At 48.1% G+C, this 57,671-nt stretch carries 51 protein-coding genes and 2 pseudogenes; 26 read left to right on the forward strand and 27 right to left on the reverse strand.

The features are described 5' to 3' along the window. Window positions 1–115: 115 nt before the first annotated feature. From GXP22_06015 to GXP22_06060, 10 genes are all read right to left on the reverse strand, one after another. A complete protein-coding gene (locus GXP22_06015; protein NOX09029.1) occupies window positions 116–661 on the reverse strand; it encodes a class I SAM-dependent methyltransferase in 546 nt (181 codons plus the stop codon). A gap of 105 nt (window positions 662–766) precedes the next feature. Further along, window positions 767–2,218, reverse strand: coding sequence for a potassium transporter (locus tag GXP22_06020; protein ID NOX09030.1), 1,452 nt, complete (start codon window positions 2,216–2,218; stop codon window positions 767–769). Then, on the reverse strand, window positions 2,208–2,351 hold the full coding sequence (locus GXP22_06025) for a hypothetical protein (protein NOX09031.1): 144 nt from the start codon (window positions 2,349–2,351) through the stop codon (window positions 2,208–2,210). The genes GXP22_06020 and GXP22_06025 overlap by 11 nt, the downstream gene beginning before the upstream one ends. Before the next feature lie 49 nt (window positions 2,352–2,400). After that, on the reverse strand, window positions 2,401–3,774 hold the full coding sequence (gene trkA, locus GXP22_06030) for a Trk system potassium transporter TrkA (protein ID NOX09032.1): 1,374 nt from the start codon (window positions 3,772–3,774) through the stop codon (window positions 2,401–2,403). 272 nt (window positions 3,775–4,046) lie between these two features. Continuing rightward, window positions 4,047–5,402, reverse strand: coding sequence for a sigma-54-dependent Fis family transcriptional regulator (locus GXP22_06035; GenBank protein NOX09033.1), 1,356 nt, complete (start codon window positions 5,400–5,402; stop codon window positions 4,047–4,049). Between the two features lie 26 nt (window positions 5,403–5,428). Next, a complete protein-coding gene (locus tag GXP22_06040) occupies window positions 5,429–7,603 on the reverse strand; it encodes a HAMP domain-containing protein (GenBank protein ID NOX09034.1) in 2,175 nt (724 codons plus the stop codon). After that, the gene (locus GXP22_06045) at window positions 7,585–8,145 is read right to left on the reverse strand and encodes a DUF4390 domain-containing protein (GenBank protein ID NOX09035.1); all 561 of its coding nucleotides are present in this window, start codon (window positions 8,143–8,145) and stop codon (window positions 7,585–7,587) included. Before GXP22_06045 ends, GXP22_06040 begins: the two co-directional genes overlap by 19 nt. Before the next feature lie 3 nt (window positions 8,146–8,148). Beyond that, on the reverse strand, window positions 8,149–9,471 hold the full coding sequence (gene rsmB, locus GXP22_06050; GenBank protein ID NOX09036.1) for a 16S rRNA (cytosine(967)-C(5))-methyltransferase RsmB: 1,323 nt from the start codon (window positions 9,469–9,471) through the stop codon (window positions 8,149–8,151). 3 nt (window positions 9,472–9,474) lie between these two features. Then, a complete protein-coding gene (locus GXP22_06055) occupies window positions 9,475–10,410 on the reverse strand; it encodes a methionyl-tRNA formyltransferase (GenBank protein ID NOX09037.1) in 936 nt (311 codons plus the stop codon). An 18-nt stretch (window positions 10,411–10,428) separates the two neighbouring features. After that, window positions 10,429–10,962, reverse strand: a complete 534-nt coding sequence (locus tag GXP22_06060) for a peptide deformylase (protein ID NOX09038.1) — start codon at window positions 10,960–10,962, stop codon at window positions 10,429–10,431. A 140-nt stretch (window positions 10,963–11,102) separates the two neighbouring features. On the opposite strand from GXP22_06060, the gene GXP22_06065 reads away from it, so the two are divergent. From GXP22_06065 to aroE, 10 genes are all read left to right on the forward strand, one after another. After that, window positions 11,103–12,137 (forward strand): LysM peptidoglycan-binding domain-containing protein, encoded by a 1,035-nt coding sequence (locus GXP22_06065; GenBank protein ID NOX09039.1) that lies wholly within the window; start codon window positions 11,103–11,105, stop codon window positions 12,135–12,137. A gap of 48 nt (window positions 12,138–12,185) precedes the next feature. Next, complete coding sequence (gene dprA / locus GXP22_06070) at window positions 12,186–13,316, forward strand: DNA-protecting protein DprA (protein NOX09040.1); 1,131 nt, start codon at window positions 12,186–12,188, stop codon at window positions 13,314–13,316. Between the two features lie 23 nt (window positions 13,317–13,339). Continuing rightward, window positions 13,340–13,819, forward strand: coding sequence for a DUF494 domain-containing protein (locus GXP22_06075; GenBank protein ID NOX09041.1), 480 nt, complete (start codon window positions 13,340–13,342; stop codon window positions 13,817–13,819). A gap of 129 nt (window positions 13,820–13,948) precedes the next feature. Continuing rightward, a complete protein-coding gene (topA, locus tag GXP22_06080; protein NOX09042.1) occupies window positions 13,949–16,255 on the forward strand; it encodes a type I DNA topoisomerase in 2,307 nt (768 codons plus the stop codon). Further along, window positions 16,252–16,608 (forward strand): hypothetical protein, encoded by a 357-nt coding sequence (locus GXP22_06085; GenBank protein ID NOX09043.1) that lies wholly within the window; start codon window positions 16,252–16,254, stop codon window positions 16,606–16,608. The genes topA and GXP22_06085 overlap by 4 nt, the downstream gene beginning before the upstream one ends. A 1-nt stretch (window position 16,609) precedes the next feature. Continuing rightward, on the forward strand, window positions 16,610–17,164 hold the full coding sequence (locus GXP22_06090; protein ID NOX09044.1) for a threonylcarbamoyl-AMP synthase: 555 nt from the start codon (window positions 16,610–16,612) through the stop codon (window positions 17,162–17,164). Between the two features lie 588 nt (window positions 17,165–17,752). Beyond that, window positions 17,753–18,763, forward strand: a complete 1,011-nt coding sequence (hemB, locus tag GXP22_06095) for a porphobilinogen synthase (GenBank protein NOX09045.1) — start codon at window positions 17,753–17,755, stop codon at window positions 18,761–18,763. Window positions 18,764–18,777: 14 nt separating this feature from the next. Continuing rightward, the gene (locus GXP22_06100; protein NOX09046.1) at window positions 18,778–19,455 is read left to right on the forward strand and encodes a TIGR00153 family protein; all 678 of its coding nucleotides are present in this window, start codon (window positions 18,778–18,780) and stop codon (window positions 19,453–19,455) included. 10 nt (window positions 19,456–19,465) lie between these two features. Next, window positions 19,466–20,719, forward strand: a complete 1,254-nt coding sequence (locus GXP22_06105) for an inorganic phosphate transporter (protein ID NOX09047.1) — start codon at window positions 19,466–19,468, stop codon at window positions 20,717–20,719. Between the two features lies 1 nt (window position 20,720). Beyond that, entirely contained in the window at window positions 20,721–21,539 is an 819-nt protein-coding gene (aroE, locus tag GXP22_06110) for a shikimate dehydrogenase (GenBank protein NOX09048.1), read from the forward strand. Window positions 21,540–21,678: 139 nt separating this feature from the next. Here the strand turns inward: aroE and GXP22_06115 are convergent. The 3 genes and pseudogenes from GXP22_06115 to gorA all read right to left on the reverse strand — a co-directional run bounded on the left by GXP22_06115 (window position 21,679) and on the right by gorA (window position 24,665). Further along, a pseudogene (locus GXP22_06115) lies at window positions 21,679–21,780 on the reverse strand (VPLPA-CTERM sorting domain-containing protein). 863 nt (window positions 21,781–22,643) lie between these two features. Continuing rightward, window positions 22,644–23,174: a gamma carbonic anhydrase family protein gene (locus GXP22_06120; GenBank protein ID NOX09049.1), complete on the reverse strand. Its 531-nt coding sequence runs from the start codon at window positions 23,172–23,174 to the stop codon at window positions 22,644–22,646. Between the two features lie 141 nt (window positions 23,175–23,315). Further along, on the reverse strand, window positions 23,316–24,665 hold the full coding sequence (gene gorA, locus GXP22_06125; GenBank protein NOX09050.1) for a glutathione-disulfide reductase: 1,350 nt from the start codon (window positions 24,663–24,665) through the stop codon (window positions 23,316–23,318). Window positions 24,666–24,955: 290 nt separating this feature from the next. Here gorA and prlC point away from each other — a divergent pair, with 290 nt between their 5' ends. Further along, complete coding sequence (prlC, locus tag GXP22_06130) at window positions 24,956–27,004, forward strand: oligopeptidase A (GenBank protein NOX09051.1); 2,049 nt, start codon at window positions 24,956–24,958, stop codon at window positions 27,002–27,004. Window positions 27,005–27,026: 22 nt separating this feature from the next. Here prlC and GXP22_06135 read toward each other — a convergent pair whose 3' ends face one another. Next, window positions 27,027–27,578 carry a hypothetical protein gene (locus GXP22_06135; GenBank protein ID NOX09052.1) on the reverse strand — a complete coding sequence of 184 codons (552 nt, stop codon included), beginning with the start codon at window positions 27,576–27,578 and terminating at the stop codon, window positions 27,027–27,029. Window positions 27,579–27,686: 108 nt separating this feature from the next. On the opposite strand from GXP22_06135, the gene ubiD reads away from it, so the two are divergent. Beyond that, window positions 27,687–29,147 (forward strand): 4-hydroxy-3-polyprenylbenzoate decarboxylase, encoded by a 1,461-nt coding sequence (gene ubiD / locus GXP22_06140; protein NOX09053.1) that lies wholly within the window; start codon window positions 27,687–27,689, stop codon window positions 29,145–29,147. A gap of 105 nt (window positions 29,148–29,252) precedes the next feature. Then, window positions 29,253–30,263, forward strand: a complete 1,011-nt coding sequence (locus GXP22_06145) for a CDP-6-deoxy-delta-3,4-glucoseen reductase (protein NOX09054.1) — start codon at window positions 29,253–29,255, stop codon at window positions 30,261–30,263. A gap of 49 nt (window positions 30,264–30,312) precedes the next feature. Here the strand turns inward: GXP22_06145 and GXP22_06150 are convergent, their stop codons facing one another. Both GXP22_06150 and amrS read right to left on the reverse strand, forming a co-directional pair. Then, the gene (locus tag GXP22_06150) at window positions 30,313–32,049 is read right to left on the reverse strand and encodes a DUF748 domain-containing protein (protein NOX09055.1); all 1,737 of its coding nucleotides are present in this window, start codon (window positions 32,047–32,049) and stop codon (window positions 30,313–30,315) included. A gap of 298 nt (window positions 32,050–32,347) precedes the next feature. Further along, window positions 32,348–33,427: an AmmeMemoRadiSam system radical SAM enzyme gene (amrS, locus tag GXP22_06155; protein ID NOX09056.1), complete on the reverse strand. Its 1,080-nt coding sequence runs from the start codon at window positions 33,425–33,427 to the stop codon at window positions 32,348–32,350. 99 nt (window positions 33,428–33,526) lie between these two features. On the opposite strand from amrS, the gene amrB reads away from it, so the two are divergent. Together amrB and amrA are read left to right on the forward strand one after the other, a co-directional pair. Beyond that, the gene (amrB, locus tag GXP22_06160) at window positions 33,527–34,312 is read left to right on the forward strand and encodes an AmmeMemoRadiSam system protein B (protein ID NOX09057.1); all 786 of its coding nucleotides are present in this window, start codon (window positions 33,527–33,529) and stop codon (window positions 34,310–34,312) included. After that, entirely contained in the window at window positions 34,299–34,868 is a 570-nt protein-coding gene (gene amrA / locus GXP22_06165) for an AmmeMemoRadiSam system protein A (protein NOX09058.1), read from the forward strand. Before amrB ends, amrA begins: the two co-directional genes overlap by 14 nt. Here the strand turns inward: amrA and GXP22_06170 are convergent. Together GXP22_06170 and GXP22_06175 are read right to left on the reverse strand one after the other, a co-directional pair. Further along, window positions 34,852–35,478, reverse strand: coding sequence for a cation transporter (locus GXP22_06170; GenBank protein ID NOX09059.1), 627 nt, complete (start codon window positions 35,476–35,478; stop codon window positions 34,852–34,854). The two genes, amrA and GXP22_06170, sit on opposite strands and share 17 nt — an antisense overlap. A 2-nt stretch (window positions 35,479–35,480) precedes the next feature. Next, entirely contained in the window at window positions 35,481–36,221 is a 741-nt protein-coding gene (locus GXP22_06175; protein ID NOX09060.1) for an EEP domain-containing protein, read from the reverse strand. Window positions 36,222–36,343: 122 nt separating this feature from the next. Between GXP22_06175 and GXP22_06180 the strand changes: the two genes are divergently transcribed. Next, entirely contained in the window at window positions 36,344–36,613 is a 270-nt protein-coding gene (locus tag GXP22_06180; GenBank protein NOX09061.1) for a hypothetical protein, read from the forward strand. Here the strand turns inward: GXP22_06180 and GXP22_06185 are convergent. Together GXP22_06185 and GXP22_06190 are read right to left on the reverse strand one after the other, a co-directional pair. Further along, window positions 36,578–36,964, reverse strand: a complete 387-nt coding sequence (locus tag GXP22_06185) for a DUF302 domain-containing protein (protein ID NOX09062.1) — start codon at window positions 36,962–36,964, stop codon at window positions 36,578–36,580. The two genes, GXP22_06180 and GXP22_06185, sit on opposite strands and share 36 nt — an antisense overlap. A 59-nt stretch (window positions 36,965–37,023) precedes the next feature. Continuing rightward, window positions 37,024–37,905 (reverse strand): phosphoribosylaminoimidazolesuccinocarboxamide synthase, encoded by an 882-nt coding sequence (locus GXP22_06190; protein NOX09063.1) that lies wholly within the window; start codon window positions 37,903–37,905, stop codon window positions 37,024–37,026. Between the two features lie 214 nt (window positions 37,906–38,119). Here GXP22_06190 and hemL point away from each other — a divergent pair, with 214 nt between their 5' ends. From hemL to GXP22_06205, 3 genes are all read left to right on the forward strand, one after another. Then, window positions 38,120–39,400 (forward strand): glutamate-1-semialdehyde 2,1-aminomutase, encoded by a 1,281-nt coding sequence (gene hemL, locus GXP22_06195; GenBank protein NOX09064.1) that lies wholly within the window; start codon window positions 38,120–38,122, stop codon window positions 39,398–39,400. 66 nt (window positions 39,401–39,466) lie between these two features. Next, window positions 39,467–41,437, forward strand: coding sequence for a phosphatase PAP2 family protein (locus tag GXP22_06200; GenBank protein ID NOX09065.1), 1,971 nt, complete (start codon window positions 39,467–39,469; stop codon window positions 41,435–41,437). Next, complete coding sequence (locus tag GXP22_06205) at window positions 41,434–41,784, forward strand: diacylglycerol kinase (protein ID NOX09066.1); 351 nt, start codon at window positions 41,434–41,436, stop codon at window positions 41,782–41,784. The genes GXP22_06200 and GXP22_06205 overlap by 4 nt, the downstream gene beginning before the upstream one ends. A gap of 40 nt (window positions 41,785–41,824) precedes the next feature. Here the strand turns inward: GXP22_06205 and GXP22_06210 are convergent, their stop codons facing one another. Next, complete coding sequence (locus tag GXP22_06210; GenBank protein ID NOX09067.1) at window positions 41,825–42,427, reverse strand: UbiX family flavin prenyltransferase; 603 nt, start codon at window positions 42,425–42,427, stop codon at window positions 41,825–41,827. 98 nt (window positions 42,428–42,525) lie between these two features. On the opposite strand from GXP22_06210, the gene GXP22_06215 reads away from it, so the two are divergent. After that, window positions 42,526–44,820: an MMPL family transporter gene (locus GXP22_06215; protein NOX09068.1), complete on the forward strand. Its 2,295-nt coding sequence runs from the start codon at window positions 42,526–42,528 to the stop codon at window positions 44,818–44,820. A gap of 19 nt (window positions 44,821–44,839) precedes the next feature. On the opposite strand, the gene GXP22_06220 is transcribed toward GXP22_06215, so the two are convergent. From GXP22_06220 to GXP22_06240, 5 genes are all read right to left on the reverse strand, one after another. Then, window positions 44,840–45,031 carry a twin transmembrane helix small protein gene (locus tag GXP22_06220; GenBank protein ID NOX09069.1) on the reverse strand — a complete coding sequence of 64 codons (192 nt, stop codon included), beginning with the start codon at window positions 45,029–45,031 and terminating at the stop codon, window positions 44,840–44,842. A gap of 90 nt (window positions 45,032–45,121) precedes the next feature. Further along, window positions 45,122–47,599, reverse strand: a complete 2,478-nt coding sequence (locus GXP22_06225) for a plasma-membrane proton-efflux P-type ATPase (protein NOX09070.1) — start codon at window positions 47,597–47,599, stop codon at window positions 45,122–45,124. Window positions 47,600–47,682: 83 nt separating this feature from the next. After that, complete coding sequence (gene mpl, locus GXP22_06230) at window positions 47,683–49,047, reverse strand: UDP-N-acetylmuramate:L-alanyl-gamma-D-glutamyl-meso-diaminopimelate ligase (GenBank protein NOX09071.1); 1,365 nt, start codon at window positions 49,045–49,047, stop codon at window positions 47,683–47,685. Between the two features lie 10 nt (window positions 49,048–49,057). Beyond that, complete coding sequence (locus GXP22_06235) at window positions 49,058–49,582, reverse strand: hypothetical protein (protein NOX09072.1); 525 nt, start codon at window positions 49,580–49,582, stop codon at window positions 49,058–49,060. Between the two features lie 93 nt (window positions 49,583–49,675). Next, on the reverse strand, window positions 49,676–50,944 hold the full coding sequence (locus GXP22_06240; protein ID NOX09073.1) for a nucleoside monophosphate kinase: 1,269 nt from the start codon (window positions 50,942–50,944) through the stop codon (window positions 49,676–49,678). 325 nt (window positions 50,945–51,269) lie between these two features. Here GXP22_06240 and GXP22_06245 point away from each other — a divergent pair, with 325 nt between their 5' ends. The 6 genes from GXP22_06245 (at window position 51,270) to GXP22_06270 (ending at window position 56,487) form a co-directional block, all read left to right on the forward strand. Beyond that, entirely contained in the window at window positions 51,270–51,620 is a 351-nt protein-coding gene (locus tag GXP22_06245) for a hypothetical protein (GenBank protein ID NOX09074.1), read from the forward strand. A gap of 42 nt (window positions 51,621–51,662) precedes the next feature. Further along, window positions 51,663–52,970 carry a 6-phosphofructokinase gene (locus GXP22_06250; GenBank protein ID NOX09075.1) on the forward strand — a complete coding sequence of 436 codons (1,308 nt, stop codon included), beginning with the start codon at window positions 51,663–51,665 and terminating at the stop codon, window positions 52,968–52,970. Between the two features lie 14 nt (window positions 52,971–52,984). Beyond that, window positions 52,985–53,170: a hypothetical protein gene (locus GXP22_06255; protein ID NOX09076.1), complete on the forward strand. Its 186-nt coding sequence runs from the start codon at window positions 52,985–52,987 to the stop codon at window positions 53,168–53,170. A gap of 96 nt (window positions 53,171–53,266) precedes the next feature. After that, on the forward strand, window positions 53,267–55,282 hold the full coding sequence (locus tag GXP22_06260) for a sodium-translocating pyrophosphatase (GenBank protein ID NOX09077.1): 2,016 nt from the start codon (window positions 53,267–53,269) through the stop codon (window positions 55,280–55,282). A gap of 127 nt (window positions 55,283–55,409) precedes the next feature. Beyond that, window positions 55,410–55,958: an inorganic diphosphatase gene (ppa, locus tag GXP22_06265; protein NOX09078.1), complete on the forward strand. Its 549-nt coding sequence runs from the start codon at window positions 55,410–55,412 to the stop codon at window positions 55,956–55,958. Window positions 55,959–55,968: 10 nt separating this feature from the next. Continuing rightward, a complete protein-coding gene (locus GXP22_06270) occupies window positions 55,969–56,487 on the forward strand; it encodes a metallophosphoesterase family protein (protein ID NOX09079.1) in 519 nt (172 codons plus the stop codon). Here GXP22_06270 and GXP22_06275 read toward each other — a convergent pair. Next, window positions 56,484–56,579: pseudogene (locus tag GXP22_06275) on the reverse strand (VPLPA-CTERM sorting domain-containing protein). The gene GXP22_06270 and the pseudogene GXP22_06275 overlap by 4 nt on opposite strands. Window positions 56,580–57,671 lie beyond the last annotated feature (1,092 nt).

Genomic DNA, 57,671 nt, shown 5'->3' on the forward strand with positions numbered 1-57,671 from the left:
CAGGCCGGATATATGGAAGCAATCCTGTCACTGTTAAAGGTTCACAATGTCTTGCAAACTGGGAGGAGACCATATATGCGTACCACGCACCTTAAACTGGTGCGCAGTGCGCACCCTACCTCTGTGCGACTAGTAACGCTTCATTACGTAGACCCTGGCTAACATCCCCCTGACTACCCTCTTCCCGATAGATCAGAGGATGCAGGTCAGCGAATAAATCGAGTAACTCACCACGCGCCAAACGATACTGAGGATTCCTCGGCCCACCATCGCTCACTACATCACGGATAAAGGTCTGATAAAACAGCAGGCCACCCGGTCTTAGTGCCTGCATTAAAAAGGGTGCCAGATCTCGCTCCAGAAAATAGCTCACCACAATCACATCAAATGTCTCAATCTCAGGGGGAGAATCCTCCACATCCCTTACCTCAGCCAGTATCTTCAATTCATTGCTCGAGGCATAAGCAGACAAACCCTTAATAGCAGCCTCAGAGAAATCCCAAGCCGTCACCTGCAATCCTCTTTTCGCCAATAACACTGCATTACCACCCATGCCACAGGCCAGGTCTAATGCGTATCCATGATCGGGCAACAAGTGCTGGTACTCGGACAAGACGTAACAAGATTGAGGGTGCGCAACCGCCTGACTCTGATAATGCATCTCCCATTTCTTCGAATGGTGCGCAGTGCGCGCAGTGCGCACCCTACCCATCCGTGCCACCCCCATCAATGGTAGGGCGCGTACCACGCACCAGGATAGCTGTCATCAACGTCGCCAAAAGGTGGGGCTCAATAAAACCAGGATAGTAAAGATCTCCAGTCGACCCAACAACATGGCAAAGGACAATACCCACTTTGCCGGATCAGCCAGATCACCATAATGATAAGCGACAGCCCCCAAACCTGGACCCAGATTATTCATACAGGCTGCCACGGCTGAAAATGCTGTCACCTGATCCAGTCCCATCGCCATTAGTAACATCATCATTACAACAAAGGCCGCTACATAGGCAGAGAAAAACCCCCATATTGACCGGATCACCCGATCAGACATCACCTTCTTGCCCACCTTAACGACAATCTGCGCACTCGGATGCACCAGTTGTTTAATCTCTCTCATACCCTGCTTGATCAACAACAGAAAACGAATCACCTTAATACCACCACCCGTCGAACCCGCACAACCACCAACAAAGCTACTCAACAGCAGCAGCGTCGGCAAAAAAATGGGCCAGTGATTATAATCGACTGAGCTAAACCCGGTGGTCGTACCCATGGATACCACATGAAAAACCCCTTTAACCAATACCTGGTCAATACTGTCAAAGACCTCATATTGATAAAGATAACTCAAGGTAATCAAGGAGGTCGTCCCCAGCAATAATAGATAGACCTTGACCTCAGTATCCATGATATAGGCAGTCAGACTTTTTGAATTCCACGCCAGAAAATGCAGTGCAAAATTCATCCCTGCCAACAACATAAACACAATAGCAACCACCTCAATGGCAGGACTATTAAAATAGCCTATGCTCAAATCATGGGTAGAAAAACCACCAATCGCAATTGTCGAAAAGGCATGCGCCACCGCATCAAATAGCGTCATCCCTGCCACCCAGTAAGCCAAGGTGCACGCCACAGTAAGCCCAAGATAGATATACCAGAGTGCCTTCGCCGTCTCGGTAATGCGTGGAGTGAGCTTGTTATCCTTCATCGGCCCCGGGGTCTCGGCACGATACAATTGCATACCACCGACACCCAGCATCGGCAGAACGGCAACCGCCAATACAATAATACCCATACCACCCAACCACTGCAGTAGTTGCCGATAAAACAATACCGCATGGGACAGATCATCAATACCGGTAATCACCGTAGCCCCCGTGGTAGTCAAACCAGACAAGGACTCAAACACCGCATCGGTGATACTCATATTGGCACCGTCAGGATGCAACAACGGTATCGAACCAACAACAGCAAGAACCGTCCAGAACAACATAACAACGAAGAAACCATCACGTACCCGCAGCTCCTTTTTATTATTTCGATAAAAAGACCACAGCACAGCACCAATGATTAACGGTGCAAAAAAACCATCGCTAAAGGCCTGGGATGCCCCGTCACCATACCACCAGGCGATACCGAGTGAAGGCAGCATGGTGATACTAAATAGCATCAACAACAAACCAAAGATACGAAGAATGTTTTTATACTGCATGGCATTGCCACCTTATTAACTCAAGGGACAGGGATTGTTCTTCTCTAACAAAGGCCGTCAGCCGCACGGACGCGGCTGTCGAGCCACCATGGATGGTTTCACGGCATGCCTTTGTTAGAGAAGAGCGATTCATGTCCCGGACTTACCAAGCCTATTACTCTCAATGAAAATCATAGGTGACATCAGATAAACGTAATACCAACCTGGAACATCCGTTCCACACTGGCAATATGTCGCTTGTCCGCTACAAACAGAATAATATGATCCTCAGACTCAATAACGGTATCATGATGAGCAATAACCACATCATCACCACGAACGATGGCACCAATATTAATATCCTTAGGCAGCTTAAGCTCTTCCACAGTACGCCCGACAACCTTTGAGCTATTACGATCACCATGCGCCACCGCCTCAATCGCCTCAGCCGCACCACGGCGCAGGGAATGAACCGCGACCACATCACCTCGTCGCACATGGGTTAATAATGAGCCAATGGTAGCCTGCTGTGGTGATATAGCAATATCAATCTCACCGCTTTGTACCAAGTCCACATAGGAAGCACGATTAATCAAAGACATCACACGCCGGGCACCCAGACGTTTAGCCAGCATCGCCGACAGAATATTCGCCTCATCATCATTAGTTAACGCACAGAACACATCGGTATTCTCAATATTCTCTTCCGTCAACAAACTCTCATCCGCAGCATCACCTAACAGCACAATCGCTTTATCCAATATCTCGGATATCTTGCGTGAACGGGCTGGGTTGCGTTCGATCACCTTAACCTTATAACGCCCCTCAAGTGCCTCGGCAAGCTGGATGCCAATATTACCGCCACCGGCTAATATCACGCGTTTGATTGGCTTATCCAGCTCCCTCAACTCACGCATAACCGTGCGAATATTCTCCCTGGCAGCGACAAAGAAGACCTCATCATCCACCTCAATAACCGTATCACCGTCCATTGGGATCGACTCGCCCTCACGAAAAACAGCCGCCACCCGTGCCTCAATAGTAGGAATATGTTTGCTCAAATCCCTGAGCTCATGCCCCACCAAAGGACCCGAGTTATAGGCGCGAACAGCCACCAACTGCACCCTACCACCAGCAAAGTCCAATACCTGTAAGGCACTCGGGTGTTCAATCAAACGCAGGATGTAATCCGTCACCAGTTGTTCAGGACTGATCAATAAATCAATCTGCAGCGCATCCTCACCAAACAGACGCGGATAATCCAGGTATTCATTTGAACGCACACGCGCAATCTTGGTCGGTGTATGAAAAACAGAATAGGCAATCTGGCAGGCCACCATATTCACCTCATCACTATTAGTCACCGCCAGCAACAGATCGGCATCCTCCGCACCCGCCTGTCTCAACACCCCGGGATGAGAGGCATAACCCACCACAGTACGAATATCAATACGATCCTGGAGATCATGTAACAACTCCGCATCCGTATCGACCACCGTAATATCATTGGCCTCACTCGCCAGATTACGCGCAACAGAACTCCCCACCTGCCCCGCACCTAATATTATTATCTTCATCGTCTACCTGCTACACCCATTAACCATAATCTAAACGCATAATCCATATTCAATCTGTCAAGGGTACCACCACTACCCCATAAACGGCTAGAGACCGGCAGATTCAAAAAAAAACAATCCTTACCGCCCCGTTAACTCAAGAGACAGGAATTGCTCTTCTCTAGCAGAGACCCTTGCCCGCATGGACGCGGGCATGGAGCCACCATGGATGGTTTCACGGCGCGTCTCTGCTGGAGAAGAGTGATTCATGTCTCGAACTCACCAGGCACTTTTTAATAATCAATCCCCAAAGACTTCAATTTCCGATACAAATGCGTCCGCTCCATACCACTAATATTCGCCAATTTTCCCACACTCCCCCCGGACTGTTCTAACTGCCGCTCCAGATAAAGTTTTTCAAACTGCTCGCGCGCCTCACGCAAAGGAAGATCAAATGAGATCGGCATCTCTACCGTACTGCCATGAACACCCGACAGCGAACTAATCGCTGCCTCTACTTCATCCAAACCAATCTCATCACCCGTACCCAGTATCAACAACCGCTGCACCATATTCTTCAACTCACGAATATTCCCCGGCCAGGTATAATTACGCAATCTATTTTGTGCTGCAATCGAAAAATGTCGATAAGGCAAGTTTTCCTGATTAACAAAAAAGTCAACGTGATAACTGAGTAACTCCGGTATGTCTTCACTATGTCCCTGTAATTCGGGAACCTCCAGTGGCAATACATTTAAACGAAAATAAAGCGCCTCGCGGAATCGTCCCTGCCTAACTTCATCCTCCAGATCATGCTGGGTAACGGCAATAATCCGTGCATTTAGCCTAACCGCTTCCTTGCCACCCACACGCATAAATGAACGTGTTTCCAGCGCCCCCAATAAATAAACCTGGGTCTGCTCATTCATATCGGCAACATCATCTAGATACAGAGTTCCGGCATTGGCCTGCTCTAATAAACCATAATGCACACCCTCTTCATCTTCACTACCAAACAAGGCTTTATCGGCATCATCCTTCGAGATCGATGCCACACTCACATCAATAAAAGCTCCGTCTTTATACAGACTATGTTCATGCAAATAATGGGCAAGCACCTTACGTCCACTACCCGTCAAACCACGAATCAGCACCACCCCGTCATGCTGCGCCATACGAACCGCTTGTTCACGTAGCCCCTGCATTACTGCACTGCGCCCAATCGGCTCGGTCATTCCATGCACCTGATGACGTAAACCAACATTCTCTTTCTGTAGCTTATCGACCTCAAGCGCCCGCTCGATAGTCACCAGCAATTTAGCCAGGGAGATCGGTTTTTCAATAAAATCGTAAGCACCTAGACGGGTCGCCTCTACTGCCGTTTCAACTGAACCGTGACCGGAAATCATAATCACTGGACAAGGCAGACCATCACCATCCACCCATTCACGCAACAAGGTAATGCCGTCAATACCCTGCATCCAGATATCCAGCAATATCGCATCTGGCCGACGCGACTCCAGCAATTCTATTGCCGCCTCTGCGCTCTCAGCCACACTCACATCGTAACCTTCATCCAACAGGATGTCCTGTATTGAAATACGAATATCAGGCTCGTCATCAACGACCAGAATATGTGCAACTGTCATAAGCTTAATACCCCGTAATCACCGCTTCACAAATCTGCCAACTGAAAACGCACGCTAATCTGCGCACCGCCCTGCGACCTATTTTTGATATAAATCATACCACCGTGCTCTTCAACAATCTTTTTAACAATTGCCAGACCCAGCCCCGTACCCCGATGCTTGGTCGTTACATAAGGCTCAAATGGGTCTTCCATCAATGCGTCAGAAAACCCTGGCCCATCATCCTTGATTAATAATTCGACATAGCTTCCCTTTTGATCCTCCAGGACATTCCCTGAGACCCATACATGCGGATGCTCATTATTACTATTGGCTTCAATAGCATTCTTGATCAGATTATGTGCCAGTTGCCGGATACGCAAAGCATCCGCCTGTATCATACAAGTGCCCGCATCAAGATCAACCTCAAAACCAATATTTGAGTGACTCACCTGATAAAGATCAACCACTTCCAGCAACAGAACATTCAAATCCAGCAATTCTTTTTGCATATGTGGTGTACGCGCATACTCGGAAAAGGCATTAACCATGGTCTTCATTGCCTCAACTTGCTGCACAATCGTATGCGTCGCTCGATCCAGCACCTCGGCATCGGCAGGATCCATCTTAGCCAGATATTTATGCCGCAAACGCTCGGCGGACAACTGAATCGGGGTTAAAGGATTCTTGATTTCATGCGCCAGACGTCGAGCCACCTCACTCCATGCCGCATCTCGCTGCGCCTGTAACAGGCTCGTCACATCATCAAAAACAATAACCTGACCATCATCACCCAGCCCCGATTGCACTTGCCGGGCACCACGACAAAGGCACACCCGCCTGCCCTGATCACCCTGTAACACGACCTCTTCATCCCAATGCAACTCACCCTCGGAACCATGCGTATAAATCAACTCCATCAATGGTAACAAGAACGGATAACGCTCCTGAATAGCATCAATGGGCTCCCCGATACAATGCTTTAACTGAACACCAAGGATATGTTCAGCAGCATCATTCACCATCGCCAATTTGAAATCAGCAGAAAAGCTCATAACGCCTGATGAAATACTCGCCAACAACATCTCAAGATAGGCGCGCTGCCCTTCAACCAATAACTGACTCTTGTGTGCATCATCCCTGGCGCGTGACAGGCGCGCTGTCATTTCATTAAACGAGGTCACCAGGAAACCCAGCTCATCATTACCCGGCACCGGTAAGCGTTTGTCATATTGACCTTCAGCCACAGCACGCGTTCCTTCAGCAAGATCACGAATTGGCGCAACCATTTTACGCGCCAGATAAAAGGCTCCCCATACCGCAGACAACAGACTCAACAATAAGACCAATGACAGGGTCAGGATATAACTGTATTTCAAAGACTCGCGTAGAAAAGCGAGTTCCTTATAACGTGAAAAGGCCTTTTGCACAGACTCAGCTCGCCGACTAAAACGATCCGGCACAAGATACAATGCCTGTAAAATATGCCCTTCTCTGAGCGGGTCGGCGCGCGGCACCAAAACCACTGCACGCACATGCAGCCCACTATCACTCATCGGATCAAGCCCGACATAAGAGTATCCCTGATGCACCTGCAACAAAACCGAATCGGTTGGTCTACTAGGAACAACATTACCAATATCAACACTACTTGAAGCAATAATCCTGCCATTATCACCTAATATCGTCAGCTCCTGTGCACCACTACGCACACGCAAATCATAAAGTCCTAACGGTGCCATCGCACCCGCCACATCTTTTAATTCAATCGCCATCTTTTCCGTCATGGATAACATGTCTCGCAGCCTCAAATCAAATGAGCTACGGCTCAACTCCAGTGAATCCTGCAAAGCATCCTCCACGCGCACATCAAACCAGCTATCAATACCTGTTTGCAAGGATTGCAGGGAAAAGTAATAAACCACAGAGACTGGCGCAACCGAAAGGGTGACAAACATCAGCACCATACGCACTGTTAATCGAGCACCCGCCACGCGCTGACGATACTGACGTGCCAACCAGTAAAGATTAATACCAATCAGCAGAATAAGGACAAAGATACCAATGACATTGGTGAGTAACAACCAGAGATAGGATTCATCAAATTGCGTTGAGTTATGTGTCGCGTTGTTCATAAAGGACAACGACACCAATAACAAAAAAAATAACAGCAACATCGGCCATACACTACGGCCTAGTCGTTTCAGGGTTGCAATGGCCATGAATACCACTCACTCAACAGATTCCACCGGGACAGTGTATAGGCCTGTAATTTCATTGGCGTGGGCAAGGACTCCTTATCCAACACAGCACGCAACTGCGCAATATAAAAATCACCTACCGATAACAAACGCTGATCAAGCATGGGGAAATCCCTTATGTTACCGATAAACTGCAAGGCATCATCCAGTTGACGGAAGTTCTGCTGCAGCCCGGTGCTCACATCGATAACCAGATAACGCTCACTCAAGGCATGGTAACGTAATTGATATCTCAGACTGAGCTCGGCAATATTGGCATTCCACATCCAGTCACGCTCATTAACCACCTTAATCTGTAACTCAATCACCAGATCAACACCACTGAGCAATGCCTCTTTCATCACCGATGCCAACCTGAAATCAATATTGGCATCCAGACGATAGACCTCATCAACCACTCGTGTTTCAGCATTCTTCACCCGAAACTCAGCAGTCAATTCATCAGCAATGGTGATACCCACCCAGCCAAACAACAACAAACAGGCAAAAAAACGTATCAACACAAGCTACTCTCTCCCGCTTGTCTTAAGTATCGCGGCATAGTAAAAACCATCCATGCCCTCTTCACCCGGCAAGATCTGTCGACCACACAAACGTTGCTGCCCCCACTGAGCATCAAACTCCACCTCTTCAGCATCTGCATGCTGCGACAAAAAGCCACTAATCTGTTCCTCATTCTCTGCCTTCATAACCGAACAAGTCGCATAAACCAAACGCCCACCAGGTGCCAGTAATGACCATAAGGCGTTAAGGATACGTGACTGCAACTCAACCAGACGATCAATATCCTTACGCCGTCTCAATAATTTGATATCCGGGTGTCGTCGAATAACACCTGTTGCTGAACAGGGTGCATCCAGTAATATACGCTCAAATGGCTTGCCGTCCCACCAGTCATCAATCTGTGCCGCGTCACCGACCACCAACTCCGCGTGTAATTGTAGTCGCTGCATATTCTGTGCGACCCGTTGCAGACGTTGCTCATCAATATCCAGGGCAATCAACTGCTCCAGTCCTGCTGTCTGTTCCAGTATATGTGCGGCCTTACCACCGGGTGCTGAACAGGCATCCAGTACCCGCATACCCGGCTGCACATCCAGTAGGCTCGCCGCTATTTGTGCCGCAGGATCCTGTACCGAGACCCAGCCCTGATCAAAACCCGGCAGACTCTCTACCGCCAGTGCGTGTTCCAGGCACAAGGCCTGACCTGCATAGCGATGCAAATCAGCTTTAACTTCCTGCTGCTGTAATTTATCCCGATAAGACTCGACAGCCACCTTTTGTTCATTCACCCGCAATGCCATCGGTGGATATTGATTATTGGCCTCGGCAATCGCCTGCCAACAATCTGGCCAATCCTTACGCAAGGCCTGTAATAACCACTGTGGATGCGCCCAACAACTGATGTCATCCTGATCCAGTTCGGCATCCAGATCAACTCTATTACGTTGATAATTACGCAATATGGCATTAACCAGTTTCGTTGCCCAACTGAACCCCAACTCGCGCGTTACCTGTACGGTTTCATTCACCACCGCATGGCTGGCCACCTTCATATACGCCAACTGATAGAGACCCACCAATAACAAGCTATGTAATGCCCGGTCTTTCTTTTTGAAGGGCTTATGCAACAGTTTCCCCAACAAGACATCCAGCCGCGGTTGCCAACGCAATACACCGTAGACGATCTCCTGTACCAGCGCCCTTTCCTTTTGCCGAATTAAACGCTCCATCCCCGCAGCCAACACATCGGATAAGGAACGACCATCCACTAGTACCTGTGTTACCACCCGGGCAGCACAAGCCCTGGCTGTTAGCCCCTTAGCCATTAGTCAGGATCGCCCCAGGACGGTATCGTCCAGCTTGTGCGCATTAACAAAATCACCCGCACTAATCCGGCGCGCCCCGGCAAGTTGCACCTCCAGTAGACGAACCACACCTTGTCCACAGGCAATCTCAATCCCCTGCTTACCCGTTTTCAACACCTGTCCGGCAACCCCGCTATCCAATAAATGACCCTCCAGCCGTTCAGCTCGCCAGATACGCAGAGATTTATCGGCCAGCCAGGTAAAGGCCACCGGCCATGAATTGAAGGCCATCACCTGCCGCACAATCTGTCCGGCATCCAGCGACCAGTCAATCTCGGCCTCCTGTTTTTCCAGTTTCGCGGCATAACAACTCTCATCCTGCTGCGGCAGGGCCGTTAAAGAACCCGCAAGAATCAACCCCAGTTGCGCCACCAACAACTCCGCACCCAACGCAGATAAACGATCATGCAGCTCACTAGCCGTCTCTGCTACACCAATGGGACAGCTGCATTCTGCATAGATATCACCCGTATCCAGCCCCACATCCATCTTCATCAGGCAGACCCCGGTCTGCTCATCACCCGCCAAAATTGCACGCTGAATCGGTGCTGCACCGCGCCAACGGGGTAACAGGGAGGCATGCACATTGACACAACCACGACGCGGCAAATCAAGCACCACCTTTGGCAGAATCAGACCATAAGCCACTACGACCATTAAATCGGCTTTCAGTTCAGCCAGGGCCTGTTGTACATCCGCATCTTTGAGATTCAACGGCTGCCTGACCTCAATACCCTGGTCTAGAGCCAGCACCTTGACCGGACTTGCCTTTAACTTGCGCCCCCGACCTGCCGGGCGATCAGGCTGGGTATAAACAGCCACGATATCATGTCCGCAATCAATCACTGCCTGAAGACAGGGCACAGCAAAATCCGGGGTTCCCGCAAATATAATTCTCATACCCATAGTATTCGTTACTTACAACTGAGCATGCGATGTCACATCAACATGCAGCCCACGCTTGCGTTCCTTTTCCAGTTTCTTGCGGATACGATGTTGTTTAAGACGCGTCAGGTGATCAACAAACAAACGACCATTCAGGTGATCAACCTCATGCTGAATACAAATAGCCAGCAGCTCATCTGCTTCCATTTCAAAGGTTTTGCCCGACGTATCCATCGCTCGAACACTGACACTCTCTGCACGCGTCACCTTCTCGTAAACACCCGGCACCGACAGGCAACCCTCTTCCATCTCTTCTTCACCCTGCAAGGTAATAATCTCGGGATTAATCAGACAGAAAGGCTGATCCTTGTCTTCACTGACATCAATCACAATGATACGTTGATGGATGTCAACCTGGGTGGCAGCCAGCCCAATCCCCGGTGCCTCATACATGGTTTCAAACATATCCTCGACGATTTGTTTCAGCCCATCATCAAAGACCGTCACTGGGACAGCCCGGGTGCGCAAACGTGGATCAGGGAAATGTAATATATTGAGTATCATGATGGTGATTATACGGTAAATTATGTGAATTTGTCGGGTTACGACTATGCGTAACCCGACAACAGCTTATGAGAACAAGGTCACTTCCCATCGCTTACTCATACAGTTAAGATAGGGCAGGTACAATACTCAGGGTCTGATCAATGAAATTAAGCTATTACATAAGTTTACTCGTATTCCTGCTATGCGCCCCACTGGCTCATGCCGATGTCATCAGCTTAAAAGAAGGGCATCCTGAACAATACGTGGTGAAAAAAGGGGATACCCTGTGGGATATTTCCGGTCACTTCCTGCAACACCCGTGGCAATGGGAAGAGATCTGGGATATCAATTCACAGATCAAGAACCCCCACCTGATTTACCCCGGTGACCTGATCAATCTGGTCTATGTTAATGGTGTGCCGCAATTACAAATCCAGCGCGGCAGTTCTACCCTTAAATGGTCGCCCAAGACACGCATACAACCCTTAAAAACCCGCATACCCACCATCCCCAGGGATATTATCGACCAGTTCCTGAGCCATACCATCGCCATTGATAAAGACCAACTGGCGCATGCTCCCTACACCATCCATGACCCCAAAAGCCGCCTGTTAAATGCCGCCGACGACCGCATCTACGCACGCAATATCGACCCCGCAAGCAATGCCAAACGTTACCGTATTTTCCGCCCGGCACAACCCTATATTGACCCTGATAGCGGTGAAACGCTGGCCTATGAGGCTGTCCACCTGGGTGATGCTGATCTCGTTGCCTATGGTGATCCTGCCATCTTGCGCCTGACTCATACCCGTATGGAGGTGCGTAACCATGATCGCCTACAACCGGTTATTGAGGATAAATCCGCCCATGAATTCGTGCCCCATACCCCACCACAAGAGACCCAGGGCAAGATCATCTCGGTACTCAACGGAATCAATCAGATTGGCCAATATCAGATTGTTGCCCTCAACCTGGGCAAACAGGACTCAATTGAAGCCGGTCATGTCTTTGCCATCGACCAGATGGGGGCAACCATCGAGGACACTTCGCAAAACCCAGTGAGTGAATATGTCACCTTACCCGATGAACAAACAGGATTACTTATGGTTTTTCGTAGCTTTGAACGCATCAGTTATGCCTTGATTATGGAGGCCAATCGACCGGTTCATATCAGTGATATTGTGCGCGCACCCTGAACATCAAGCCCATAACCCGTATATCTCACATCAAGGAGGATGGCGAATATGAACTTCAACACCTTGCCCGAAGAAACACTACGTCAATGGCTCGCCCTGTTACGGGCACCCGGCATTGGTGCCATAGGCTTTCAGAACCTCTTGCAAGCCAGCGAAAATATTAATGAAATATTCAATAATTACCGAGGATTACGACTAAAAAAAGCCCTTCGAGAAGAAACCTGCCACTATCTGGATCGGCCTGACTGGGACGCTGTCGACAGGGATATGCACTGGCTGCAACAAGCCAATAACCATATTGTTAGCCTACACGATGCACACTACCCCACGTTGCTCAAAGAGATCAGTGATGCACCCCCACTATTATTCCTGCACGGCAATATAGAAGCCTTGTGTGAACCACAGCTCGCCATCGTCGGTAGCCGCAACCCCAGCCCCAGCGGTAAGGAAACCGCACAACAGTTTGCTCATCACCTGGCAACCACCGGTTTAACCATCACCAGCGGTCTAGCACTGGGCATTGATGCCGCCAGCCACCATGGTGCCCTGCGCGCACAAGGCAGCACCATTGCCGTGATGGGAACGGGGCTGGATCGTATCTATCCAGCTCAACACCATGACCTGGCACACCGCATTGCCGTTCAAGGTCTGTTGGTCTCTGAATTCCCGCCTGATACCCGTGTCAGACCGGAAAACTTTCCACGACGCAATCGCATTATCAGCGGTCTGAGCATCGGCACCCTGGTGGTTGAGGCTGCGATACGCTCAGGCTCACTCATTACCGCACGCTGTGCCGCCAATCAAGGCAGGGAGGTCTTTGCCATACCCGGATCCATCCATAACCCTCTGGCTCGTGGCTGCCATCAACTCATCCGTAATGGTGCCAAGCTAGTTGAAACCGCTGCCGATATACTGGAAGAACTAGCACCCCTAGCCAGTATTGCCCTACAACAAGCCACCGTAGAACCACCTGAAATTTCCTCCGATTCACAAGCAGACATCCCGGAAATAGACGCAGAATACCAACAACTACTCAGTTGTATCGATCATAGCCCCGTCAGCATTGACCAACTCATCGAACGCAGCCAGTTAAGCGTGGAAACACTATCATCCATGCTACTAATCCTTGAATTTAAGGGACATATCACTGCCAATAATGGTGTATACTGCAAATCTTAATAAGAGATTAAGGGCTCCCTGGCATGAAAGAAGACATACTCGACGTGTTGATGTATTTGTTCGAGAACTATTATATGGATGATGACATCGACATCCGTCCTGATCGTGAATCATTACAGGTCGAACTGCTAGAAGTTGGCTTTCCACCCATTGAGGTCGGCAAGGCCTTTGACTGGCTGGAAGGTCTCGCTGCTCAACACAACGATTCCCCCCTGCTAACACAGAATCAGCATGCCATACGACTATTTACCGACCAGGAAAATGATCGTCTTGACGTTGAGTGTCGTGGTTTTCTAATGTTTATTGAGCAAATGGGCATCCTCAACCCGCATAGCCGTGAACTGGTCATCGACCGTGTAATGGCACTGGATGCCGAGGATATTGATATCGACCAGCTCAAGTGGGTGATTCTTATGGTGCTATTCAACCAGCCCGGTCAGGAGGCTGCCTATACCTGGATTGAAGACCTGGTATTTGAAGAGTTTTCTGGCAGCATTCACTAAATTCGGAAAATTAATATTTTAGTGTTTTTTATTTTTTGTATATAAAACAATGTCTTACACAATAAACCCCCTGTTGCATGTATTTTAATACTTGCAAACAGCTAGCCTGTCACTGTATTTTTCATCGCCATGAGTAAAAATTTAGTTATCGTAGAGTCTCCGGCCAAGTGCCGGACCATCAAAAAATACCTCGGCAAAGACTTTGAGGTTATGGCCTCCTATGGTCATATTCGCGACCTTATCCCCAAAGAGGGGGCGGTTGATACCGAACATGATTTTGCCATGAAGTATCAAATAATCGAAAAAAATCATAAACACTTCGATACCATCGTCAAGGCGATGAAGAAGGCCGACACCCTTTATTTGGCAACTGATCCGGATCGCGAGGGAGAGGCCATCTCATGGCATCTACAAGAACTGCTGGAAGATCGTGGGCTATTAAAGGGCAAGACTGTACAACGCGTTGTCTTTCATGAGATCACCAAACGTGCCATTCAGGAGGCCGTGGAACATCCGCGCGGCCTGGTAATGGAACAGGTTAATGCCCAACAGGCACGCCGGGCACTGGATTATCTGGTGGGTTTCAACCTCTCCCCTCTGCTGTGGAAGAAAATCCGCCGCGGTCTATCGGCTGGACGCGTTCAAAGCCCCGCCTTACGCATGATTGCGGAACGTGAACTGGAGATCGAGAAATTCGAGCCCAAGGAATACTGGAGCATTGAAGCGGCCCTGACCAAGGACAAACAGGCATTCAAGGCCAAGCTCACCCACTACAAGGATAAAAAGCTGGGTCAATTCAGCATCAATACCGAAAAAAAGGCCAAGGCAGCAGAGAGCGATCTAGCCAAGGCAGCCGATGGCAGCCTGGTGGTGACAAAGGTTGAGAAGAAACAACGCAAACGCAACCCGGCAGCACCCTTCACCACCTCAACCCTGCAACAAGAGGCGGTAAGAAAACTCGGTTTCTCTGCCAGTCGCGCCATGCGTACCGCACAGCAACTCTATGAAGGCATCGATATTGGTAATGGCGCCGTGGGTCTAATCACCTACATGCGTACCGATTCGGTTAATCTGGCACAAGAGGCACTGGAAGCCATCCGTGAGGTTGTTAGCCACCGTTATGGCAAGGAAAACCTACCGGACAAACCCTGCACCTACAAGACCAAGGCAAAGAATGCCCAGGAGGCACATGAGGCCATTCGCCCCACTGTTGCCGATGTGGTACCCGACGAGATCAAAAAACATCTGAGTGCCGACCAGTTCAAACTCTATAATCTGATTTGGAAGCGTACTATCGCCTGTCAGATGATTCATGCCACCATTCACACGGTGGGCATTGATTTTTCCTGTGGTGATAAAAACATCTTCCGCGCCACTGGATCGACCATTGCCAAACCTGGTTTTATGGCCGTTTATCAGGAAGGCATGGACGATAAAAAGGGCGGAGACGGGGATAGCAATCTGTTACCCGCCATGGAAGAAGGCGAACAGATTAAACTGGATGAAATCGTTCCCGAACAACATTTTACCGAGCCACCTCCTCGCTTCACTGAGGCCAGCCTGGTCAAGACGCTGGAAGAACACGGTATTGGTCGACCATCAACCTATGCCAGTATCATCTCCACGTTGCTACAGCGGGAATACGTCACGCTGGATAAAAAGCGCTTTCAACCCACCGATGTGGGCTCCATTGTCAGTCGTTTCCTAAGCCAGCACTTTACCCAGTATGTCGATTACGATTTTACTGCCAGACTGGAAGATGACCTGGATGCCATTGCGCGTGGCGAGAAAGACTGGGTTCCATTAATGCGTGACTTCTGGGTGCCCTTCAAGGCACTCATTGACGACAAGGAAGAGAGTGTACAGCGCAAGGATGTGACGCAGGAAAAGATGGATGAGAAATGCCCCAAGTGTGAAGAACCGCTGTCCATCCGACTGGGTCGACGGGGCCGTTTCATTGGTTGCACCGCCTACCCTGAGTGCGACTATACCCGCAACCTGGACGAAAGCCGTGAAGAAGCCGATAAACCAGAGGTGATTGAAGGCAGGAAGTGTCCAAAATGTGAGTCCGATCTGATCATCCGCCGTGGCCGCTATGGCAAGTTTATTGGCTGTAGCAATTACCCGACTTGTAAGCATATCGAACCTTTGGAGGCTCCTGAAGATAGTGGTGTCGAGTGTCCTCAATGCCATGAGGCCAACATACTGAAACGAAAATCACGTTACGGCAAGATCTTCTATTCCTGCCAACGTTACCCGGATTGTGAATATGCCATCTGGAATCTGCCTCTCAACGAAAAATGTCCTGATTGTGGATGGCCGATATTGACCGTCAAGACCACTAAAAAACGCGGTACGGAAAAGGTATGTCCGCAAAAGGAATGTAAGTTCTCCGAGCCTTATGAACAGGAAGAAGATGAAGAGAGCTCAGAATGAACATGATCGAACTACACGGCAGAGAAATCAAAGTAACCCTGAGCAAGAAGGCGCAACGGGCACTGGCACAACGCGATCAGCCGTTGCAGGTCGAGATGCAACTCTACTTCAGTTGCCTGATCAAGAAACAAGTTCGCTTTCAAGATACCATCAGTGATGATGCAGTTGATGCCGCACCCGGTCTCAAGATCAGCTTTCGCCCCATCTGCACAGCACAATGCCGACTGGTCGATGCCAATGATGAGGTGCCGACCATGACCATGCCGATAACAAACCCACAGGCATTCACCCCGCATTGGTTCTATCTGGACTATAAAAGTCAGCAGTGGTGTGGTGAATTCGGTTATACCTGACATGCCCCCCTGGCGGCTGCAACAAGCCGTTCGATGTCTGCACAAAGGCGGCATACTCGCCTACCCCACAGAATCAGTCTATGGACTAGGGTGTGACCCCTTTAATCCAGAGGCAGTCCAACACCTGCTGACACTAAAAGGACGCTCACAAGCCAGAGGACTGATACTCATCGCCTCTGATTTTAGCCAACTATCCGATTTATTAATGCCCCTGCCAACAAAAACCATGCGTACGTTATATCGTTCCTGGCCCGGACATGTTACCTGGGTCTGCCCCGCACATCCTGAAGTCCCCATCTGGCTACGCGGAAGACACACCAGTCTAGCCGTGCGAGTAACCGCTCACCCACTGGCTGCGGCGCTATGTCAGGCATGGGGCGGCCCCCTGATATCCACCAGCGCCAACCTGAGCGGTCACCCCCCCGCTCGCAACCCACTACAGGTACGCAAACAGTTTGCCCAACAGATTGATATGATTATTTATGGTGATGTCGGCACACAAGAGAAGCCCAGCGTTATCAAGGATGCCTTAAACAATAAAACACTACGTCGTTAAATGTCATCCTCGCGCAGGCGGGGATAACAAACATATACACAAATGACAGGTGTAACCTGTGCAACCTATGAAAAAAGGATAAAAAAAAGACCTTACAAGGTGTAAGGTCTAAAAGTAACGCTTCTCAGCGTCGGAGGAGTCAGTAAACATGGAGAGTGTTTATGGTATGGATCCGTTCCAAATATTCAGAACTATTACTCTCAAGGATTGGATCACAACCGATTTCAGGATCCCCGCTAAAACGGGTCTTCACAACCATCTGTTGATAAATCCAATGGGTCTCACTTTTTAAGCTCTGCCGGTTCAGACCCATACCATAAACAATTAAATATCATCTCATTAAGTTCACTAAGGGTATCGTCGGTAGCCTGGATATCTTTAATAAAAATTGATAAAAGCCTGAAAAATGTGTTGTTATTTTATAAATTATATGTTTAATTTCAACTAATTAAAAAAAACAGAAACAAAAAAACATGAAAAATACTTGTTATCTCATACCACATAAACTCGGATGACACAGCCTCCAGCAATGTTATAATCTCCACCATAACGACATCATGATCAAAACAAGTCCCTGGAGCCTTTATCATGAGTAGTGATAACAACATCAGCTACCCGCACACCCGCATGCGACGTCTACGCAAGGATGCCTTCTCACGCCGTCTGGTCAGAGAAAATAGCCTAAGTTGCGATGACCTGATCTATCCCGTCTTTGTGCTGGATGGAAACAATCAGCGTGAGGTCATCCCGTCCATGCCGGGGATCGAACGCCTGAGTATTGATCTGTTATTGCAGGAGGCTGAACAATTACTCGAATTGGGTATCCCGGCAATGGCCTTGTTCCCCGTCACCGCGACGGACAAAAAGACAGATACTGCTGCTGAGGCATATAACCCTGAGGGACTGGCTCAACGCACGGTACGTGCGATCAAACAGGCTTTTCCTGAACTGGGTATCATCACCGATGTGGCTCTTGACCCCTTCACCGTCCATGGTCAGGATGGCATCATCGATGAAACCGGCTATGTCCTCAATGACATCACTGTCGAGACACTCAAACGCCAGGCACTCTCCCACGCCGAGGCAGGTGCCGATATTGTTGCTCCCTCTGATATGATGGATGGTCGTATTGGTGTCATTCGTCAGGCACTGGAAAGCAACGGTCATATCAATACCCGTATTCTCGCCTATTCAGCCAAATACGCCTCCAGCTTTTACGGCCCCTTCAGGGATGCCGTTGGCTCAGCGGCCAATCTAGCAGGTGCCGATAAATACAGCTACCAGATGGATCCAGCCAATAGCGATGAGGCCATCCGTGAGGTACAACTGGATATTAATGAGGGTGCCGATATGGTGATGATCAAACCGGGTATGCCCTATCTGGATATCGTCTATCGCATCAAACAGGAATTAGCGGTTCCGACCTTTGTCTATCAGGTCAGCGGTGAATATGCCATGCTGATGGCGGCCGCCAATAACGGCTGGCTGAATGAAGAGGCTGTTATTATGGAGTCTCTATTATCCATCAAACGCGCTGGCGCAGATGGCATTCTTACCTATGCCGCTAAAAAAGCAGCGCAATGGTTAAATAAAAAATAAGGAGTCATCTCAAAATGCCCCGCACAACAATATCCAGCCTCTTCGGCAAGTCCCCTGTTCATCCGCTGCAAACCCATATGGCAAGCGTTCAGGAATGCGTCTCTGAGCTCAGAGTCTTTATGCAACAGGTCGTTGCACAAGACTGGAGCGCTGCCAGGAAACAACAAACCCTGATTGCCAAACTGGAAGGACAGGCAGATAAACTCAAAAAAGACCTACGCTTACATCTGCCCCGAAGCCTGTTCATGCCGGTATCGCGCCGGGATCTGCTGGAGGTGCTCACCATGCAGGACATGATCGCCAATAAGAGCAAGGATATTGCCGGACTGATTGTCGGTAGAAAAATGGTGATACCGGAAGAACTATCCGAGCCCTTTATTGATTTTGTTGATCGTTCGATTGATGCCTCCGAGCAGGCACAGATCGCCATCAATGAACTGGATGAACTGGTTGAGACAGGCTTTCGCGGCAAAGAGGTGAAACTGGTCGAATCCATGATCAAGAAACTTAACAAGATCGAGAGTGACACTGACAAGATTCAAGTCAGAATTCGTAAATCGGTATTCAAACTGGAAAAAAACATGGATCCTGTCGAGATCATGTTCCTGTACAAGGTCATTGACTTAATTGGTGACCTTGGTGATTATTCCCAACGTGTTGGCAGTCGCCTTGAATTAATGCTGGCGCGCTAGGAGATATAGAATGGAACATGCCTTTATTTTTATTACTCTCGCCTGTGCCTTTGGTTTATTTATGGCATGGGGGGTGGGTGCCAATGATGTCGCCAACGCAATGGGTACCTCGGTAGGATCAGGTGCTATCACCATCCGCCAGGCGATCATTATTGCCGCTGTCTTTGAGTTTGCGGGAGCCTATCTTGCCGGTGGCCAGGTCACTCAGACCATTCGCAAGGGAATGCTTGATGCCAGCCTGCTAACCAATACCCCTGAACTCCTTGTCTACGGCATGTTAGCCGCATTATTATCCGCCGGTTGCTGGTTATTAATCGCCTCTCGTGCCGGTTGGCCAGTATCGACCACACACTCGATTGTTGGTGCCATTGTTGGTTTTGCTGCCGTGGGTATCGGTGTTGATGCCGTTAAATGGGATAAGGTTGGCACCATTGCCATGAGCTGGGTGATCTCCCCCGCATTATCCGGGATCATTGCCTACTGGCTATTCATGAGTGTACAAAAACTCATCCTGAACACCAAAAAGCCCCTGTACTATGCAAAGAAATACGTCCCTTATTACATCTTCCTGGTCGGCTTCATTATCGCACTGGTCACCCTGGTCAAGGGGCTGAAGCATCTCGGCCTGGATATTGGCCATACACAGCAATATCTTATTGCCACTAGCGCGGGTCTTATCTCGATGCTCATTGGTTATATCCTGATTGGCAAGATGAAATTTGATCCAGAAGCTGATCGCGACTTTCACTTCACCAATGTGGAAAAGGTCTTTGCCGTATTAATGATGTTCACTGCATGTGCCATGGCCTTTGCCCATGGCTCCAATGATGTAGCTAATGCGGTAGGACCACTCGCCGCTGTTGTCAGCATTGTGGAGAGTGGTGGCGTGATTTCACAAAAGAGTCAGATGCCGTCCTGGATATTGCTACTCGGTGGTGCCGGTATTGTTGTTGGGCTCGTTACCTATGGACATAAAGTGATTCGCACCATAGGCACTCAGATCACCGAACTCACCCCAAGCAGCGGTTTTGCTGCCACCTTAGCGGCTGCCACCACCGTGGTGTTGGCATCGGGCACCGGCATCCCGATCTCAACCACACACACCCTGGTCGGCGGTGTCCTCGGTGTTGGTCTGGCACGCGGTATCGGTGCCCTGAATATGCACGTCGTACGCACCATATTCCTATCATGGATTGTCACCCTGCCAGCAGGTGCCATTATGTCGATCCTGTTCTTCTTTATATTAAAAGGGATCTTCTCCTGATATGAGCGATCAATATGCCGTTATGGGCAACCCCATTGCCCATAGCAAGTCCCCCAACATTCATCGCCTGTTTGCCGAACAAACCCAGCAGGATATTGAATACAATGCCCTACTGGTTGATATAGATGATTTTCCTCATGCGGTTGGGGAATTCTCAGCGGCGGGTGGCAAGGGGCTGAATATTACCGTACCCTTTAAACAGAATGCCTGGGATCTCTGTAGTGAGCATAGCCAACGTGCGCAACGTGCGGGTGCCGTCAATACCATTATCATTAATTCGCCCGGGGACTATCATGGTGATAATACCGATGGTATTGGTCTTGTCCATGATCTGAAAAACAACAGTATTCAGATCACAAACAAAAAGCTGTTATTACTTGGTGCAGGAGGCGCTGCTCGAGGTATTATTGAACCCCTGCTACAAGAGAACCCCACACTGCTACACATCGCCAATCGCACTGAGTCAAAGGCACACGCCCTGGCTGAACTATTTAGTGACCTGGGGAATATTAAAGGCAGTGGATTTGATGTATTAGCGGGTAAATCCTTTGATCTTATTATCAATGCAACAGCCGCCAGCCTGGAGGGTAAAATACCCTCATTACCCGATAATATACTGGCAACAAGTGGTAACTGTTATGACCTGATGTATGCCAAAAAACCAACGGCATTTGTGCAGTGGGGAATACAACATGGAGCCACCCAATCCATTGATGGCCTCGGCATGCTGGTGGAACAGGCGGCTGAATCGTTTTATCTATGGCGTGGGGTGAGGCCGGATACGATGACCGTTATTCAGGCACTGAAATCAAAGAATTAGCAGCATGTTAGGCAAAAAACAGAAAAAACAGCGACACGTTTTTCAGCGATAACATACAATCAATCATAGGCTCCCTTAAAAAAGACGGCGCTCTTGAAAAACTCAAGAACGCCGCCCCGTTTATCTGAAAAACAATAAGCTACCGACGTCTGGCAAAACCAGCCAGGCCCAAAAGACCCGAGCCAAACAACCAGACTGCAGCAGGAACGGGAACCACTGTCGGTGCCTTAATACTAAAGCTAGCATAGGCAGTCAGCTTGGTTTCTTCAAGCACCGAAATAGGCACAGTATTCAGCATGCTAAATGCAACATTAGGATTACCCGCATAGGTCTCACCCGCACCATCAAAGGTATAGGTACCCGCCCCTGCATCCCAGATATAACTTGGTAATGCACTTGGCACCAATGGCCCATTACCAAATATCCAGTCAGGTTTTTCCAACCATGGGTCTGTTAATAAATCCCCTGCCGCATCATAGGCCCTGAGGCTAATCGTTTCACTGGTGGCAGAACCAAAGTCCAGATCAGCTATAGTAAAATAGGAGTGCGCGGGAAGCAGACCACCATTATTGGTAAGACCACTAAAATCGAATACACCGGTACCTGTAGCTGATGCTGATGCGCCCAGGGCGAGTGTACCTGTGCCGGTAAAGGTACCCAGCCAAGGGGTTGCCGCCGGACTACTCCAGGTACCGGAAAAACCCACCGGTGAATTATCAACATAGGTTGGGTTTACGTATGTAGGCACCCCTAGATTAATGGCAGGAAACGGTACCTTTACCTTAGTGAGAGAATCAAGGGGATCTATAGAGCCTGCAGATACCGTTAATGAAACAAGATACAGTGCTGAGACAGCAATATTTTTTACCAGATTATTTTTAATAATTTTCATCATTCTTCTCCATTTTTATTTATCTTCACCCAAGGATGAGATTATTATAATTTTGAATGAAACCGATATTTTTTTAATACATTAATTCAGACTCAATCAAGCACATCCTTAAAGATAAAGTGATTATCAATGGTCACAAATAGATCACATACATAAGACTATCTGTCACCGCCGAATTCAGCCTACACCTACACCTGAATGAATACAAGCCGTTATGTTCGATAACGATCCTTCAAACGCACATAATTATCCGCTGAATATTGCAGAAAATTATTTTCCTTCATCGTCAGTTCACGAGCACGACGCACCGGGCTACCTAACCACAAATAGCCACCCTCCAGATCCTTACCCGGTGGTACCAGACTCCCCGCACCCACCATCGCACCAGCACGCACCACAGCACCATCCAGCACTGTCGCCGACATCCCGATCAGGCATCTATCCTCAATAGTACAGGCATGCAGAACAACCTGATGCCCCACCGTGACATCATCACCAATAGTCAGTGGAAAACCACCCGGTGCATATTCACTGTCATGGGTAATATGCAGGATACTGCCATCCTGTATATTGGTTCTTGCACCAATACGGATGGAGTGGATGTCACCACGGATCACCACCATCGGCCAGACTGATGAGTTTTTGCCAATTTCGACATCGCCGATTACCAGTGCTGTTGGGTCGATGTAGACACCCTCGGCGAGTATGGGGGTCTTGCCTTCAAATTCGCGGATGTTTTTCATAGGGGATTCCCTTGGTTAATAAAGCGGGTGGTACGTGCTTGAAGGGTGAATGGTTTTTTACGGTGAATAAAGCCTGTGGTACGTGCTCGAGGGGACAGAGCCAAAAACCGGCTCTGTCCCCGGGCTGGAGTGAACCCTTAATCAACGCATGGTTACTAGCTCTTCTGAACTGGTTGGGTGAATAGCTATCGTATCATCCAGGTCCCGTTTGCAGGCACCCATACGAATCGCTACTGCAAACCCTTGTAACATCTCATCCGCACCGGCACCCATAATATGGCAACCGACGACCTTTTCCTGCACGCCAATCGTTACCAACTTCATCGCGGTCTCTGACTTATGTTCGGTCAAGGCATGATACATCGGGGTAAAACGCGACTGATAGACCTTGACCGCATCTCCATGCTTCGCCCGCGCCTCTTCCTCACTCAGTCCTACTGTTGCCAGAGGTGGATGACTAAATACCACGGTTGCAATATTCGAATAATCCAGATGCCTATCCTCCTGGCCATCAAACAGACGATCCGCCAGACGACGTGCCGCCGCAATAGCAACCGGTGTTAATGGTGCCTTACCACTGGCATCACCCAATGAATAAACCCCCCGCACATTGGTATTTTCATAATCATCAGAAGGAATAAAACCCTGTGCATCCATCGTCACACCGGTTACATCAAGATTCAAATCAGCGGTTGCAGGGTTACGCCCAATGGCCCAGATCAACTGATCGATATCAGACAAAACCTTACCTTTATTACATTCAACCATCAGTCGTGAATCATCCTGCTGCACCAGTTGACTCACCTCGGTCTGTGACACCACATCAATCCCGTCATTAATCATCTGTTCCATCAGACCCTCGCGCAACATCGCATCAAAAGAACGTAGAATATGACCACGGCGTAACATCAAGGTAACATCACTACCCAGCGAATTCAGTACCCCTGCCAACTCAACCGCAATATAACCGGAACCCACAATTACCACACGTTGCGGAAGTTGTTCCAGCTCAAAGAACCCATCCGAGGTAATCCCCAACTCAGCACCCGGCAGATCCGGGACACTCGGATAACCACCCACCGAAATAACAATATGATCTGCCGTATACTGTTCACCATTAACCTCAATAGTATGGGCATCAACAAAACGCGCGCGTCCCTGAATCTCATCAATATTCGAGTCCTTGAGATAATTGTGATACCAGGACTCAATACCATTGACATAATTATCACGCCCCTTCTTAAGGGTTGCCCAATCAAATTCAATCTTACCCGACTTAAAACCATAACCCTCGGCATCCTTAAGCGCGTGAGCAATCGAGGCACCATACCACATCACCTTTTTAGGGACACAACCCACATTCACACAGGTACCGCCCATCCGTTTTTCTTCCACCACCGCACATTTGGCACCATACAATGCCGCACGTTCCGCAGCAGAAAGACCGCCACTACCACCACCAATGGCGATCAAATCATAATGTTTAGTCATACCCTATAAATCCTCTAAATTAATAATAAATACATTTTAGCATGGGATGACGAAACCTATCACTATCACACGTACAGCCAACTCAAGAGGCAGGAGATGCTCCGCTTTATCAGAGACCGTTGCCCGCATGGACGCGGGCATCGAGCCTACATGGATGTATTCACGGCGCGTCTCTGATAAAGTGGAGCATCTCCTGCCTCGAACCCACAACACACAATTATTCCCTATCAATAACAAATCACGTAGAATCCATTAGTATTAAATAAAACCCTACCCACATGAGAGCTTACATGCAAAACCCCTTGCTTGAAACCACTGGATTACCTGCCTTCTCCCACATACAGGCACAACACCTCGAACCTGCTATCGACCACCTGTTGCAGGAAAACAAAACAACCATTCAAAAACTACTGAATGAAAACACCGAATATAGCTGGGACAATCTGGTTCAACCACTGGAGGATATGGATGACCGATTAAGCCGTGCATGGTCACCCGCCAGCCACATGAACTCTGTGGTTAACAGTGATGTGCTACGCGCCGCCTATAATGCCTGCCTACCCAAACTCAGTGCTTATAGTACCGAACTGGGTCAAAATGAAGGCCTCTACCGCGCCTTTAAACAGATTGCTGAAAGCTCAACATTTGATCAACTGGAAACCGCGCAACAAAAGATTATCCATAATGCCCTGCGTGATTTCAGATTATCGGGCATTGAACTCGAAACTGATGCACGCAATCGCTTCAAGGCAATCATGCAGGAACTTTCCTCGTTATCTGCAAAATTTGATGAAAACCTGCTTGATGCCACTCATGCCTGGAAAAAACACATTACCAATATTGATGAACTCAAAGGTCTACCGGAATCGGCCATTGCACTAGCACAACAAATTGCCGAGCGTGAGAATAAGGATGGCTGGTTATTGACCCTGGAGTTCCCTTCCTATTTCCCCGTTATTACCTATGCCGACAGCCGCGCATTACGCGAAGAGGTCTATACCGCCTATGTCACCCGTGCCTCCGACCAGGGCCCGCATCCAAGGAAATGGGATAACACTCAAATCATGGAACAACTCCTGACCCTGCGCAAGGAGATGGCGTTATTACTGGGCTTTGACAATTACGCGGACTATTCCATTGCCACCAAGATGGCAGCCTCAACCGAACAGGTATTATCCTTTCTCAACGACCTTGCTGACCGTTCCACCAGCATTGCCAAAAAGGAACTCGAGGAGATACGTGAATTTGCACAAGAGCAACACCAGCACGACACCCTTGAGGCATGGGATATCTCTTATTTCTCCGAAAAGATGCGCAAGCAACGCTATGACATCTCACAGGAAGAACTCAAACCCTACTTCCCTGAGAACCATGTCATTGATGGCATGTTCAAGGTTGTCAATCGACTCTATGGACTGCACATCAAAGAAGAACAAGGGATTGATTGCTGGCATGAGGATGTTCGATTTTTTTCCATCCATGATGAAGAAGAAAATCTGCGTGGACAATTCTATCTGGATCTTTATGCCCGCCCGCACAAACGTGGCGGTGCCTGGATGGATGAATGTATTACCCGCAAGAGCATTGCAGACAAGATACAAACCCCGGTTGCCTATCTAACCTGCAACTTCTCTCCACCGATTGGTGATGACCCGGCACTCTTCACCCATGAAGAGGTACTGACCCTGTTTCATGAATTTGGTCATGGCCTGCATCACATGCTCACACAAATTAATTTCTCCGGGGTATCCGGCATCAGCGGTGTAGCCTGGGATGCCGTAGAACTACCCAGCCAGTTCATGGAAAACTGGTGCTGGGAACGTGATGCACTGAATATGATCTCTGCACATTATAAAACTGGCGAAGCCATCCCGGATGATCTTTATCAACGTATGCAGGCCGCGAGAAACTTTCAATCCGCTATGCAGATGGTGCGTCAACTGGAATTCTCCATCTTTGACTTCCAGCTACACATTGAATTTAAGGCCGAACAGAAAGGCCATATCTACGAGGTGTTAAAACAGGTGCGTGACCGAGTATCAGTAATACAACCACCTTCATTCAACCGTTTCCCACATAGTTTCTCACATATCTTTTCGGGCGGCTATGCAGCAGGTTATTACAGCTATAAATGGGCTGAAGTATTATCCTCCGATGCATTTTCCGCCTTCGAAGAATCTGATATCTTTGATCGTGAAACTGGTATGCGTTTTTTATCCTGCATCCTGGAACAAGGAGGTTCACGCGAACCAATGGAACTCTTTATAGAATTTCGCGGGCGCGAACCTAATATTGATGCTTTACTACGTCATAGTGGACTGATGCTAGAGGCATCCTGAGAAGCCAGGGAATGTAGCACCTTTAGAACAGGTCGATATCACCTGCGCTATTACCCTGTTGTTTGCGCTCATGATACAGACGCAGCGCCTCTTCCCGGCTAGCACCATTGATAATGGCATCAAACAATACCTTATCATCATCAATATGAAAATCATCCTTGATCTGATTTTGTAGCACCATCCACTCTTGTTGACTAAATATACGATTCTTATTGTTCAATAACTCAGCTAACATATCCAGGCCATTCCTTATATGCTCGATACGCTGATTTAATTTATCATAGAACTGAAAGGCAATGACATTACCATGAACATTATCATTCAGACCCGCAACTTCGGCCGCCAGCTCATCCTTTTGCGGGCCATCCGGGAGCTTTTCAATCAACCCTTTTATAGCATTTGTCTTATTTGCTAATAACGTAAATGAAGAAGCCAGGTCATTAATAGACTCATCACTTTCTGTCATTGTTAACTGAATATGCGTCACTGCGGCCTGTAACATAACAACCGTTCTGCGAACCTGGCACCAATCCGCATTCAAGGAAGACAAATCATTATCGTCGGTTTCACCCATAACACACCCATCAATATCCATTTTTACTTTTATAGCCTTACCGTACCAAGGTGAGGTATTCTAGACTATATGTAGACTTCGGTAACAATAAAGGAAACCCATACTACTATGCAATATAAAGATTTGCGTGACTTCCTGAAAAAACTGGAGGAATCCGGACAATTAAAACGGATTCAAACCGAGGTCGATCCCTATCTGGAGATTACTGAAATAAGTGACCGTGTACTCAGAAACCAGGGGCCAGCTCTATTATTTGAGAATCCAAAGGGCTCCTCCATCCCCATCCTAACCAATTTATTTGGCACCCCTGAACGCGTTGCCATGGGTATGGGCCAGGACTCAGTGCTGGCCCTGCGTGAGGTTGGTAACACCCTTGCCATGCTGAAATCACCCGATGCACCCAAAGGTATCAAAGATGCCTGGGAGAAACTACCCATATTTAAACAGGTATTAAATATGGCACCGAAACAGGTACGCAAGGCACCTTGTAGAGAAAATATCATCGAAGGCGATGCCGTTGATCTCTCTATCTTCCCAATACAAACCTGCTGGCCCGAGGATGCTGCCCCCCTGATCACCTGGCCACTGGTCGTGACCAAAGGCCCCAATCAAGATCGTCAAAATATGGGGATTTATCGGCAACAGGTCATTGGTAAAAACCGTGTCATTATGCGCTGGCTTGCACACCGGGGAGGTGCTCTTGATTACCGCGAGTGGTGTGAAAAATATCCTGACAAACCCTTCCCGGTGGCTGTTGCCCTGGGAGCTGATCCCGCCAGTATCCTTGCCGCTGTCACCCCGGTGCCTGATAACTTGTCAGAATATGCCTTTGCTGGCTTGTTACGAGGATCAAAGACCGAGGTCATTGCCTGTACCGAAGCAGAATTACTGGTTCCGGCACAGAGCGAGATTATACTGGAAGGACATATCTACCCCGATGATGTTGCAAAAGAGGGCCCCTTTGGTGACCACACCGGTTATTACAACGAGGTAGAGACATTCCCAGTATTCACTGTGGAACGCATCACTCACCGCAATCAGCCCATTTATCATAGCACCTATACCGGCCGCCCACCCGATGAGCCTGCGGTACTCGGCGCTGCACTCAATGAGGTCTTTATCCCCATTTTGCAAAAACAATTTCCCGAGATTGTCGATTTTTATCTACCACCTGAGGGTTGTTCCTATCGCATGGCCTGCGTCAGTATCAACAAACAATATGCCGGACATGCCAAACGCATCATGTTTGGTATATGGTCCTTCCTGCGCCAGTTTATGTATACCAAGTTTGTCATCATCACCGATGCCGACGTTAATGTCCGCGACTGGAACGATGTCATCTGGGCGATGACCACCCGCATGGACCCCGAACGCGATACCGTCATCCTGTCAAATACCCCGATTGATTACCTGGATTTTGCCTCCCCGGTATCCGGTCTCGGTGGCAAGATCGGTTTTGATGCCACCAACAAACTGCCCGGCGAGACTCAACGTGAATGGGGGCGACCCATCCAGATGGATACCTGCGTTAAAGAAAAAATAGATGCTCTGTGGGATGAATTATTCTGAGCGCCCTTAAGTACCCTTAATCTTTTCGGGGTATACCTTTAACAAGATGCATAATTCAGCGATAATCACCTGTTCTTGCCAGGATACGGATAGAAACAAACCCTAATGACATACAACATAAAAATACAACCCAGCGGACATGAATTTACTACCGAGGAGGATGAGAGCGTACTGGATGCAGCACTTCGTCAGGGCATCAACCTGCCATACGGTTGTCGTAGTGGCGAATGTGGTGCCTGTCAGGGACTGTTACTCAGCGGTAAGATTTATGGTCAGGATGAGAATGAACTCTCCGATGGTAGCGTGCTGTTCTGTCAGGCCCAACCCGCCTCTGATCTCACCATCAAGATTCAGGAGGTTGATGAGACGCGAGATATACTCATCAAGAAATACCCCTGCCGCATTGAAATACTGGAAAAACTAAGCCACGATGTGATGCGAGTAAAATTAAAGATCCCGGAAATGGAACGTATGCAGTTTCTTGCCGGGCAATATATCAATATCCTGCTGGATAATGATAACCCACGCAGTTTTTCTATTGCCAATGCCCCACATGATGATGAATACATCGAATTACACATTCGTGAGATCCCAGGTGGTAAATTAACCCATCAGATATTCCACGACATGCACCGTAAAGACATGCTACGCATCGAAGGTCCTTTGGGTTCCTTCTTTATCCGTGAAGACTCACAACGCCCGCTATTGCTGATTGGCGGTGGCACTGGCTTTGCTCCACTCAAGGGCATGCTCGAACACTGTTTTCGTACCGGATTAAAACAACCCATACACCTGTTCTGGGGCGCACACGGTGAGCAGGATCTATATCTGAACAAACTACCGCAGCAGTGGGCGAAGGAATATAAGCACTTTGAATACACCCCCGTCCTGTCGGGTGCCGACGATGATGGCTCATGGTCAGGCAAGAAAGGTCTGGTAACCCATCTTGTGGTAGCAAAATACCCTGATCTCAGTGGCTTTGATATCTACATGAGTGGCGCACCGGATATGATCCATAGCGCCGTAGAGTTATTCGAAAAACATGGTGCACAGAAAGAACGCTTTTTTAGTGATGCCTTTGAGTTTAGTGCGAAGCCGAAAAAAACCAATACATAAAAAGCTTCATTACTATCCCGTTAACTCAAGAGACAGGAATTGCACTTCTCTATAGACTAATATCCACACCTGCAATCGCATCCAGTTTAAACACCGGTTCACACAAGATCAAACGATCAGCCGTAATGCCTTTTTTAAGCAAATGATGCTTAATAGACTCAGCACGTTGTTCTGCCAACCCCAGTAACTTCATCTTGAGCATATTATCCAACTCAAGTGGGCTCTCGCTATCTTCAGGTTCTTTTTTATAACCTGGATCTAACAGAAGAAGATCCCCTGCATTACTATAGCCGCAAAGCGTAACATGTAACTGTGAGCGTTCACTTAGCAACTGCGCCAACTTGCCCACAGATTTTTCAGCAATCTTATCCGACCCCACATCAAATAAAACAGGATCAAACCTCAGAGCAGTCACCAAATCAAACAAACCCTTCGTAATAGTAACCAGACCCAACGGTGTATAGTAATTAATAATAACCGAGCTAATAGCGCTGGAAGTCGCCTTGAAAACCGCATCCGACGCATCAAAATCTGGATTATTAACATCACCTGTCACTGGTAGCTTTAATTGAATACTGTTGTCACTTTCACGCATAAGATCCAGCGCCGTCGTTAGCGGAAAACCCATCCGCTGATCTGTTTTTTCAGCAATATCCTGGTCCAGAGCCTTTAGCGTGAGCTGCTTGAAATCCAGATCCAGCAGGCTATCTAAACGACCTTTAATAGATAACAATTTAATCTTTGAATTTAATTGACCACTATTAATATGATAACCCAGACTATCTTCCACATAGACATTAAACGGTCTTAAATCAAGGCCATTAATATCTCCCGTAAGATCAAAACTTAATAAGGGAGCAAATAACTGCACCCCACCTTTCAGTTCAAAAAGGGCATGTTCATCCATTAATAAACGTATCTTTAACGGGCTGCTCTGCTCAATAGCAGAGCTATCAATATTACTCAGGGAAAATTCTTTAATCTCGGTAGATAGGTTAAATACTTGCTTCAAACTATTATCTGTAAAATGGATCGGACGATCTGACATTATTTCCAGCACACCTAAACTCACCTGTAAACCGGATTGATCCATCTCATTACTATCAGCCTTATCATCCGGGGGAAATAACACCCCCAATCTTTCCTGCAACTCCCAACGTCCATCTTCATCACGCAGAATATTGGCACCAATACCCGATAACTTGATAGCACTCGCCGCCAACAAATAACCATCGGTAAAACCAAAATTATCCACCCGCATACGATCCAACTGCACCAGCGAGCGAGCGTTCGATGGATCTGGCAACAACACAAAATTCGTTACATCCAATTGTTTGATATTAATTTTATCCAGACCCTGGACATGCACTTGATCAAGTACAACAGAATCTGCAACTACAAAACGTCTATTGTGATTATCGACAAACTCAATATGACTTACATCCAGGGAGCCATGCATCGCAACAAAAGACTGGGAAGAGGCATTCGAACCCAGGGCAATACCCCCTTGCCAAATAATTTGATCGGCTATCAAATAAAAAGATGTCGCCTTCTTTTTATTCCGCAGCCCATCTAGCCTAAACCCTTTTATCTTAACCAGCTTTATAACCGGCATCCGACCCAGAAACGGTTGCCAAACCATATCCAGATAAAGCCAGTCAACAGCAAACTCTCTGCCATCAGGGTGCCTTACACGCATCTTGGAAATAGTGATAACCGTATTATCAAAATCAAGGTCAATCTCAAGATCGCCAATATCAGCTTCCAGGCCTTGACCTTGCAACAATGAAACAGTTGCTATGCGGATTAATGAGGGCGCAATAAAAAATAGACTTGTGAATAGCAAAGCAGCTATTAGCAATGTCTGTGTAATTCTAGTTAACAAAATAAATATGCCTGGTCAGTTTGAGACATGAATCACACTTTTCTACCAGAGACACGCCGTGAATACATCCCTGTAGGCTCCACGCCCGCGTCCATGCGGGCAAGGGTCTCTGATAGAGAAGCGTAATCCCTGCCTCTTGAGTTAACGGGACAGCAGTGTGAATATCTCTTTATCATAGCCACCTCATTAAACTGTTATCTCAAACCGACTCCAGGCACACTGGCAATCGCCTCGCACCCCAGTCACCCGCCTGCGCCTCAAACACACCATTCAAAGCTGTTCCACATTGATTACAACAACCTTTATCATCTAATTGCCATTCGCTTAATTCATACCAGTCGCGCCCAATCAACATCTGTCCACACTGATGACAATAGGTACTCTCTGCCACCTTGTCATGCACATTACCCACATAGGCATAATGCACCCCGTTATCCAGCGCGATCTGCCTACAACGTAATAGCGTCTCTGGCAGTGTCGACACAATATCCCTCATCCGCCAGTCAGGATGAAAGGCAGTAAAATGCATTGGCACATCAGGCCCCAATCGCTCCACTACCCATTGCGTCATCGCATTAACCTCATCATCCGAATCATTCAAACCTGGTATTAACAAGGTCGTTAACTCCAGCCAGGTATCCGTCTCATGCCGCACATACTCCAGGATATCCAGCACCGGCTGTAGGTGTCCACCCGTCACCTTGTGATAAAAATCATCGGTAAATGCCTTAAGATCAATGTTGGCTGCATCCATCAGCGCAAAGAATTCCTTTGCCGGTTCCTTACAAACATAACCTGCAGTAACGGCCACATTCTTAATCCCTTTATCCCGACAGGCAGCTGCCACATCAATCGCATACTCATGGAATATCACTGGATCATTATAGGTATAGGCGACACTACGACAACCCAACTGCACCGCCGCCTGTGCAATTTTTTGTGGCGATGCAGAATCCGCCAGGGTATCCACCTCACGCGACTTACTGATATCCCAGTTCTGACAAAACTTACACGCTAGATTACAACCCGCCGTACCAAAGGAGAGTACCGGTGTCCCCGGCAGGAAATGATTCAGTGGCTTCTTCTCAATAGGATCAACACAAAAACCACTGGAACGCCCATAGGTCTTGAGTACAATCTGCCCACCTTCATTGGCACGCACAAAACACAAACCCCGTTGCCCTTCCTTCAATTTACAAAAGCGCGGACACAAATCACACTGCACCCGATCCTTTCCAATCTTATGCCAATATTTAGTACCTACCGTATCAGTGTCCATCAGCCTTTCCTCATTTCATACTACTAACCACGATGACCTCAAGAGACATGGATGGGTGTTCCCTTTGTATTTACCCCAACAACAATATAACATAAGTCCATGAGCAAAATTCGCCCACCCGCCGTCGCCAACCAATTCTACCCCGCTAACCCGGAGCAACTGCAACAGGATATCAATACCTACTTGCAACAAGCCCGCGCAGTAAAACTTCAACCCAAGGCACTGATTGTTCCCCATGCCGGTTATATCTACTCGGGCCCCATTGCAGCCAGCGCTTATGTTAGCCTGCAAGATATGCGTAAACGTATTAAAAAAGTGGTGTTACTGGGACCCTCTCATCATATCCCCTTTGCCGGTCTTGCCGTCAGCACTGCCCATGGCTTTCTAACGCCTCTTGGCACCGTGCCGCTTGATATTGAAGCTATCGCCAAAATCGAATCCATGCCACAGGTTAACTACCTTGATGCCGCACATGAACAAGAACATAGCCTCGAGGTACAAGTCCCCTTCTTACAAACCGTACTGGATGATTTTAAATTGATTCCACTGGTAGTCGGTGATGCCGATCAACAATCCGTTGCCGAAGTGCTTAATCAACTGTGGGGCGATGAAGAAACTCTTATTATTATCAGCTCGGATCTAAGTCACTATCTGAGTTACGAGCAGGCACAGGTCATTGATCGCCGAGCATCCGATGCTATAGAAGCACTGCAACCCGAGCTTATCAATCACGATATGGCCTGTGGTCGCAATCCCCTTAATGGTCTACTGGAACTACTACACACAAAAAACCTACAGATAAAAACCCTGGATCTACGCAACTCCGGTGATACTGCTGGCAGCAAAGATCGCGTGGTAGGGTATGGTGCCTATGCAGCCTACTGATCTCAGCCAACAAGATCGAGAGACCTTATTACATACCGCCCGAGCCTCTATACAATACGGCCTGCAGCATCACCAACCTGCACCTATTGAAATTGGCGGCTACAGCAAGACATTACAAACTCATTGCGCCAGCTTTGTAACCTTACAAATCCATCAACAACTACGAGGATGTATCGGTACCCTGGAGGCCTACCAGCCACTCATCAAGGATGTCTCCAATCATGCCTATGCCGCCGCCTTTCAAGACCCCCGTTTTTCAGCCCTCAGCAAAGAAGAAGAGACACAAATCCATATCGACATCTCGGTATTAACACCAGCAGAACTCCTTACCTTTAACTCTGAGGTCGATCTTATCCAGCAAATAAGATCCGGACAGGATGGACTCATCCTGGAGGAAGGGGCATACAAAGGAACATTCCTGCCCTCGGTATGGGAGAGCCTACCCCAAACAGATATTTTTTTACGTCACCTCAAACAAAAGGCCGGTCTGTCACCTGACTACTGGAGCAACACCCTACGCGTCTATCGTTACCAAACCATTATGATTGAGGAGTAATAGGTCTCTCAAGTTCAGCACGCGCAGAGGTGATAATGCGTAAAGCCGAACGTATCAAAAACACCACCAAAAGAGTCGCTATTATAATATCAGGCCAACCATCACCACTCAACCATACCCCCCCGGCGGCCAAAAGAACTGACAGATTCACCACAATATCATTGCGTGAACACTCCCACACTGAACTCATATTGATATCCTCATTACGATGTCGCCAGAGAAGAAACAAACAAGTGCTGTTCGCCAACAAGCCTACGAGACTAAAGATGCCCATCACCTCAAAGACTGGCACACTGGGTACCCATAACTTATAAATAATTTGTCCGGCAATCAACGCAGCTGCGGAAAAAATAAGCACGCCTTTAAATAGCGCAACCCTGGCCTTAAATATTACCGAACGTGAGATCGCAAACAGGCTCAAGGCATAGGTCACTGCATCCCCAAAATAATCCATACTATCTGATAGTAGTGCTGAAGATTGCGCATATAATGCAGCCGTAATAACTACAAAAAACATTAACGCGTTAATAGCGAGAACAATCCTGAGCGTACTACGCTGGCGCTCTTGTAACCCATTCAATGAGCAACCCTGATTACAACAATCACCCATCACTAACCCACCAGATGAATAGACTCCGGCAAGCGTACCTCCATCGCTATAGGCAGATGATCTGAGGCAAAACCGGTTAGCACCTGCACCTTTTCGACATCCAGTTGATCCGTCACCAGAATATGATCAATATTTCTTTTAGGACTCCAACTCGGATAAGTATGCAAATCATGTACTGATTCCCGCATATCCGTGTGTGACAACAGGTAGTCCATTTCCTTACTTCTTGATTTGAAATTCATATCGCCCATCAATATCACATGTTCACACGAATTAATCAGATCTGAGATATAGGCAATCTGTTCCATACGCGCACGTGCACCCAAAGCCAGATGCACCACAAAGACATGCAATGAATCACCCTTTTGCCCAAAACGAACATCCAGTAGGTTGCGCCCTGGAATGCGTCCAGGTAACTTGTATGCCTTTACCTCTCTGGGCTCAAAGCGACTCATTAATCCCGTCGCATGACGTGCAATCTTGCTGATCTTACGGTTGGTTTGGTCATGCCAGAATGGAAAACCGGCACGCTCTGCCAGATACTCGGTGAGATTAACAAAACCACTACGTAAACTTCCCGCATCCACTTCCTGCAAACCCACCACATCATAGGATGCAACAATATCTGCAATCCTGTTCAAGTTTTTAAAGCGTTGCTTATGGGGAAACAAATGACGCCAACTCTGCGTAATATAATGTCGGTAACGCGAGGTGCTAATACCCGCCTGCACGTTATAACTCAATAATCGGAGTCGATGCCCGGTATTGGTAAGATCATCTGGTTGAATCGTCATACCCATTCCCTGCCTGACACAAGCGGTTATAGTGGTTACAATGAGCACACATTAATAGGGAAAACCTTATCATGCGTGGCATCGTACCTCTGGATCCGATTACAAAAGTTTCTGAAATACACTTTGCAGTAGTTTATGTACCCAAGCGTAACCGTAAACGCTTTCCTGCCAACTGCATACAACGTTACGCAACAGCCGAAGAAGCACTACAGTCGGCTCAACCCGAGAATAAACACTATGCAGCCCGTGTACTCGGCCCTTCAAAATCATCCGAAGGACAAATAATCTTTTATCTGGTTGAATGGCTAAGCGATAGCATCCCGCACCCGCATCAAACGTGAACGCACCTCTTGTGCCAAGGTCTCAATCCCATCCTGTTCGACCAGACCCAATACCGCTGATGGGTCCATAAAGCCAACGATCACATCACCATTTTCCTGCTCACGTACAACCACATTACAAGGTAATAATAGACCAATATCAGGATCAGCATTAATGGCCTGATTAGCCAGTGCAGGATTACAGGCACCGAGGATACGATAAGGAAGACGATCAATATCCAGTTTCTTCTTTAATGTGGCAGCCACATCAATATCGGTCAGGACACCAAAACCCTCTTTCATCAATTCCTCAGTCACCTTATCGACGGCATCGGAAAAACTCATTGCTACTGTTACGTTAAAACCATACATATTACTCTCCTGTATCGGGTGCGTGGTACGCACTACCTTGCTGGTGCGTGGTACGCACCCTACCTCATTAATCGAGTTTGTGCTTCTTTGTACTTCTCTGCTGTGCGTTGTTTTACCTCATCAGGAAGCACAGGAGCTGGTGGCTGCTTGTTCCAGTCCAGTGACTCCAGGTAATCACGCACATATTGCTTATCAAAACTCTCGGGGCTACTGCCCGGATGATAACTATCGGTTGACCAGAAGCGTGAAGAGTCTGGTGTTAAGACCTCATCAATCAGAGTTAGTTTCCCATCGTCATCAAGTCCAAATTCCAGCTTGGTATCCGCAATAATAATGCCACGTTCCAGAGCATAGGCGGCACACTCTTTATAGATACGCAGACTGACATCCCGTACCTGAGCCGCCATATCCTGACCTAACAGATCCTCGGTTGTGGCAAAATCAATATTCTCGTCATGCTCACCCAATGCGGCCTTGGTGGAGGGGGTGTAGATGGGCTCGGGTAATTGATCTGCCATCTGTAGACCAGTGGGCAATTCAATACCACAAACACTGCCATGTGCCTGATAATCCTTCCAGCCGGAACCGATTAGATAACCCCGCACAATCGCCTCAACCGGCAACGCCTTGAGTTTACGCACCACAATCGCCCGACCTTCGACCTGAGCACATTCATCGGCAGTCAGCACATCGGCAATGGATAATGAAGATTGCTGATTCTGGATAATATTCCGGGTGCGTTCAAACCAGAAATTAGCCACTGTCGTCAAAACCACACCCTTACCCGGTATCGGATCAGACATGATGACGTCAAAGGCGGAAAGCCTGTCGGTGGTCACAATCAACAGGTGGTCATCACCCACGGCATAGATATCACGCACCTTGCCACGATTGATCAACGGCAGGCTCTTCAGATTAGATTCATAAAGTTCATTTAGCATAGGTAATATTATACTTTAAGTGTCTGTGGTACGCACGGAATGGGGACTAAGGCCAATCTAATTGCTGGGTTACGATGCTACGCATCTAACCCAACCTACATTAAATAAATACGGTAGGTCGGGTTAGGCGCAGCCGTAACCCGACAAACCCCTACCAATTAAGTATAATAAAACAACATATCCCATACTAGCAAAAGCATACTGGAACCCACCCATGACAAAATCACACGACTTATTTATAAAGGCTCAAAAACACATCCCTGGTGGGGTTAATTCACCGGTACGCGCATTCAAGGGTGTGGGTGGCGAGCCTATCTTCATTGAACGTGGAAAGGGACCTTATCTATTCGATAGCGATGGTAAAAAATACATTGATTATGTTGGTTCATGGGGGCCGATGATCCTTGGCCACGCTCATCCAGAGGTGATTCGTGCCGTGCAAGAGAGCGTTGCCAATGGCCTCGGCTTTGGCGCACCCACCGAGATCGAGACCCGTATGGCTGATTATCTGTGTGAAACCTTGCCCTCACTGGAGATGGTACGCATGGTTAGCTCCGGCACCGAGGCAACCATGAGTGCCATCCGTCTGGCACGCGGCTTTACCGGACGCGACAAAATTGTGAAATTTGAAGGTTGTTATCACGGCCACTCAGACTCATTGCTGGTTAAGGCGGGTTCAGGCGCGTTGACTCTTGGTGTTCCAACATCGCCCGGTGTCCCTGCGGCACTGGCAGAGCATACCATCACCCTGGAATACAATAATCTGCAACAGGTTGAAGAGGCCTTCAAAGAAATTGGCACACAGATTGCTGCCATTATTGTCGAACCTGTCGCTGGCAATATGAACTGCGTTCCCCCGGCACCCGGTTTTCTGCAAGGACTCAGGGCGGTCTGCGATCAATATGATAGCGTCCTTATCTTTGATGAAGTGATGACCGGTTTTCGGGTTAGCAATGGTGGTGCACAGACCCTATATAACATCAAACCCGACCTCACTACCCTCGGCAAGATTATCGGTGGTGGTATGCCGGTCGGTGCCTTTGGTGGTCGCCTTGATATCATGCAGCACATCGCCCCCTTGGGCCCGGTTTACCAGGCAGGTACCTTGTCAGGAAATCCCGTTGCCATGACAGCAGGACTAACCACCCTGCAACTGATCGCCCAACCCGGTTTTCATCAGCGACTACAACAAGCCACCGAGACCCTGGTTAGCGGCATACTGGAACGTGCAAGCGCAGCAGGCATTGGCATGACCGCCAATCAAGTCGGCGGTATGTTTGGCCTGTTCTTCAGCGATGAGGATAAGATCACCCATTTTGCACAGGTCAGCCGTTGTGACCAAGAACGCTTCAAGGTTTTTTTCCATGCCATGCTGGATAGAGGTGTTTATCTGGCACCTTCCGCCTTTGAAGCCGGTTTTGTCTCAGCCGCACATGATGATAGCGCCATTCAGGAGACGCTGGATATTGCCGAGCAGGTCTTTGCGGGCATGTGATTTTTTGGGTGGATTCCCGCCTGCGCGGGAATCACGGCTTTAAACGGGAATGACAGGAGGGGATCAATGGATCTATTACAAGGCCTTCTCCAATGGGTCGCTGAACACCCGACCTGGAGTGGCATCGTAGTCTTTATTATCGCCTGCTCCGAATCGCTGGCGGTTATTGGTCTATTTATGCCAGGGGCAGTGCTAATGTTTGGTATCGGCGCCATTATTGCCTCGGATAGTATGCCACTGGGCAGCACCCTGATCTGGGCGATTAGTGGGGCCTTCGTTGGTGATGGACTGAGCTTCTGGCTGGGTCATCATTACCGTGAATCGCTTTATAAATTGTGGCCTTTCTCCCGCCACCCCGGCCTGATGCAACGCGCCAATAACTTCTTTCAACAACACGGCATCAAGAGTATTGCGCTGGCACGTTTTATCGGGCCACTACGTCCCATTGTTCCCGCCATCGCGGGTATGTCTCAAATGCCTGCGCGCACCTTTTACCTGGTCAATGGCCTGTCCGCCCTGCTATGGGCGCCCGCTTATATTATTCCCGGCATGATCTTTGGCGCATCACTGGAACTAGCTGCCGAAGTAACCGGACGACTGGCAACCTTTATCCTGATTACCCTGTTAATACTCTGGCTGGGACTGTGGCTGGTTCGCTACACCCTACGCTGGCTACATACCGAATTCAGCTCACCGCTAGGGACGATTGTTCTATGGTCAAATAAACACCCCTTCATACAACCGTTCATCCACTCCATTATTGACCCCGCTTATCCGGTTGCCCCCGGCCTGGCAATCTTTGCAACCATCTATCTATCCCTGTTTGCACTCATTGCGCTGATTATTAACAAGGGCATTCAAATCAATATCGGAACTATTGACCTATTCGTTTTTCAGTATCTACAAGATATCCGTAGCCCGCTTACTGATCAAATTATGATCATGATAACAGGGCTGGGGGAACGCAACCTGCTGGAAAGCATTCTTGCACTGACTGTTTTTTTACTCCTGTTAAAGAAACAATGGCGTGCCAGCCTCTACCTGTTATCGGTCTATATCGGCACCATGACCCTCAGTTTCATCCTCAAATTCATACTGGAGATACCCCGACCCATCTCCATCTATGAAGGCATCAGCAATTATGCCTTCCCCAGCGCACATACCAGCCTGAGCACCGCTGTCTATGGTTTTATAGCATTGCTTATTACTAAAGAGATTCGTTACCAATACCACTGGATTCCCTATTCCATCGCCGCCACTCTGATTAGCCTGACAGGATTCTCTCGCGTCTATTTGGGCGCACACTGGTTAAGTGATGTTATTGGCGGGCTAGTTCTGGCACTCATCTGGGTATTCATATTTAACCTGTCCTGGCGCTGTCGTCATACCCCGCGAATATCTGTCTACACATTGACACTACCCGCTGTGTTTTTTATTAGCCTGTTCGGCTTCTATCAATATCAACAGCTTGATAATAATCTACAGCGATATGCTCAAACCAGCGCATCCCAATCCATTAATAAGGATCACTCGATCAACATACAATGGTATGGCGATATCAATATTATTAAAAACGAATTAGTAAAACAGGGCTGGAGTAAACCTCATCCCTTTGACAGTCACAGTTTTTTACAGGCCTTTAGCAGCAACCCGGATATTCGATCACTCCCTGTCCTGCCTCAAGTACACCAGGGTATCTATGAGACCCTTGCACTAATTCATACAGGCAATAACCCTCAACAACAAATCATCCTGCGCCTATGGCCCAATAACACCATCAAACAAGGGGCAAATGAATTATGGATTGGCACATTATCACTACAAAATAGCCGCACCTTGCTAGGACTTTACACCTTCATCAAGACTAACCGCTTACAGAGGGCACCTTTGTATCTATTAAAAAACACACTCACTCAGGCACAAATACCCTGGCAGGACTCTATAGTGTTGGAAGGGGAAAGATTTGAAACCTGTCCCCAGCCATGCGTATTCGAACATACCAAGGGTTTAATCATCAACAAAGGGGACAAGCATTGAAGAATAAACCTTTCATCCAACGTCTGAGTTTCGCCCTACAGGGCATCAAGGCAAGCTGGCAAAGTGAACGTAGCTTCCGCACCCAAAGTCTATTTGCTTTACTACTGCTGCCACTGTTAATCATCCTGCAACCTGCACTCATCTGGTGGGCAATCAGCACCTTAATAGCCGTACTGGTTCTTGCCGCAGAATTAATCAACACCGCACTGGAACACCTGGTCGATCATCTCCATCCCGAACAGCATCCACGCATCAAGATTGTTAAGGACTGCGCTGCTGGGGCGGTGCTGATACTCAGTGCGGGGGCAGTTATTATTGCGGGACTGATGATTTACTCAACAGAGTAGAAGAGACCTGTGGTACGGACTCAAAGGGTCTGTGCTCGCCTTAACCCCAGGCATCCATCAACTGATGTTCAACACCCAGCTGATCCAGAATCCTGGCGACCACAAAATCCACCAGATCCTGCATGGATGCGGGCGCATGATAAAAGCCGGGGTTGGCGGGCAATATGACAACACCCAGACGGGCGAGCTTCAACATATTTTCCAGATGAATGGCAGAGAAAGGGGTTTCGCGTGGCACCAGAATCAATTTTTTATTCTCCTTGATGGTGACATCAGCCGCTCGCTCCAGCAGATTATTACTGGCACCACAGGCGATTGCCGACAAGCTACCCATGGTGCAGGGACATACGACCATCGCGTCGGATACACCGCTACCACTCGCCACCGATGCCGTCCATTCCTGCTGCCCATAGACCTGCAACTGCCCGGCATCCGCACCATAACGTTCACTCAACACCTCTTGAATAGCCGCCGGGCGACCAGGTAATTTATCTGCCATTTCCATACCAATAACAATCTGACCGGGTGCTGATATCAATAAAGCCACCTCTTTACCCGCACTCAGTAAACACTCCAACAGACGCAGGCTATAGGCGGCGCCCGAGGCACCCGTGATGGCAAGAGTAATTCGCTTATTATTCATATTGGGGGACAGTATACCTATTTAAAGAACCTCTGATCAATTATACGCTCCTTAAGAAAAGGCTTGCGAATAGCAGGCAATATGTTCAAATGATATTGATGAAAAAGTTTATCCCGACCTATGCCCACTGGATCATGCGCTGGCGTTGGCTGGTACTGGTCACATCCCTGCTTGCAGTGACACTTGCTGGCTATGGATTGCACAATTTTGCATTTACTGCCGATTACAAGGTGTACTTCGGCAAAGACAATGCTGAATTAATTGCCTTCAAAAAATTCGAGAACACCTATAACAACAGCGAGAATATTCTTTTCGTCATCCAGCCAAAAAATAAAGATATATTTACCCGTAAAACCCTGGGGATCATCAAACAATTAACCGAACAAGCCTGGCAGATTCCATATGCTATTCGCGTGGATTCTATCACCAATTACCAACACACCGAGGCCAACGGTGATGACCTAACGGTGACCGATCTGGTAGAAGAACCACAGGAACTAAACAGCACCGACCTTACCAGAATTAAGTCTATCGCACTGAATGAACCCGTACTGGCAGGACGCTTGATTGCCTACGACGGTGCTACCACCGGTATCTCGGTCACCTTACAGTTTCCTGGCACAGACCATACTCAACACCTGCCAAAAGCAGTAACCTACGCTGAAAAACTGATAACAGAATTGCGCACTACTTATCCTGATCTAACAGTGGCACTGACCGGTATCGCCATCTTCAGCGCAGCAGAGATCCAGGTCAGTGAATCGGATTCATATACCCTGGTACCAATAATGTACGGTCTAATGATCTCACTGTTATTGCTCCTGTTACGCTCAGTTTCCGGCACAATAGCAACACTGTTAGTGGTAAGCCTATCAGTCATCAGCGCCCTCGGTCTGATGTCCTGGTTCGACATCAAGATGAATGCATCAACAGCCCTAGCTCCCATTATCATTCTCACCCTTGCCATTGCTGACAGCATACATATCCTACTGACCACCTTCCAGGAAATACGTGCTGGCCGTTCAAAACAGGATGCCCTGGCAGAGAGTTTACGCATCAATACTGAACCTGTATTTCTAACCACCCTAACCACGGTGATCGGCTTCCTGAGCCTCAACTTCTCTGATTCCCCACCCTTTAACGAACTTGGTAATATTACCGCTATCGGTGTTGTGGCAGCCTGGATATTCTCTATGACCTTTCTACCAGCACTAATATCAATCCTGCCCTTGCGTATTCAACCACAAGTCAGGACACAACATCTTGCCATGGAACACCTCGGTAACTTCGTGGTCAACCGGCGGGTGTCATTATTCTGGTGCATGATAGGTCTGAGCCTGATTATTATATCGTTCATACCCCGGCTTGAACTGGATGACCGATTTATCCAGTGGTTTGATGAGAGCGTTCCATTTCGTGTCGATACTGATTTTGCCACTGCCAACCTGACGGGCCCTTACACCCTTGATTTCTCAATTGAATCCGGCATGAGTGGTGGTATTTCTGAACCTGAATACCTCAAACACCTGGAAGAATTCACCATCTGGCTACGTGCACAGCCTGAGATCACACATGTCAACAGTCTAACCGATGTCATGAAACGGCTAAACAAATCCATGCATGGTGATGCGCTCGATTGGTACCGCCTGCCCGATCAACGCAATCTCGCAGCCCAATATCTATTGTTATATGAAATGTCCCTACCCTATGGCCTTGATCTCAATAGCCAGCTCAATCTGGATAAATCCGCAAGCCGACTAACGGTCACCCTGGATACCCTGCCACAAAAACAGATTATTGAGATAATTGAACGTAGCGAGGCGTGGCTGAAAGACAACATGCCACCTGCCATGCAAGCCAAGGCCACAGGCACGATTGTAATGTTCGTGAATCTGGCGGTACGCAATATTATTGGCATGTTGGGCGGTACAGCGTTAGGCTTTGTATTAATATCAATAACACTCATCTTCGCGCTGCGCAGTGTTCGCCTGGGTCTGATCAGCCTGATCCCGAACTTCATCCCGGTATTGATAACCTTTGGATTATGGGCAATTTTTGTTGGTGAAATTGGCATCATTGCTTCCATGATTACAGCCACCAGTATGGGGCTTATAGTCGATGATACCGTACACCTGATTAGCAAATACCGTCGAGCCCGGCTCGAACATAATCTCCAACCCCATGATGCTATCCGTTACAGCCTGACCCACGTCGGCAAGGCACTGTGGGTAACCACAACAATCATGGTTGCTGGTTTCATGGTGCTTGCCTTTTCCAGTTACAAGCTTAACGTCGACATGGGTATTCTCACTGCAACCGTAGTCAGCATAGCCCTGATAATGGATTTTCTGTTGCTACCTGTACTATTAATATTTGTCGACAAAGAAACATAACCCAATACAGTAACACCCATCAACTAGCAACAAAGGCAGCAATCAATAACAGGACAATAGCAACCCCCTGAAGACCGACTCGCGCACCCATAAACTGAAGCTCGTGCTTATCATCAAAGCGACCTCCATGCGCCATAGAGCCAATACCCCAACCTAGCGAAGCAATTGTTGCCAGCAATGCCAATATAATTAAAACCGTTAATAATTCCATGATGCACCTCCTGTCGTATATGTTTAAAGTATAGTCGCCAGATTACATTAGTGCCCCTATTGAATTGACCCAGGTCAAACAAGAATCAATTCAGGTCGACTTCCTCGAACTATCATCGGAGGATGTTGCACAACGATGACTCACTGATGAGCATTGGCACGAATGTAACGAGGCATGCACTCTATCCATATGCCGTGCATGTTCATTAAACCCACGCCCCCAAAAATCCAGCACCCAGACCCGAGCGGCATTATTAACAGGAAACTCAAGCAACGAATAAGCCCACACCAGGAGTGCATAGTTCCAGCCAATGGGTTCAAGCAACCAACCGTACACGGCTGCCAACGTACCAATCAGTTGCGTTGTCTCGGTAATCCAGAACAGACGCGCTGCCGGCCATGGCCGTTGCCAGAACCAACGTTCACTGCGGGTTATGTAGATAGTCATATGCCCCGCCACTAGCAGCTTAAGAAAGATTAGTGTCTGGATCTGCGCGGAGGGCAGCTGTAGATAATCCCGAGCAATCCAGAACAAGAGGAAGGTGGCAATAACGCCCGTCGTTCCTGTGACGACAGCCACCGCAATCACTCGTGACATAACCCACTTAACAGGGTGCTCTGCCACCCGCACGTTATCATAGGCAATCATCATAATCGGAAAATCATTCAGCACTGCCAGTAACACCAGCATAATCGGGGTTACTGGATAAAAATTAAACACTAGAATCGACAGTGTAATGAAGCCAAGCACACGAATAGTCTCGGCAATACGAAATACAGCATAGCTGTGCATCCGTGCAAAAATCTTACGCGCCTCTTCTACTGCCGCAGTAATCACTGACAGCCCCGGAGCTGTCAACACCAGATCCGCCGCCGCACGTGCTGCATCCGTAGCACCACTCACAGCAATACCGATATCTGCCTGCTTGAGTGCTGGCGCATCATTCACACCATCACCCGTCATACCAATAATCTTCCCACTCCCTTGCAGGCTACGAACAATATTAAACTTGTGCTCAGGGAACACCTCAGCGAAGCCATCGGCAGCCTCGATTTGTACCGCGTTACCATCACTATCATCGTGTTCAAAGACCTCTTGCGCCGAGACAATATGGGTGCCGAGACCCAGTTGCTGTGCCAACTCACGCGCAATCGCGGCATGATCACCCGTCACCATACGAACATCAATACCCATCTGCCTGATAGTGGCAATGGTATCAGCTGCATCCTTACGCGGGGGATCAAACAGAGGAAGGAGTCCGAGGAAACACCAGTGCCCATCGACATCCGTACGCGCCACACCAAGGGCACGATAACCGTGCGCAGCTAGTTCATCAGTGGCGATACGTATACGCTCAGCGATGTCACCATCGACTTCACTCAAAGCAGCGATCACCTGGGTTGCCCCCTTGGCAACCCTGAACTGTCGCTCACCCTGCCTCACCTCGGCCTCAGCATATTTCCGTACCGGATCAAACGGATGGAATGCAAGAATTTCACTATCTGCCAGTACCTGCGCATCAGCCAGACCCTTGAACACAGCAGCATCAATCACATCTGGACTATCCTGCTCGCTAGCAAGTGCAGCAGCAACAATAACCTGCTGTGGATTATCCGCCTCAATCGGAACAGGATCACCCAGGGTCAAGGCATTTTGGGTAAGCGTACCGGTCTTGTCAGAACACAGCACATCCATGCCTGCCAGCTCCTCGATTGCCACCAGACGCGAAACAATGGCCTGCATCCGTGCCAGGGTGGAGGCACCCACCGCCATAGTCACCGACATCACCGCAGGTAGTGCCACCGGGATCGATGCCACCGTCAGGATCAAGGCAAACAACAAGGTATCGATAAAAGGATCACCACGGAACAAGGCCACCAGAATTACCAGTACAACCAGGGCAAGTGTCATCAGAATAAGAAAATTACCAATACGCAACACCGCCTGCTGGAAGTGCGAACGGGTCTCCGCAGTCTCGACCAAGTGTGCCGTACGACCGAAATAGGTATCCATGCCGGTAGCGGTCACCACACCCTGCATTTCACCCTGACGCACGATAGAGCCCGAATAAGCAGCATCGCCCACCTTCTTGTCCGTTGGCAGAGATTCACCCGTAAGTGCTGATTGATCGATACTCAGATAATCGCCTTCCACCAGCTCAACGTCAGCAGGTACGATAGCGCCAAGACGTAGAAATACCCAGTCACCTGGCACCAACATACGTGCCGGAATATCGCACCAGACCTCATCCCGCAACACGCGAGCGATAGGTGCCAGGTGTTGTTTGAGTGCCTCGATTGCATTGTCAGCCTTGTACTCTTCCCAGAAGCCTACGCCCGCATTAATAAGTAGCAGACTAATGATGACAGTGAAGTCTTCCCAACGCTGAGCAGCACCCGAAAGCAATGCCGCCACCTCAATCATCCAGGGGATAGGCCCCCAGAAATAGGCAAGAAATTTCCGCAATGGATGAGTATGTTGTTCACGGATGACGTTCTCACCATGCTCCGCGAGTCGTCGGGTAACTTCCACACCTGTTAATCCACGCTGGCTCACTTTACATCCCATGCAATCAAGTTTTTCATAGCAACCTCCTCAGCTTGCCATAAAAGTATAGTTTGTTGGTGCGTGGTACGCACCCTACTCAAGAGTCACACCTGTCTCGAAGCCAATTCCAGCGTCTCAATTAAACGCCCATGAATCCCCTGAAAGCCACCATTACTCATAATCAACACATGATCATCTGGCAATAATTGCGGCACAATCTCATCAATAATCTGCTGCGTAGAATTCAACACAACGATATCGTCAGAAAATACCTCGGAGGGATTCCAGGACAAACTGTCATCATGATAAACCCAGGCCCTATCTGCCGCCTCCAACGCTAATTCAATAACATGCTTATGAATACCCATGCGCATGGTATTGGAACGCAGATCAAGGATGACAAATAATCGCCCCTGCTTTAATGAGGCACGCGCACCCTGCAAGGTCAGTGCTATCGCGGTAGGGTGGTGAGCAAAGTCATCATAAACCTTGATTCCTCTCGGCTCAGCTAATAACTCCATACGACGCTTAACGCCTTTAAACTCACACAATGCCGCCAGCGCATGCTCCACCGCAACACCCACATGACGTGCAGCAACAATAGCCGAAAGCGCATTATGCAGATTATGTTCACCTGTATGTGCCCATGTTACTACGCCCTGCACCGTACCTTTGTGCATCACCTCAAAGTGACTCCCTTGTGCATCCAGTTTATGAATACCCCAGTCAGCACCAGCAGTCACATCAACAGACTCAACAGGTGTCCAACACCCCATCTCGATCACCTCGTTCAGCGCCTGACTCCCGGCATTATTCACAATTAGACCCGCACCTGGCACTGTGCGTAATAAATGATGGAATTGACGCTGAATGGACGGCAAGTCAGGAAAGATATCCGCGTGATCATATTCAAGATTATTTAATACCAGGGTGCGTGGATGGTAATGCACAAACTTCGAACGCTTGTCGAAAAAGGCACTGTCATATTCATCCGCCTCAATAACAAAAAAAGGGGTCTCACCCAGACGTGCAGAGACAGCAAAATCTTGTGGCACACCGCCGATTAAAAAACCCGGTGACATCCCGGCATATTCCAGAATCCACGCCAGCATGCTGGAGGTTGTGGTCTTGCCATGAGTACCCGATACCGCTAATACCCAACGTCCCTGCAATACATTCTCTGCCAACCACTGAGGCCCGGACACATAAGCCCGACCATCATTCAATAATGCCTCAACCGCCTCATTACCGCGCGACAAGGCATTACCCACCACCACACAATCAATAGAATCATCTAAAAACCCCGCATCATAGCCCTCATGCAAAGTGATTCCATGCGCAACGAGCTGCTCACTCATGGGTGGATAAATCCCCTGATCCGAACCACTCACCTCATGCCCCAGACGCTTTGCCAATACCGCCAGACCGCCCATAAAGGTGCCGCAAATCCCTAATATGTGTATCTTCATGACAACAACCTCATTCAACCATAGCCATGGGGAAAATACTCTGCACCACCATAAAGGAAAGCATGGTATACAAGACACCAACCGCAATCCCTGTCGATAGCTTAAGAGATAATGCATGCCTTAATATATGCCCCATAATCACCAGGCTCCACAGCACCAGAAAAACCCATAAAAGCAATACCACAGGAGGAGGCGGCAACTCATCCAGTTGTGAACGCGTCATAACCTGTATCAAAGGTAATACCAATAGACCTACCAAGGCACCCACACCCATCAAGGCGGTAAGGGTCTGTATAAAACGTGCCGATGCTCCTCGGATATAAAGGGTCAAACGCAAGAATAATGTGAGTAACAATGCATCAATAAAACTAACCATGACGGCCTGTGCAATACCGACACTAACCAGACTAATAGCAATATTAGAGAGCACGTAGGCACATAGAGCCAACAATAACAAGGTGTGAGAAAATGGGATATTCTGCGGGCCAATACGTAGACGGCAGAGTTCAACCCACATTTTTAAGTAGTAATACATACAGGAACCACCTTATGCATTCCCATGCAGGGAAGACTGTAAATGTATAGGTTTGTCTGTCGGGTTACACTACGCTAACCCAACAATGTACAGCTACCTTTTCTTGGCTTTTTTCCTGACGGCGGCCTTTTTGGTAACAACCTTCTTTTTGGATACCGCTTTCTTCTGGGCAACCTTCTTAACGCTAGCCTTCTTTTTGGCAACAACCTTCTTTGGAGCTGCCTTTTTAGCGACGACCTTCTTTTTGACTACTGCCTTCTTTAGGGCTGCCTTTTTAGCGACAACCTTCTTTTTGACTACTGCCTTCTTTGGGGCTGCCTTTTTAGCGACGACCTTCTTTTTGGCTACTGTCTTCTTTGGAGCTACCTTTTTAGCGACAACCTTCTTTTTGGCTACTGTCTTCTTTGGGGCTGCCTTTTTAGCGACAACCTTCTTTTTGGCTACTGTCTTCTTTGGAGCTGCCTTTTTAGCGACGACCTTCTTTTTGGCTACCGCCTTCTTTGGGGCTGCCTTTTTAGCGATGACCTTCTTTTTGACTACTACCTTCTTTGGGGCTGTCTTTTTAGTGACAACCTTCTTTTTGGCTACCGCCTTCTTTGGAGCAACCTTTTTAACGATTCCCTTTTTTTTGGCTACCGCTTTTTTCGGAACAGAGCTTTTACCTGACACTGGATTTTTACCCAATTCCTCCGTTTCTTGATCTTTATCGGCGTTTTTCTGTTTATTTTTTACACTAGCCTTTGCTACCAACAAACTGCGAGCGACTGAATCCAGGATCTTGACAGCTGCCTTTGCTATCACGGACACATCACCAACACCTTGAATGACATGAAGCTTATTTTGCTGCTGATAAGAACCCAATAACGGTACAGTCTGTGTTTCAAAAATTCTCAGACGACTACCGATAATCTCTTCATTATCCTCACCTCGATGATGTAAATTACCACCACATTCATCACAACAACCATCCATCCTTGGTGGAGCGGTATAACTATTATAAGGTGTCGCACAATCTTTACAGAGATAGCGTCCGGATAGACGCTGCATAATCAGATCAAAATCAACATCTACCTTCAAGCAGACATCCACACCCAGCTCCAACTCTTTCAACATCGCATCCAGCATTTCACCCTGGGCTATATTGCGCGGAAAGCTATCAAGGATAAAGCCATTAGTAACATCGGTTTGCTGTAAATAATCCTTCAATGCATCCATGATTTGGTCATCGCTGACCAACTGACCTGCGTCCACCTTGGCCATCTTCACAACATCATGAATATAAAGGAGATTATAATGCTTGGCAATACGCCTTGCTTGCGTACTTTTACCAGAACCTGGCGCCCCTAACAAAACAATCCTCATACCACTCATCCCCCGAACGCGATAAATATCTTTAATTTATTCTTATGAATTCAACAAGCTAGCCTCATTGAACACATGATTTTTCTATATTCAATCAGATACTTGATAATATAGCAATAGCGGGAGGCATTAAATTTTTTCCATAACCCTATATATAGTTTCTGCTAGTGCCTTTATTGAACAGACATTAAGATGAAATTCGCAATATTTTGCTACTCAAACAAACAAAGTCCATGAAATAGATGAAGTTTTGTCGTATGCTACGCTATTAATTGAATTATCACGCTGGTATAAACGAATACACGCCAGCAAAGCGCAGGTATTTGTGACAACAATCTCTGATTTTAGTGATGCTGAAATGTGGACTATTAACTCCACCTTACGCGAGCGCTACCAGGAAAAAATTGAGCTGGAACAGGTAGAAACCGAGATGCGTCTCAACCCCTATTCCATTGAACCGGTCACTTGCCCCGCTATTTTCTGGGAACGCGATAAATGCCACTTCATTATCTGCAAGACCGGCGACCGCCTGTATCGTTGCCAGTTTTATTATCGCCTCTACCAGATGTACGGTACCGGTGTTGAAGAATATGACGATCTCTCGGAGTGTATTGTCAGCCTATTACAGGTACAAGCCGATCAAAACCGGCAAGAAGAGATGGAAGCAAACGAGTAAATAAACAGAATTTTTAATCTTTAATAGTAGAGGAATACACAGATGGCCAAAGCAGCACCTAAAAAAGCCGCCAAAAAGGCAGCTCCAAAGAAGAATGCCTTTTATGCACAATCGGGTGGCGTAACTGCCGTTATTAACGCCAGTGCCTGTGGTCTTATTGAGACCGCACGTCAGCATAAAAACAAGATTGGCAAGGTCTATGCCGGACGCAACGGTATCATCGGCGCATTGACTGAAGACCTGATCGACACCAGCAAGGAATCCGCACGTTCGATTGCTGCCCTGCGTCACACCCCAAGTGGTGCCTTTGGTTCATGTCGCTACAAGATGAAGAGCCTGGAAGAAAATCGCCGTGAATATGAACGCCTGATCGAGGTCTTTGAGGCACATAATATCGGTTACTTCTTCTACAACGGCGGTGGCGATTCTGCTGATACCTGTCTGAAGATTTCCCAGCTATCCAAAAAGATGGGCTACCCCATTCAGGCCATCCATGTACCCAAGACGGTTGATAACGATCTACCTATCACTGATAACTGTCCTGGTTTTGGTTCAGTTGCAAAATACATTGCGGTATCCACCCGTGAGGCCAGTTTTGATGTCGCCTCCATGTGCAAGACTTCAACCAAGGTATTCGTGCTTGAAGTAATGGGTCGTCATGCTGGCTGGATTGCAGCGGCAGGTGGTCTGGCATCAACAGATGATTGTGATTTGCCTATCATCATCCTGTTCCCTGAAGTCACCTTTAACCAGACCAAGTTTCTGGCTCTGGTGAAGAAAAAGGTTAAGGAATATGGCTATTGCTCCATCGTAGTATCCGAGGGTGTACGTGACCGCGCGGGTAAATTCCTGGCTGATACCGGTCTCAAGGATGCCTTTGGTCACTCCCAACTGGGTGGTGTTGCACCGGTTATCGCTAATCTGGTACGCGATAAACTCGGCCTTAAATACCACTGGGCAGTGGCGGATTATCTACAGCGTGCTGCCCGCCATGTGGCATCCAAGAATGATGTTGATCAAGCCTACGCCATGGGTAAAGCGGCTGTTGAACTGGCTCTGGCAGGCAAGAATTCAGTGATGCCTACCGTGGTTCGCACCAACAACAAACCTTACAAATGGAAGATTGGTGAGGCTAAACTGTCGCGTGTAGCCAATGTTGAAAAAATGATGCCCAAGGGCTTCATCTCCAAAGATGGCTTTGGCATCACCCAGAAGTGCAGAGACTATCTCGAACCACTGATCAAGGGTGAAGATTATCCTCCTTATGGCAAGGATGGCATGCCAAAATATATACAGCTAAAGAATGCTCCAGTTAAGAAAAAACTGGATAAAGAGTTTAAGGTCAAGTAGTTATAGATTTCAAAATGACTCTGGATCGAGCACAGGAATTACTAACATTACAGATCAGTCTGGCAAGCGGTTATAACCGTAATGCTGCACGCCTGATCCTGCTGGAAGTAAAAAAAGATCATGGCCCACAGGCCGTTGATCAATTAATCCGTCAACTCGATCTGGAGACTCACTTTGGGTTTAAGGAAGGCTCGATTTAGTTTAGCTGACCTATATCAAGACCTTAATGAACAAAACAAAAGATACTTCAACACTTTAAAATTATAGAAAATAACAGGCCTTAGGGGGGTCAACCTATGTCACCGGAACTTATATTTGCACTTGGCAGCGCGGTAGCTGCAATTGTCTACGGGATCTTCTCGATCCAGTGGGTTATGAACAAACCCACTGGCAATGATCGCATGCGTGAAATTGCTGCCGCCATTCAGGATGGTGCTAATGCCTATCTTAACCGTCAATACGCTACCATCAGTATGACTGGTGTCATCCTGCTGGTTCTGATTGGCATGTTTATCGGCTGGCATACAGCCATTGGCTTTGCCATTGGCGCAATCTTCTCTGGTCTCACCGGTTATATCGGCATGAACATCTCGGTGCGTTCTAACCTGCGTACCGCAGAGGCGGCTAATGAAGGACTTAACGCAGCGATGCAAGTTGCCTTCCGTGGCGGTGCCATTACTGGCATGCTGGTTGTTGGCCTGGCTCTCCTCGGTGTTGCTGGTTACTACGCCATCCTGCTTGACATGGGTGTCGCTGATCCCATTCATCCACTGATTGGCCTTGCCTTTGGTGGTTCCCTGATCTCTATCTTTGCCCGACTCGGTGGCGGCATCTTTACCAAGGGTGCTGACGTCGGTGCCGATATCGTGGGTAAGGTTGAAGCGGGTATCCCTGAGGATGACCCACGCAACCCTGCCGTAATTGCTGATAACGTTGGCGACAATGTGGGTGATTGTGCCGGCATGGCCGCTGATCTGTTCGAGACCTATGCGGTAACCGTTATTGCAACTATGTTACTCGGTGGTCTGCTACTACCCGATGCAGGTACTACTGTAGCCACCTACCCACTGGTATTAGGTGGCGTATCCATCATTGCCTGCATCATCGGCACATTCTTCGTTAAGACACGTGAAGGCGGCAAGATCATGAACGCCCTGTATCGCGGACTGGCTGTTGCCGGTGCCCTTTCAGCCATTGCCTTTTACTTCGTAACCAATGCCGTTATGGGCGATGTTGCCGGTGTCTCCAGCATGAACTTGTACTGGTGTTCACTGATTGGTCTGGCATTAACCGCAGCCATGGTGGTCATCACCGAATACTACACAGCAACGGAATACAGCCCGGTACGGCATATCGCTGAGGCCTCCACCACGGGTGATGGCACCAACGTGATTGCTGGTCTGGGTGTATCCATGAAATCCACAGCGGCACCGGTACTGGCTGTTTGTGCGGCCATCTGGGGTTCCTATGAACTCTCAGGTTTATATGGTATCGCAATTGCAGCAACCGCCATGCTCTCCATGACCGGCATTATTGTTGCGCTGGATGCCTATGGCCCTATCACCGATAATGCGGGTGGTATTGCCGAGATGGCTGACCTGGATGAGAAGATCCGTAACATTACCGATCCACTGGATGCTGTGGGTAACACCACCAAGGCAGTCACCAAGGGTTATGCCATTGGTTCTGCCGGACTGGCAGCACTGGTACTGTTTGCTGATTATACCCATGCTCTCACCAATGCAGGTCACACCGATCTGAACTTCTCGCTTGATAATCACATGGTTATTATCGGTTTGTTCATTGGTGGTATGGTGCCTTATCTGTTTGGTGCTATGGCAATGGAAGCCGTGGGACGCGCGGCTGGTGGTATTGTCAATGAGGTACGTCGCCAGTTTAAGGAAATGCCGGGTATCATGGATTACACACAAAAACCGGATTACTCCCGTGCGGTTGACATGCTGACCAAGGCCGCCATTAAAGAAATGATTGTACCCTCACTGCTACCCGTTCTAGCACCTGTTCTAGTCGGCCTGACCCTGGGTAAAGAGGCCCTCGGTGGCATGCTGATTGGTACCATTGTGACCGGTCTGTTCCTGGCAATCTCCATGACCACTGGTGGTGGTGCCTGGGATAACGCCAAGAAATACATCGAGGATGGTCACTTTGGTGGCAAGGGTAGCGATGCTCACAAGGCAGCAGTGACCGGTGATACTGTGGGTGATCCCTACAAAGACACCGCAGGTCCTGCGATTAATCCTTTGATCAAGATCATTAATATTGTCGCCTTGATGATTGTGCCTATCTTGTAGGTCGCTTGGTGCGTAATACGCACCCTACCCATGTATTAAATTACCGGTAGGGTGCGCATTGCGCACCACAAGTTAAGAAGGGTCGGTTATAATAACCGACCCTTCTTTTTTGCTGGCAGGAAATAAAATGAACCTCGATCGCGTCGAATCCGGAACCAATGTCCCAGATGATGTTAATGTCATCATCGAGATTCCTGCCCACAGTGACCCGGTAAAATATGAGGTCGATAAAAAAACCGGTGCCATGTTCGTCGACCGTTTCATGAATACCGCCATGCACTATCCCTGTAATTATGGCTATATCCCGCACACCCTGTCACCGGATGGTGACCCTGCCGATGTACTGGTTGTTACACCTGTTCCACTGATTAGTGGCTCAGTCATCCAATGCCGCCCCGTGGGTGTGCTCAAGATGACCGATGAGTCTGGCGAAGACGGCAAGATCCTCGCAGTACCGATTGATAAACTCTGCATATCCTTTAGAGCGGTAAAGGGCATCAAGGACATGCCTCAGTTATTACTGGATCAGATTGCCCACTTCTTTGAACACTACAAGGATCTGGAAGCAGGCAAATGGGTCAAGATTGAGGGCTGGTTTGATGTCGAAGAGGCCAAAAAAGAGATATTAGACAGTATCAAGACCTATCAGGAAGCCCCTGAAAAGCCCCATTTTTAAGGTTACATTAATGAAAGTATGTATTGTCTCTGACAGCCATGATAACCGCACACTCTTGCTTGCTGCGGTTCAACAGGCGCAACAATGGGGTGCTGAAGCCGTCATCCACTGTGGTGATGTGGTTGCACCGAGCACCCTGAACGTGTTGCAACCACTAGGCCTGCCGGTGCATGTTATTCACGGTAATAATACCGGTGATCTCTATATGATGGCGCGAATCTCTGCCAAAGAGGACAGTGTGATACAATTTTATGGTCAGGATGCGGGTATCAACCTTGCCAACCGGCGCATCTTTATCGTTCATTATCCACACTATGCACGCGCCATGGCAATGACAGGCGAATGGGATATTGTCTGTTGCGGCCATGACCACCGTGCCGATGTGCGTACGATCAAAAATATAAAGAATGAGACTACCCTGCTAGTCAATCCCGGCACCGCTGCCGGGATTGGTGCCAAACCGACCTTTATTATGGCCGATCTGGCAAACATGCGCTTTGATATTCACGACATACCTGTAACCCACTAGATTAATGCTACTTTACGTCTGGCAACACCCATTAAACCTAACAGACCTGAGCCAAACAACCATATCGCAGCAGGCACAGGAACAGCCTCAGGTGCATTAAGGGCAAAGCTGTAATGCGTATCAACCTTATCGAGACTTAAGACAGCGATCTCCTGATTATTTTCCATAAAGATGCCAATACTGGGATTCAAAGGTACGGCATTACCATTAAAAGTATAGCTCATACTGGCACCATTCCAGGCATAGGCGGTCATAGCCGAGGCTGTTACGCCACTGCCGTAGACATAGAGCGGTACATCTAGCCATTCACTCAATAGAGTACCTGCGGCATCCCAGGCCTGTAGTTCCATAAACTCATTATTACCAGAACCATTATCCACATCGCCAATCCAGAAGTAGGTACCCAGAGGCAATAACCCCCCCCCATTAGTCATATTACCAAAATCATAACGAAATTTACCGACAATGAGGGAAGATGGAATAGCCGCTCCTGATGGACGCGACACATCAAAGGTACCACCCGTCCAGGGGCTGGCAGCCGGTGTTGCCCATGCAGCATTGAGTGTTGTAAAACTAGCCGGTGTATAAGTGGGGCCAACCCAGGTAATAAGATCATTAGGTACAGGAATAGGCAGCAACCCAGAGCCTGTGAGCACTACGGCCTGCGTTATCGTTGAACTGGCTAAAAAAGTAACGGCGGTTAGCGTACGAGCGATTGAATGAGTCATGTTGTTTTCCTTTTAATTAATTGATTTAAGAGGGTAAGAGCCATACCACAATCTCCCCGCACTCAAGTGTAGTTCAAATTACAAATCAAAAAAAAACCCTGAAAAAACGTAAAGAAAAACAACAGTTAAATATTCCGATATGTCGGATTTCTTAACAAAACCCATATTGATATAAAAACATAACCTATTGTTTTTATTGAAAATAGAATAAATTAAAGCATGCCGACATGTCGCTATAATTTACACAACATAAAAAACACCCACTAACCCACACAATAAACATACATTTATTTCAAGCACTTATAAAACTGGCATGGGTATTGCTAAGGTACAAGTATCAGGGATTAAATCTGATGAAGACAACATGAATGATTATGGTTAACTCCACAGCACTCATGTAAAAAAGAAGGTAACAATAAGTCGATATAAACTTATACCCCCCGCTTTGCGCGGGGT

This window comes from Gammaproteobacteria bacterium (genome assembly GCA_013151035.1).
Taxonomy (GTDB): domain Bacteria; phylum Pseudomonadota; class Gammaproteobacteria; order JAADJB01; family JAADJB01; genus JAADJB01.

Bases quoted from the DNA above. Each gene is read 5' to 3' on its own strand.
- GXP22_06020 (NOX09030.1), bottom strand. From the start codon at position 2,218: ATGCAGTATAAAAACATTCTTCGTATCTTTGGTTTGTTGTTGATGCTA.
- GXP22_06040 (NOX09034.1), bottom strand. From the start codon at position 7,603: ATGGCCATTGCAACCCTGAAACGACTAGGCCGTAGTGTATGGCCGATG.
- GXP22_06260 (NOX09077.1), top strand. From the start codon at position 53,267: ATGTCACCGGAACTTATATTTGCACTTGGCAGCGCGGTAGCTGCAATT.
- GXP22_06170 (NOX09059.1), bottom strand. From the start codon at position 35,478: ATGGGTGATTGTTGTAATCAGGGTTGCTCATTGAATGGGTTACAAGAG.
- topA (NOX09042.1), top strand. From the start codon at position 13,949: ATGAGTAAAAATTTAGTTATCGTAGAGTCTCCGGCCAAGTGCCGGACC.
- GXP22_06105 (NOX09047.1), top strand. From the start codon at position 19,466: ATGGAACATGCCTTTATTTTTATTACTCTCGCCTGTGCCTTTGGTTTA.
- GXP22_06270 (NOX09079.1), top strand. From the start codon at position 55,969: ATGAAAGTATGTATTGTCTCTGACAGCCATGATAACCGCACACTCTTG.
- GXP22_06075 (NOX09041.1), top strand. From the start codon at position 13,340: ATGAAAGAAGACATACTCGACGTGTTGATGTATTTGTTCGAGAACTAT.
- GXP22_06220 (NOX09069.1), bottom strand. From the start codon at position 45,031: ATGGAATTATTAACGGTTTTAATTATATTGGCATTGCTGGCAACAATT.
- GXP22_06120 (NOX09049.1), bottom strand. From the start codon at position 23,174: ATGAAAAACATCCGCGAATTTGAAGGCAAGACCCCCATACTCGCCGAG.
- GXP22_06210 (NOX09067.1), bottom strand. From the start codon at position 42,427: ATGAATAATAAGCGAATTACTCTTGCCATCACGGGTGCCTCGGGCGCC.
- GXP22_06015 (NOX09029.1), bottom strand. From the start codon at position 661: ATGCATTATCAGAGTCAGGCGGTTGCGCACCCTCAATCTTGTTACGTC.
- mpl (NOX09071.1), bottom strand. From the start codon at position 49,047: ATGAAGATACACATATTAGGGATTTGCGGCACCTTTATGGGCGGTCTG.
- gorA (NOX09050.1), bottom strand. From the start codon at position 24,665: ATGACTAAACATTATGATTTGATCGCCATTGGTGGTGGTAGTGGCGGT.
- GXP22_06190 (NOX09063.1), bottom strand. From the start codon at position 37,905: ATGCTAAATGAACTTTATGAATCTAATCTGAAGAGCCTGCCGTTGATC.
- ppa (NOX09078.1), top strand. From the start codon at position 55,410: ATGAACCTCGATCGCGTCGAATCCGGAACCAATGTCCCAGATGATGTT.
- amrA (NOX09058.1), top strand. From the start codon at position 34,299: ATGCAGCCTACTGATCTCAGCCAACAAGATCGAGAGACCTTATTACAT.
- GXP22_06135 (NOX09052.1), bottom strand. From the start codon at position 27,578: ATGGGTGAAACCGACGATAATGATTTGTCTTCCTTGAATGCGGATTGG.
- GXP22_06235 (NOX09072.1), bottom strand. From the start codon at position 49,582: ATGTATTACTACTTAAAAATGTGGGTTGAACTCTGCCGTCTACGTATT.
- GXP22_06200 (NOX09065.1), top strand. From the start codon at position 39,467: ATGGATCTATTACAAGGCCTTCTCCAATGGGTCGCTGAACACCCGACC.
- GXP22_06100 (NOX09046.1), top strand. From the start codon at position 18,778: ATGCCCCGCACAACAATATCCAGCCTCTTCGGCAAGTCCCCTGTTCAT.
- GXP22_06035 (NOX09033.1), bottom strand. From the start codon at position 5,402: ATGACAGTTGCACATATTCTGGTCGTTGATGACGAGCCTGATATTCGT.
- GXP22_06090 (NOX09044.1), top strand. From the start codon at position 16,610: ATGCCCCCCTGGCGGCTGCAACAAGCCGTTCGATGTCTGCACAAAGGC.
- hemB (NOX09045.1), top strand. From the start codon at position 17,753: ATGAGTAGTGATAACAACATCAGCTACCCGCACACCCGCATGCGACGT.
- GXP22_06250 (NOX09075.1), top strand. From the start codon at position 51,663: ATGGCCAAAGCAGCACCTAAAAAAGCCGCCAAAAAGGCAGCTCCAAAG.
- GXP22_06025 (NOX09031.1), bottom strand. From the start codon at position 2,351: ATGAATCGCTCTTCTCTAACAAAGGCATGCCGTGAAACCATCCATGGT.
- dprA (NOX09040.1), top strand. From the start codon at position 12,186: ATGAACTTCAACACCTTGCCCGAAGAAACACTACGTCAATGGCTCGCC.
- GXP22_06225 (NOX09070.1), bottom strand. From the start codon at position 47,599: ATGGGATGTAAAGTGAGCCAGCGTGGATTAACAGGTGTGGAAGTTACC.
- prlC (NOX09051.1), top strand. From the start codon at position 24,956: ATGCAAAACCCCTTGCTTGAAACCACTGGATTACCTGCCTTCTCCCAC.
- GXP22_06215 (NOX09068.1), top strand. From the start codon at position 42,526: ATGAAAAAGTTTATCCCGACCTATGCCCACTGGATCATGCGCTGGCGT.
- GXP22_06065 (NOX09039.1), top strand. From the start codon at position 11,103: ATGAAATTAAGCTATTACATAAGTTTACTCGTATTCCTGCTATGCGCC.
- GXP22_06145 (NOX09054.1), top strand. From the start codon at position 29,253: ATGACATACAACATAAAAATACAACCCAGCGGACATGAATTTACTACC.
- trkA (NOX09032.1), bottom strand. From the start codon at position 3,774: ATGAAGATAATAATATTAGGTGCGGGGCAGGTGGGGAGTTCTGTTGCG.
- ubiD (NOX09053.1), top strand. From the start codon at position 27,687: ATGCAATATAAAGATTTGCGTGACTTCCTGAAAAAACTGGAGGAATCC.
- GXP22_06240 (NOX09073.1), bottom strand. From the start codon at position 50,944: ATGAGGATTGTTTTGTTAGGGGCGCCAGGTTCTGGTAAAAGTACGCAA.
- GXP22_06255 (NOX09076.1), top strand. From the start codon at position 52,985: ATGACTCTGGATCGAGCACAGGAATTACTAACATTACAGATCAGTCTG.
- aroE (NOX09048.1), top strand. From the start codon at position 20,721: ATGAGCGATCAATATGCCGTTATGGGCAACCCCATTGCCCATAGCAAG.
- hemL (NOX09064.1), top strand. From the start codon at position 38,120: ATGACAAAATCACACGACTTATTTATAAAGGCTCAAAAACACATCCCT.
- GXP22_06185 (NOX09062.1), bottom strand. From the start codon at position 36,964: ATGTATGGTTTTAACGTAACAGTAGCAATGAGTTTTTCCGATGCCGTC.
- rsmB (NOX09036.1), bottom strand. From the start codon at position 9,471: ATGGCTAAGGGGCTAACAGCCAGGGCTTGTGCTGCCCGGGTGGTAACA.
- GXP22_06055 (NOX09037.1), bottom strand. From the start codon at position 10,410: ATGAGAATTATATTTGCGGGAACCCCGGATTTTGCTGTGCCCTGTCTT.
- amrB (NOX09057.1), top strand. From the start codon at position 33,527: ATGAGCAAAATTCGCCCACCCGCCGTCGCCAACCAATTCTACCCCGCT.
- amrS (NOX09056.1), bottom strand. From the start codon at position 33,427: ATGGACACTGATACGGTAGGTACTAAATATTGGCATAAGATTGGAAAG.
- GXP22_06180 (NOX09061.1), top strand. From the start codon at position 36,344: ATGCGTGGCATCGTACCTCTGGATCCGATTACAAAAGTTTCTGAAATA.
- GXP22_06085 (NOX09043.1), top strand. From the start codon at position 16,252: ATGAACATGATCGAACTACACGGCAGAGAAATCAAAGTAACCCTGAGC.